This window comes from Leisingera sp. F5, from assembly GCF_001593695.1.
In genome coordinates, this window is record NZ_LUKH01000017.1 from 57,672 (window position 1) to 115,342 (window position 57,671).

Here is a 57,671-nt window from a genome sequence, read left to right on the forward strand (position 1 = left end):
GCCTTCGTCCGGGCCGATTTCGCCGACCGGATCCGCCCCCAGGAATTCAACAGCGGATTCCCGTTCCCCGGCCTTGGCGGTGCCGGTGATATGCTTGGTGGCGCGCACCGTGTCCTGTGCGGCCAGCGCATCCAGGCATTCCTCCAATGCGGCGGCGTAGGTTTCACAGTCCGCGTCGGTGGTCAGGTAGCTGGGCATGATCCGCAGCACGCCCTTGCAGTTCGCTGCCGGCGTGACCCGGACGCCGTTTGACAGCATGTGCCCTGCCGTCAGCGCCGGAAATTGCTGGCCCGAACCGGCCAGGCCAAGGAAGGCCCCCTCGGATCCGGCAACCACATTAGTCTGGCGGCGGAATTCAATGCCATGCAGCAGCCCGCAGCCGCGGGTGTCTGCGATCAGGTCCGGATAGGCGCGCTGCAGCCCCTGATGGATGCCGTCCAGGGTGCCGCTGCGGGCGCGGATGCTGCGCAGCAGCTCGCCATCGTTTTCCAGCAGCACGTCAAGCATGGCATTGGCCGCGGTAGCGGCATAGGCGCTGCCGGCAAAACTGGACATCTGTTGAAAATCCAGCGACTTGGTCACCGCACGGGGGCCAAGCAGACATGCCGATATGGGCATCACACCGCCGCCCAGAGCCTTGCCCAGAACGATGATATCCGGATTGCCGCCCGTCCATTCGGTTGCGAAGAAATGCCCGGTGCGGCCTGTTCCGGTCATTATTTCATCGTGAATCAGCAAAACGCCGTGTTTGTCGCACAGCGCACGGACAGCTTCGAAATAGGCCTTGGACGCCAGTTTGACGCCGCCCTCGGATTGCACCGGCTCCAGAATGACCGCCGCCATCGAGTCACCCTCGGCGGCCAGGGCGCGGTCCATCGCATCAATGTCGCCAAAGGGCACAAAGACCGTGCCCGCCAGCTCGGCAAATTCGTTGACCGGAGTGGTGTGCGTGACCGAAAGACCGCCGATCGATTTGCCATGGGTGCCATTGACCGCCGCGATAAAGCGCAGCCGCCCGGTGGCCAGCCGGGCAGAGTTCAGCGCGATCTCAATCGCTTCGGTTCCGGTGGTGGCAAAGTTGACACGCTCGGTGATGATCGGCGACAGCGACATCAGGCGCCGGGCCAGCACTTCGGTTGCTTCTGAAAAATAGGGCTGGACCAGATTGGTCAGCGGCAATTTCAGGGTCTCTGAAACTGTTTCCGCAACAGGATTCGGCCCATGGCCCAGCGGCAGACAGCCGTGGCCGGGCACAAAGTCCAGCACGGTCTTGTCGCCGCTGCAATGCAGCCAGTTTCCGCTGGCGCCGTTTACTTGAGTGTACAGGCCGCAGGTCTTGAGCTTGCGGTCAAGCAGCGGGTTGATGGGGTTCGGCGCGTTAAGGTGTCCGAAGTGTTCCAGAGGCATACGCTTAGTTCTCCTGAAGGGGCGTCAAAGGCTTTGGGATCTGAAATGACCGCCGCCGAAATTTGGTTTGAAATCGATTTTGCTCAGGCTGATCAGGGTTTCCCGGCCTTTGCCTTGCACAATCATATGGCGCGACCGCAGGATGTGTTTCCCATCCGGCGCCTGGGCGGGCTTGGACATTCTCTGGGTCTTCAGATGGCGCCCCTTCTGATCGAAGTAATCGATCTGGAACGGCACCATCGACCCGGCCCTGGCCTGCGTCACCGCGCGCGCATAGCCGATGCTGCGCCCATAAGAGGCGTTGCGCACAGTGCTTTCCAAAGTGATGCTTTTGCCACTGCTGGCAGTGATTGCATGGGTGAAGTTTTCCAGCCGCATCGCCATCAGGTTGGCATAGCTGAAATCCGTCCCGGCAAAGGCATTGGCCTGTTTGGAGGCGGAAATCCGGCGCACTTTGCCAAGGCTGGGCAGCATCAGCCAAAGATCATTGTCCTTTCTGCCCTGCTCATGCACCAGCAGTTTGGTATCGCGCACATCCGCAGGGGCCAGAAAGACATAGCGCCGGTCGCTGAGATCCTTGCCGCCCTGCCGCGCCGTGGAGACTTCCAGATCGCGGGTGCGCACCGGCGCGCCGGTGCGGCGCAGCTCGACCTTGGCCATTGCCGCCATGGCTCCGGTCAACTCGATATTGTTCACCGCGGTTGCAACTTCCAGCGCATCCGGCGCGCCCAGCACCAGGCTGGGCGCCAGCATTGCGGTTGCCAGGCTGCCGCCCCCAAGGGCAAGAAAGCTGCGGCGGGGAAGCCGTGAAATAGAAACGGGCATGAGGGTATCCTTTTCGAAGTCCTGCTTCACTTTGCGAAGGTGTCTGCCGGCGCCGCCTGCAGGCCGTTGGAAATCCGGTAGTGGTCTGAATTGCCGGTGAGATGTTCCGCCAAGGCCCGGACCAGGGCCTGGCTTTTCAGCATGATCTCATCCAGTTCCGCCTTGGGATCCGACAGATAGGTGATGGCCCCGCCGCAGCCGATGGAGACGGATGCGCCCTGTTTCACCACTGTGCGGATGACAATCGAAAGATCCGATTGCCCGTTGTAGCCGATCCAGCCGATCGCCCCGGAATAGACCCCGCGCGGGCCTTCCTCGAGCTGATCAAGGATTTCCACCGAGCGGATTTTCGGGGCGCCTGTCATCGAGCCGCCGGGAAAACAGGACCGGATGGCATCAACGCTGGTCAGGCCGGGTTTCAGCCGCCCGCGGATGGTCGAGACCATTTGATGCACGGTTTTGTAAGTCTCAATGGCGCACAGCTTGGGCACATCGACCGAACCAGGGATCGCGGTTGCGGCGAAATCATGCCGCACCAGATCGACGATCATAAGGTTTTCGGCGCGTTCCTTCTCGGTGGTCTGCAGGCGCCGGGCCAGCTCTGCGTCTTCCTGGGGGGTGGCGCCGCGCTTGGCGGTGCCCTTGATGGGCTTGCTTTCCAGCAGGCCGGATTGATCCGCGCGCAGGAAACGTTCCGGCGAAGAGGAGACAATCTCGGTGCCGCCGATGTTCAGAAAGCCGCTGTAAGTCGCCGGGTTGCGCTGGCGGAGAAGCTTGTAGAACTCCCATGCATCCAAATCTTCCAGATCTGCGGTGATCTGGTTGGTCAGGCACAGCTCATAGCTTTCCCCGGCGCGGATCTGCTCTTGGCATTTGATGATCCGGGCCAGATAGGCCTCCGGGTCGTGCCGCATGGTGAATTCGAGCTGCAGGCGGGGTTTAGCGGACGCCAGGGCAACCTGCATTCTGGCCGCCTTGGCGAACAGTTTTTGCAGCGCCGACATGGCGTTGTCGAATTGGGCTTCCTCGGCGTCCTGCGGAAGGCACACCGCCGCATAGGCCGCATCGTCAAGATGGTCGATCACAAAGAACTGTGTCACGTGACGAAAGGCAGCGTCTTCGGTTTTCGAGGGCGGGGAGGAGACACCCAGGAATTCCGATTTCAGCTCATAGCCCAGCCAGCCGATAAGGCCGCCGAGGAACGGGAAGGGCGGATGCCCGCCGGGACAGGATACCGCACCCAGGCAACTGCCGAGGTAGTCCAGCACCGGCATCTGCCGCTCGGAGGCAAGCGCGGTTCCCTCGTATTCGCGCAGGATCTGCGTCTGCACGCAATAGGTCATGCTGCGGTCCGGTGCTGCCGGCGCCTCAACAATGGAGTAGCGTGAAAGCCCCTCCTGCGCGAGGCTGCTTTCCAGAAGCTGCGGACGGCGGCCGTTGACCAGCCCCTGCGCTTCGGCCAGCGTTGCCGGATCGATGGCCGCGCCCAGTTTGTGCCAGTAGAGGCTGCGGGCCGGGGCAGAACCACCTGCGTTGCTGCGGGCCTTGGCCGCGGTCCGGCCCTGATGCGCCTCGACCAGGTTCAGGAAGTTGCCGAGAATCGCTCTGCCGTATTCGGTGGCAATCGATTCCGGATGGAACTGCACACCCCAGCGCGGGGATTCGGTGCTGCGGATGCCCATCACGATGCCATCCTCGGTCCAGGCATCGCAGACAAAGCCCGGCGGCAGCTCCGGGTTCACGGTCCAGGAGTGGTAGCGCATCACCCGCTGTGTTTTGGGCAGGCCTGCAAACAGCCCCTCGCCGTTGCAGGTGATCTGACTGACCCGCCCATGCATCGGCTGCGGCGCCAGCTCAACCACGCCGCCAGCCTCGACGATCATCGCCTGATGGCCCAGACAGACCCCCAGCACAGGGCGGCTGTCGCGGCGCAGAATATCCAGGGAGATGCCTAGATCCTTGGCGACGCCGGTGTTGCCCGGTCCCGGAGAAATGATGATTCCATCATAGCTCAAAAATTCCGGGCTCTGCAGGAAATCGTAGCAATCATTGCGGATGACATCGATACATAGACCATCACGCTGGCCGCGCAGGAAGTCGGCTATATTATTGGTAAAGCTGTCAAAATTGTCGACGAGGAGAAGTTTCAAGGCTCTGTATCCTTTTACTGCCATAGGCTCATCAACCGGCTGGAAACGCCGTCAGGCTGAAATGAATTGTGCGGATAAGGCGGGAATTGCGGCCCGTCTGTCACCTATCGACTTTGAGAGTTCCGGTATCCGCCGCGGCTATCTAGCGTCGGCGCGAAACAGCAAAGCGGAGCGGAAAACCCCATGCGTACGACGGTTGGTATTATTGGCGGCGGCCCGTCCGGGCTGCTTCTTTCGATTCTTCTGGACCGTCTGGGAATCGACAATCAGGTGCTGGAACACCGCAGCCGCGCGCATGTGCAGCGCCGGGTGCGGGCCGGGCAGCTGGATCACGCCAGCGTCGCCTTCCTGCGCCAGGCCGGGCTGGCCGGGCGCCTGGACCGTCTGGGTTTGCCGCAGCGGGGCATGAACCTGCGCTGGCGGGATCAGACGCGGCGTATCGACCTTGAGGCGTTGAGCGGCGGGCATTCCTGCACGGTTTACGGCCAGTCGGCGCTGACATGCGATCTGACCAATGCGCTGGCCGCAAGCGGCCGCAGCCCGGTCTATGGCGCCGAAGACATCCGGCTGTCGGATCCGGAATCGGAACCGCATGTCATCACCTATCGCAAGGACGGTGCCGAACACCGGCTGGAATGCCGCTTTGTTGCCGGCTGCGACGGGGCGCACGGACCGGCGCGCCGGCTGGTGAACGGCGCCGGAGGCGGCAGCAGCAAGCGCCTGCCGTTTTCCTGGGCCGGCGTGCTGAGCGAAACCCCTCCGGTCTCGCCCGAGCTGACCTACGCCTACCATCCGCGGGGGTTTGCCCTTTGGTCGATGCGCTCGGACGCGGTCAGCCGCACCTATTTGCAGTGCGGGCCGGACGACCAGACCGGGGACTGGTCCGATGACCGGTTCTGGAGCGAGATGCAGCGCCGCCTGGGGCCGGATGTGAATTTTTGCCCCGGCAAGGTGACAGAACGGCTGATGGTCCGGATGCAGGGCTATGTCGCAGACCGGATGCAGCTTGGAAATGTGGTTCTGGCCGGCGATGCGGGCCACACCGTGCCGCCCTCCGCGGCCAAGGGTTTGAACCTGGCCATCGCCGACATCCGCGACCTGAGCGAAAGCTTCCGCAGGCTGCTGTTCGAGGGGCGGCAGAACGCCTTGGCGGAGTATGCGCAAAAGGCGTTGAAACGGGCCTGGGCCGGGCAGGCTTTCTCATGGCAGATGACGGATCTGCTGCATGCGCCGCCCTCGGGAGATCCGTTTGAAAATAGTCTGAAACTGACCCGGCTGGACACCCTTCTGGCCTCGCCCGGTCAGCTGCGCCTGTTCTGCCGGGACTACACCGGCGCCGAGGCTGCCTGACCATGCTGCAAAGACTTCTGAAACCCGGCCTGGTCCTGACCACGGCCCTGGCCGCTGCGGCACCGGCCCAGGCGGAATTCAACGGGTATTTCGCCACCGGGGTTCAAGGCGGAAACCCCAATTTCACCGATAGCGGCACCGGCGTATTCGGGCGTCTGAGCTATAATTTTTCCCGCAATCTGGACGCCGCCGGCGGCGCGCTGGATCTGTTCGCCGGCGGGACCGTGCAGGGCAGCGGCCGGGAAGACCGGGCCGTCAATGAAACCCAGGCCCTGCGCGAGGCATATGCCGAGTATCAGGCAGGCAGCTTTACCCTTGGGGCCGGGCGGCACGTGAATGTGCAGGGGATTGCTGACGGATTCATCCCGACCGATGTGGTCTCGCCGCGCAATTTCCGCTTTGCCACCTACGAAGAGCAGGGCAACCGGTTCGGGTCCGACGGGATCTGGGGCACGGTATTTCTTGGGCCCGAAGTCACGCTGTCCGCCTACGCCTATACCAACACCCGCAGCAGTGTTCTGCCGCAGGGGATTTACCCCGGCGCGCTTTCATTGCCGGACAAACCGGTTGAAAGCGATGATCAGGCCTATGGCGGGCGGATCAGCTGGGCCGCGGGGTTCGGCGACCTGGGGCTCAGCGTCTATTCCGGCCCGGCCAATCTGCCCTATTTGTCTGCAGCCGGAACCGGAGTGCAGCCGGTGGTGCCGCATCTGTTCATGGCAGGCGCGGATTTTGACCTGGTCCGCGGCGCCTGGCGGTTCTACGGCGAGGCCGCCCTGCATGAGTACAAACCCGGCAGTTTCGCCATTCCGCAAGCGCTGTTGCCGGAGGATGAATTTCAGGCCGTCTTCGGCGCCGAGCGCGAGCTGGCCGGCACCAGCAGGCTGGCTGTGCAGCTGTTCTGGCGCGATCTGCAGACCAGCCGCAGCAGCGGCGCCGGTCCGCTGGCGCCCTTGTCGGCCGGCGTCAGGACTGTTTACGGGCAGTACGAGGACCGGCAAACCGGCTCCAGCCTGTCCTACACCTGGGAAAGCGACGATACCCGCCGGTCCGCCGAAGCCACTGTGTCCAGCTGGTTTGAAGACGACCTCTATGTGCGGTTGCGGGGCAAATACCGGCTTGGCTCCCAAAGCGTGATTTATGTGTATGCCGATTGGCTGGATGGTCCCGCGGGTTCGCCCTACGGCACTCTGCAGGACAGCTCCAACATCGGCCTTGAATACCGGATTTTCTTTTAAGGGAAAGGGCTTAACCGTGTTTCCGAAACGTCTGAAATTTATTCTCGACCGGTCCGTCAATATCGCAACCCTGATGGACACCGCAATCGCCGGGCGCGAGCATGAGATCTTTTTCACCACCGACGAAAAGCTGCCGCAGTATGGTATCCCGGATGACGGGCTGACCGGGGCCGGGCTGCGCGATACTGTCAACCGGCTGTGCCGCATGCTGCACAGCCGCGGCGTCCGCCGGTTCGACCGGGTTGCGATCTGGAAAAGCAACTCGCTGGACTATTTTCTGTGGAGCTATTCGGCGATGCGCCGGGGCGCAATCTCGGTTCCCGTCAATGGCCGGATGCCGGTTCAGAACTTTTTGAACTTCATCCGCCATAGCGGTGCCAGAACGGTTGTAACCGATTGCGCCGGACTGCAGGCATTGCTGGACAGCGGCCTGCCTCTGGACGGGATTGAGCGGATCTTCTTGACCAACGGCAGCATCGAGGCGCCGGGCATCGACGTGATCACGGTGCCGGAAACCTTTGCCCAGGCACCGGCAGAATACACCCCGCCGCATATGGACCGCGACCAGCACGTGATGATCTGCCACACATCCGGCACCACCGGGTTCCCCAAGGGGGTTCTGCACGGGTCGGACAGTTTCATTCTGGCCGCCCAGGGCCAGATGCGGATTCAGTTCATTACCCGGCGCAACCCGGTGATGTTCGCAGGCTGGATGAACCACCATATCAGCCAGGCCGGCTGCATCACCTCGCTTGCGGCCGGCGTGCAGACCCATATCGTCACGGATCTAAGCGCCAGACACATTCTGCAGTCAATCAGCGACTGGCAGCCGCGCCTGTTCTTTGCCTTTCCAGACATCTACCAGAACATGTGCCAGACCGGCCTGGACGGTTACAACCTGGCCTCGGTCAGGATGTGGATGTCCAGCGGCGACGCAATGCACGAGCATTTCATCCGGCAGCTGACAGCCAAGGGCGCGTTTCTGCGCCTGTTCGGCAAACCGCTGGTCAGCTCCCTGTTCATGGAGTTCTTCGGGACGTCCGAAATCGGCTTTGCAGCATTGGTGAAGATCAGCGAACGGCGGACCCGGACCTATGGGCGGATGGTGGGGCGGCCGACACCGGCCAGCCCGGCGGTGAAAATTGCCGATGCAGAAGGCCGCCGCCTGCCTGCCCACCAGGTCGGGCGGATGATGGTCAAGGGGCCGACGCTGTTCAAAGGTTACTGGAACCAGCACGACCGCACCCATGATGTGGTCCGGGACGGCTGGTGGTGGACCGGGGATGTCGGCTTCCGGGACAACTTCGGACGGTTCTACCAGATCGACCGTGACGTCGACACGGTGAACACAGCCCATGGCCCGGTCTACGGTCTGCCAGTTGAGGAAGAAGCGCTGAAATTGCCATCCGTGCAAGAGGCCGTGCTGGCGGCCCGCCCCGCCTCTGGCGCGGACGAAGCGGTGCTGCTGCTGCAGATGGCACCGGGACATGCGGGCAGTCCCGCGGATCTGCTGGCGGAGCTGAAAGAGAACTGCAGTTGGGCGCAACACCTGTCGCAGGTGATCATTATGCCGGAAGGCGCCACCCCGCCGCGCGGGCTGACAGGCAAAGTGCTGAAACGCGAAATCCGCGAACAATTGCGCCAGCAGCCCGCAGCGGACGGGGTACAGCCGCAAACACTTGCAGGATCGCCCGCCGCTGCCAAGGAACTGGCCGATGCCTGAACGCCATCCGATGACGACGCTGAACCGCATCTACATCTACTATGAAAAGATGCTCGCCCGTCAGGGGCTGAACGGCAATTCCTGCGACTGGTTCGAACTGGAAAACGCACCGGACCTGGATATCCTGCGTCAGGCGGCGGCCTCGGTGTCGCGGCGCCATGCGGCCCTGCAGGCGGCCGGCGCCTTTGCCTGGCCGGCCGGGTGGCACTGGGCGCGCAACCCGCAGGCACAGCCGAACATCCGCTATGTGCGCACGCGGAGACGCTGCCCGGAACAGGCCGCGGATCAGCTGGTGCCGCAAAATGTCTGGGGCGAGCCGCTGGATCACGCCAGCGGTCCGCCGTGGCGGATTTTTGTCACGGAATATGACGACCTGACCATTCTGCAAAGCGTCACCAGCCATATCTACACCTGCGGAAAATCCGCAAACCTGATCTCGGTGCAGCTGGTCACCGCCTATGAGGCGCTGATGCGCGGCGAAACCCCCAATGAAGCCCCGGCTGAAGTTCCGGACAGGGCAAATGCCAGACTGTTCATGCCCAAATGGTCCGCCTGGCGCCATCTGCGCTCCTTTGCGGCGACAATGCTGGACATGCTGCGCGAAACGGTGACGGCCCCGGTGGCGCTGGCAGGCAATACCAGCAGCAAGCTGCAGCGCGGACGGACCCGGGTGCTTTTTGAAGACCTTGGCCCCGATGTCTGGCAGCATCTGCGCCAGTTCGCCCGCGCTGAACAGATCAGCCGGCACCCGTTTTACCTTGCGGCCTGGGTCGAAACGATCACCGCCTTCAACGCAGCCAGAGGGCAAAAGCCCAAGGGCAAGGTCAAGCTGATCGACAACTTCTCGCTCAGGCCGTTCTCGGACCAGGATCTGGACGGTTACTACGATATCTGCGCCGTTCCCTATGCGATCGAGGTTCCGTCCGGCCCGTCGACCCGGACCCAGCGCGCGCGGATTTTTGAAACGGTGGAGACCCTGCGCGCCGGCAAGGTGCTGGACGACCTCACCCGCTATGCCTTTTACCACAAGGTGATAGCCTTTCTGCCCAAGGTTCTGGCAACCAGACTGGTGCTGATGCTGGTGGTGAAATCGCCGTTCATCCTATCCAACATCGGCCCTGTTCCGCCGCAGATTTTGAATTCCTCCGCCTTGCAGACGCGCCGGTATTTCAGCTTTCCGCAGCTGTTTCCGCCGGGCAAGATCATGCTCCTGATCACCACAACACCGGACAGCCTGCGCGCCGTCTTCCTGTGGGACGAAGACGCGGTGTCCTGCGCAGACATGGAAAATGAAATGATCCCCGCCTTCAAGGACGCGCTGGCGCGTTCCATCGGGCTGGGCGCAGCCGGCAGCCAGCCGCAAGCTGCGGAATGACCGGCGGCAAGCTGCTGCCGCTGCTGTGGTCGGACGGGGAATTCCACCCGCCCGGCAGCCCAGTCTATGCCGCTTCTGAACGCGGCGCCACCCTTGGCGATGCGGTGTTCGATACGGTTCTGTGCCTGGGCGGCAAGGCGGTGCTGCGGCAGGCCCACCAGCGGCGGCTGGAACATTCGGCGGATTTCTTTGCCCATCGCGCCGACTGCCGCCTGATCTCCGCCGCCTATGGCATCAGCGCAGAAACGGAGGCCGCCGCGATCCTGCGGGTGTCCATCAGCCGCGGTGCGGGGGCGCGGGGGCTGGCGATCGATCTGTCGCAGCGCAGCCGGGTGACAGCCACGCTGTCGCCGCTGCCGCCGTCGCTGCAGTTCCAGCCGGTTGCGCTGGACATCGCCGCCGCCGCCAGAAACGAGACCTCGCCGCTCAGCCAGTGGAAAACCGCCTCATCCTATCTCGATGCGGTTCTGGCCACCGGCACGGCCCGCCAGAAAGGGCTGGAGGATGCGCTGTTCCTGAACACCCACGGCTTTGCCGCCTGTACCACGATGGCCAATATCTTTGCCATCAAGAGCGGCCGGCTGATCACGCCGCCGGTGCATGACGGGGTCTTGCCAGGGGTGACACGGGGGCTGCTGTTGTGCCTGGCAGCAGAAGCAGGGCTGACCGCTGAAGAGGCCTCGCTCACCGCCAGGGATCTGCAGGCCGCGGATGAGGTTTTTGCCTGCAACAGCCTGCGGCTGATCATGCCGGTGACCAATATGGGCGGGGGCGCGCTGCGGTTCCGGAGCACCCTGGCCCGCTTGCTGCGGAACAGGATCGCCCAGGACTCCGGTGTTCTGCCAGCCCCGCCGGACTGGGCCGCGGATTAATCCGCGGCTGCCAGTTCCTGCTGCATCAGCACGCGGCTGGTTTCCGCAATGCTGTCATCAATCGGGCGGAAGCTGAGCCCCAGAAGCGCCTGCGCACGGTCGCAGGACACCTCCGGCGCAGCACCCAGATGCGGCAGGGCATTCTGCAGAACCGGATCGAATTTCGCCGCGGCCCGCACCATCGAATCCGGTGCCGCGCCGGTCTTGATGGCCCGGCTTGGGAATTGCTTGGCAATCACCCTGGCAATTTCAACCATCGTCCGGGTTTCACTGGCGGCAATGACCCGCTGCCCGCAAGCACCTTTGCGCAGCAGTGCCAGCACATGGGCCTCAGCCGCATCGCGGACATCGACACAAGGGAACCCCGCATTGGGAAGCGCCGGATCGCGGCCTTTCAGGAACCGCTGAATGACCCCGATAGACGTCGCGCCGCTGCTGCCGATGGGCGGCCCGAAGGCAAGCCCGGGGTTGATGACAGTCATCTCCAGCCCCAGTTCCTCCGCCAGCGCCCAGGCCCGGCGCTCGGCGTTCAGTTTCGACAGCGCATAGGCGTCCGTGCGGGGATCATCCGGGTCGCTCCAGTCGCTTTCATCGTAACACAGGCGTCCCGGCTCCAGCGGTTTCATCGTGACCGCAACAATGGAGGACGTGACCACAACACGGCGCGTGCCATGGGCGGCGGCGGCGCGCAGCACCCGTTCGGTGCCCTCGGACGCCAGTTTCACCAGATGCTGCGGATTCTTGGGCGGGCGGTCAGGAAAGGGCGAGGCCGTATGAATGATCGCCCGGCACGATTGCGCCGCCAGACCCCAGCCGTTGTCAGAGGTCAGATCAGCCTCGATGAACTCCACCGCGAGGCTGTCCTTGCCCAGATAGTCCTGCAGCGAGGCCCGGACCGGGCCGGCCTTTTGAATGTCGCGCAGGGTGATCACCACCCGCAATCCGCGGGCAAGCAGGGCCGCGGCCACATGGCGGCCAAGATAGCCGCCGCCGCCGGTGACGCAGATCCGGTCTCCGGGCGCGATTGAAAATTCCTCGAGGGTGTCCTCAGGCATAATCGGTCTTCCTTTTTGTGATGAACGCAGTCCGGACGCCGGTCAGGCGGTCAGGCGGATTGTGCTTTCGGCCGGTTCAATCCGGACCCGGGCAACGGCGATGGTCATATTGCCGCACCGCCAGGGCTTGCCGAGAACCTCCAGGTCATACCCGCGCGGGATCAGGATCCGCGCATAGATGAACAGCGGCATAAGCAGCAGAAACTCGGACAGGCCCTGCTGCTGGCCGAAATGGTAGATCCGGCTGGTGATGGCGTCGATTGCCTCAGACCGCTCGGCGCCGCTCAGGGACCGGCAAACGCCGAACCGTGTCGCTTCCCAGACGCGGTCGCTTTTGGGCAGCGGCCCGTCATATTCCTGCGAAAAGCTCTTTTCGATCATATAGGTGCAGGATGTCGGCAGCAGGCGCGAGACGCCGACCACCTCGTCTGCATTGTTGATGCACAGGACATATTCCGTTGCCGGCGTGTCGAATTCATCGAACTCCATGCCGCCGTAGCTGTTCAGGTCCCAGCCCAGCCGCTCAACGAATATCTGATGCCGCAGCTTGAAATGCGCACGCCAGTAGTGCGCGTATTTCCCGATATTCCGGTTGTTCACGATGATCGTCCGCATGTCACCCAAGCCCCGTTTCCCTGAATTTGAGTGGCAGTGTCAGGTCGATCCGCGCAGCGGTAAACACTGTAACCTGATAGTTGCACACGGGCTTGGCTGCGCTCACCGGAGAGACCGGGATTCGCCCAGCCCTAGTGCTGCGCATCCAGAAAGGCGCGCAGCGCCCGGCCCGACCCGGCCGGCTGGTCCAGCATCGGCACATGGCCGCATTGATCCAGCCAGACCAGTTGCGCATCCGGCAGGGCCTCTGCCAGAACCGCGGCGCCGCTGGGATCGAAAATCCGGTCTTCGCGGCACCAGACTATCAGGCTTGGCTGGGTGATACGGGCGGCAAGCGCCTGCAAGGGAACCGTATCTGAGCCGTTGACCTCCTGCCAGATCCGCCGGTTTGCCGGCGCATTGGCGATTTCCTGCCCCGCCCACAGGTTTTCAATCACGGCAGGCACATAAGGTTTTTCCGGGAACAGCAAGGCGTTGCGCTGTTCAAAAGACTCGCGGCTGTCGACCACCAGGGTTTTCTGCTCTGTCCGCATGGCCGCCTCAAACTTGCTTTCCTGCGGCGAATTCACACCGACGGGGCTGCCGATGAAGGCAACACTGGCGACCCGGTCAGGAAACTGCGTGGCCACCAGGCCGGCAATCTGTCCGCCCATCGAATTCGCGGCCAGATGGAAACGCTCCACCCCAAGCGTATCCAGCACCGCCATCAGGTTCTGCGCCTGCTCGGTATACTCATACTCCCCTTCCGGCAGCACGGCATTGTCCCCGAATCCAGGCAGATCCAGCGCGATGACGCGGTAGTCTCCGCCCAGCTGCCGGGTCATGTCGATCCAATGCTCCTTGCGCGCAAAGATCCCGTGCAGCAGCACAACCGTCTCGCCCTCGCCGCCCTCCAGATAATGCACTGTGCCGGCCTTGGTTTCGGCCTGTTTCGCCGCCAATCCGGAGGCATAGACAAAGGCCGAGATCATCGCCCGGGCGCTCTGCGCCGGCCAGACCCGCAAGGCGGCTGTGACGGCCAGACCGGCCAGTAAAAAGACGATTGCGAGGGTGAGAAATGTCTTGGTCATCAGAAGTCGGGTCTCTGCCAGGGATGCTTTACCCAAAAGTGTGAGTCTGACCCGGAAATGCAACCCTGAGTGAGGAAAAGACCCTGCATCGGCGTATTCCCTCCCACGACCGCTTAGCAGATCTGCGCCAGGGTGCGTCACAATTATAAGTTGCGCCTTAGGTTAACCTGAAATAACCGTACGTAAGTTTCATTCATGTAGGATTTGGTGATGCAGAATGCTGTTTCTAGCGGATGCAACGCGCGCGGTTCCATTGTGGACAGCCTATTCAGCGAACTTCAGGGCAGCACGGATTTTGAGTATTTCGCCGCCTGCCACATAACCGCGAAAACCACGCGCGGCATCACTGCGGCACAGCAAAGCATGAAGACAAACTTCCCCGACGAGTGGACGGCACATTACTGCAGCACAGGCCTGATCGGGTCTGATCCCGTCATCCAGTTTGCCCCCCGCACAAGCCGGGCCATTTGCTGGCAAACCGTCCGGAACTGCGCATCGTTTCAGAAGAAACATGATCAGGTTTACAAAGCGGCCGGCGATTTCGGTATTCATTCCGGGGTGCTGCTGTCCTCGCGGCAGTTCGACGGCAGCATTCAGATCGTGTCCTTCTCAAGCTCCCGGAAAAAAACCTATTCAGACAAGGACTTGTCACGTGCAACCTATTACGGTCAGCTGATTGGCCAGGCGGTGAGCGACACCGTTCCCCCTGAAAGCGAAACCCAGGCAACAGGCGGCATTTCCCCGCGGGCACTGGAATGCCTGCAGCTTGCAGCATTGGGGAAATCTTCAGCAGAAATCGAGATCATACTCAACATCAGCCGCCACACAGTCGACTTTCACATCAGAAATGCGATGGCCGCCCTGGACGTGAACACCCGGACCTTTGCTGTGGTCCGGGCGGTGCAGCAGGGCTTGATCCTTCCCTGCTGACAGCGGTGCGCCGGGTTGCGCGCTGACAACGGCCCGCGATTGCTCAATGTCAGAAAGCTGGCGAAAACCCAGATTAAGATTTCCATATTTGGTTCGGCATGTGTGATACAGCGAAGCCCTAGGTTCCAGCCTCATAAAGTTTCAAAGCCAGAAGATGACGGCGGCGGCGAGCGCGATGGCTGAGAGGAAGATTTTCGGACATCTGTCGTAACGGGTGGCGACACGCCGCTAATCCTTCAATCGGCCGAACATGATCTCGATGCGGTTGCGCCGCTTGTACCTGCGCTTGTCGTATCGAACGGGTTTGCCACGCGACTTCCTGCCTGGGATGCAAGGACGTATCCCCTTGTCTTTCAAGGCATCCCGGATGCCAGTCGGCATCATAGCCCCGGTCGGCAATCATCCAATCGGCAGCGGGCAAGCTTCTCAGGAGCGCCCTGGCACCCGTATAGTCACTGACCTGCCCGGCGGTCATGAAGAACCGGATTGGACGGCCAGAGGCATCTGTGACGGCATGAAGTTTGGTATTCATGCCGCCCTTGGTTCGCCCCCTCTCGGGACATTGCTGCGCAATGCCCTGCCAGGCAAGGAATCAGACGTCCGCGCCCCCTTTTCCGCCGCAAGGCTGGAGGCCGTGCGGTGGGCTTTCAGGTAGGTCGCGTCCACTGCCTGACAGTTGATTGCGCTGCAATCAATGAGAGGGGATCATGATCGCCTTGTAATCCGAGTGCTCGGAAGCCAGTCCTTGCATTATCCGGGCAAACACGCCTTTGTCGCTCCATCGCTTCCAGCGGTTGTAGAGCATCTTCGGCGGGCCATACTCCCTTGGAGCATCCGACCAACGCAACCCTTTGCGATTGATGAAGATAATTCCGCTCAACACACGCCGGTCATCCACACGCGGCTTACCATGGCTCTTTGGAAAGTACGGTCTCAAGCGCGCCATTTGTTCGCCGATCAGCCAAAACAAGTTGCTCATCACGCCTCCTGAAGTTCAGGAGATTGAATCAGCCCGGCGCGGCGGCAGCAACCAAATCAATGGGGCCAGAGCCTAGCTCTCAAAAAGAGAATGAATGGTAGATCAAGTCGTGTTCTTTGGCGGTCAATATAAAAACAGGTCCGAAAGCACTAAATCTCCAACCTGAGTAGAGCTTGCTCCTTTGAAGATCAGCAGTTCATTGCCAACTCTTATCCAAGAACTTTGCTCCCCATGTAAATTTTCCAAGTCGCTGCCGATTTCAATTGAATTAGGAGAATTAATCTCCCATTCCCTCACATCGAGAACATCCAACCCAAACTCAAAGTCATTCAAAAAATCTTTTGAATGATCTGCCGAAAATACAAAATGATCAGCTCCAGTACCCCCAGAAACAGTATCCTCACCTTTTCCATCAACCAGAGTATCGGCGCCTTGCTCCCCATTTATCTGATCGTCACCCGCTCCTCCTATCACGGTATCACTCCACTCTCCGCCAGAAGCGACATCATTTCCTTTTCCGCCTTCAATATAATCTTTCCCTGACCCTCCAAAAATACTGTCGCGGGAAGCTCCACCATGCAGAGTGTCGCTCCAGCCGCCTCCATAAATTATGTCTTTCCCCGCTCCACCTCGAATTTCGTCCCTACCAGAACCGCCAGTTAGGCTGTCTTGGCCGGTTCCGCCATAAATGCTATCGTCCCAAGCCCCGCCGTCAATAGTGTCGTGCCCTTTTCCACCAATCATCTTGTCGCGGCCGACGCCACCGCTGAGGACGTCACTGCCTTTTCCTCCGATCAAGACATCGCGGCCTACCCCGCCAAACAATGTGTCGTTCCCGCCCTTTCCAAAAATTTTGTCACCTGCAGACTTCCCATCCAGGTAGTCCCCTTCAGAGAGGCCGCGCATAATATCCTTGCGATCACTGCCGACAACCATGTCGCTCTGATTGCCAATCTTGGTGAACTCTACAAATGCAAGAGACCAAGGATCTAAGTCAACTTCCGCGAGACCATCACTGGTTATTCTACTTTGTGTATATTTCAAAATTGGAACAGCTCTATGATCAGCTCCACCGGAATCGCCGTCGGATAAATTTACCACCTTAGCAAAGTAATTACCTTCACCTAAAAAACTGGAAAAGTCGAAGTTTGCACCTGACTGCTCGAAACCACTTCGTTCGGAAATCACAAAAACATACTCATCCTCATCACCAAAGCCATGGACATCAACTTGATTATCAATTGACCAGTCTACTATGGGAGTGAGACCAACTAGGGTTTCCCGCATCAGCCCAAAAGTCTCTCCGGCAATAGTTAAATTCCGTTGCTCTATATCTGTAAGAGTAATTCCCTGCGACTTGTCGAATGTCAGAGGCCATATTTGAGATGTGTCCACGCCATGCGTGAGTTGCTCATAGAACATTTCCACCATCATGGCTGAATGTTGAAGGCCTCTATTGTTCTCCGCATTAGCGGCATTTGCATTCCATTCTGTTATGTGAAAGGAAACCTGAGGCAGGTCTTCAGACCTGTCCAGCAAGTTTTCAAGCCGGGACAGCTGCGAGAAGAAAAATTCTTTTCCAGCATCCACATCGGAAAACCCGCCTCTAATGTAATAGTGACCAACAATACCGGAAACAAGGTTCGCGGCATTTGGGTTTTCATTAACATTGTCAGATAAATCTGAGATTTGATCATAGGCGCTGCCCTGCCCAAGCACGTTCACAGAGACCCAGCCTGTCGGCATCTCCTCGCCAAATTCGGCCTCCATTTCTGACTTTGTTTTTATGGATGAGGGATGCTCATCTGCATTGACGAACAGGTCAATTGTATCCTTCGGTGAATATTTTTCGGATGCAGCAGAAATGCCTTGAATAATTAATGCGGGAACCGCCTCTCCCAGATCATTAATAACTTTCTCAATGAAGGGCAAAATTTGGGATGCCAAAAAACCATACTCGGTGGCGGTCATTTGACCAGCCCCCCAAAACTCGTTGCCGATTTCGATCGCAGATATTGGCACCCCGTTTTTTTTGGCCTCTAAAAGGCTCATCTTAATAAATTCACGCAGTTCATTAAAGTATTTTTCTTTGATTTCTCGCCGCTCTCCATAAGATCCGGCCAGCATTGCCTCTGCAGCACTTTGGGAAAACGCTTGTTTCGTGGGAACAACTATTGAGACAGACAGTTCAGACTTCCCCGCCTGCTCAAACATCTGATCCATAGGTAAAAGCTCTTGTTCGGGATCAAAGCTTGAAATGCTCGCATTCGGTTGAGCCATGTCGAAGTAATGTTCTGTGGCAGACCCCCCCGGAAACCTGAGGTTTGTGATACCCAATTTTTCCACAAGCGCCGCGAGTTCAGACGTTGGGTCTCCAAACTCTTCATCGTATATTGTAACTAAATTGACACCAAAGTGATCTTCGCTAACCGTTTCATAGGCGTCACTACCGGCCTCACCACTCACTGTATAGATCGACATTTTCAACCGCCAACAAAGATTTGCCTTGCCGTAGGTTCCTTTTTCGCTCTGATTGAGTAGTGGCCGAAATTCGGTGGAAATGTGGCGAAAATAGAAGATTTTAATAGTAGATGAATAGAGCGCGCCAATAGTCCGGCAGCTTATGCGCACCTCGGCTTTGCTGATGCGTGGATGCCCGTTCCTGACGGTATTACAGTATGCCATTGTGATAAGGTTGAAACCATCACATAAGGCAGAAGCATCCACGACCGGAATTACTATCATCAGTATCGGCTTGGCAAGGCGCGTTTACCAGCTTCACGGGGCGCACAAGGCGCTGCCGGGGCGGATCAGTGAGTCCGATCCCGGTGATGCCGAGGGGCTGGCAGATCCGATCGCACCGGCTGGTTCCACCGGGTTCATATCAGAAACGAAGCGTCAGAGCGGATCCGCGCTCTTATTGGCGCATGGGAGGACCTGATCAGAATGCGCAGGGACCTGGAAGCGCTTGTGCGTGGTGTGCTTAAACTCTTCGGAACCTGTATGCGGGCTGCAGGCCATGCAAAGCTGCGGCTGGGCTTCCGTGGCCAGCTCGCCGATGCAAATCGGACCAGCCCAGCGTTCGGCGTGATGGCGGGTATGTTTATCCCGATCCACAGAAGCCAGCGCGACCGCGTATGCGATGAACGGCGATCTCAGAATCTAGCGCGCAAAGGTGGCCTTTCCCGCCGCCTCACGCCGCGGCGCCACCAATCCGGAGATATGGACTGGACCCTCTGAATATCAAAATGCGGGAATCGTGATCGGCGCGGATTGCTTTACGCCGCTGCAACCGGCTTGATCACTCACGCTAAAAATCCATCACAGCTGCGCGCCTGGGCCAAAAAGACTGCAAGACCGGAAGGGCTTCAAGAAAACTGCGGTGGCGGCATCCCGAAAGCTCGCTGTCGTCATGATGTGCAGCTGGCGCGACAGGACAGTTTTCGTACCGGAAAGGGAGCTCATCATCTGACAACCAGCTAAGCCCCCATGTTTCAGTGACAGGGTGGGTTCAGCGTCCTTCGGAGCGGCGGCGGATTAAGCCAGCCGCAATGCCTCCGGGGTTGCGATTGCCAGGGACGGTAGCGATTCGCGATAGCACGCCAGGATATTCAAGAGGAGGCAGACGGAATGAGCATTGCGGGACAGCGCATCTGTACGTGCAGCTTAGACGGCCTCCTGCCTATCCGTCAGGACAGCCCCGAGGTTTCTAGCATTTGCCGGTCACCACCGGATTGGCGTTCCAGCTTGCGTCCCGCGCGCCGAATGGCAACGGGGAAATCCCACTCCTTGAAGGGTGCGGCATTGCGCAAAACGCCGGGTTTACGTGCTAAGACAGGGATACAGTGCAACGGATAGAAGATTGTTTGCATCCACGCCTTAAGCATCAGAAACTATTCGATTTTCGCGGCTTGCCGCACAAGATGCATATCCGCGCGAGACACCAAAATTTTGGCCAGGCCGGGGATCTCAATATGGCAGGTATCTTTGCCCTTCAGCCGCTCGAAGCTGCTGACATGCGCCGGGTTGACCAGATCGGAGAGGCGGGTTTAGGGGACCCGGTTTTCTTCAGCCGCAGTTCGACTCCGGTGATCGATCTGCTGCAAAGATGCCAACGCGGCGGTTTATAAAGGGGTGAACCCAGCGGCAAGCGGCAAAACGGCAGCCATCCCTTGGCTATGCGTGCCGTCCCAGATTTGCATAGCAAGTATCAACCGCTGCTGCGTTTGCAGCAGGCAACAATCGCCACCCGGCGCCAGAGCCGCTACTGGCTTTGCAGCCAATCGGCAAAGGCCTTGACGCTGGTCTGCAGCCTGCTTTGCCGCGGACGCACCAGGAAGTAGCCATAGTCCGTCAAAGCCTGTTCCGACAGGCGGAACAGCTTGGCCTCTTCCAGCTCGCGCGCAATCAGCGCGTCCATCAGCGCAATCCCCTGCCCGTCGATGACCGCCTGCACCCGCACGTTGGGGTCGGGGATGATCAGCGCATCCCGGCGCGCCTGCTGCGGCAGCCCGGCCACTTGCCGCCAGTGGGTCCAGGCGTTGCTGTCATCGTGGTCGCGCAGCAGCGTCATGCTGGAAACCGCCTGCGCTATGCCCTGCCGCTCCACCTGTTCCAGCGCCGCCGCATTGCCAACGGGATAGGCCGGACAAGGCAGAAACGGGGTGATCTCCCCGTCTTCCCAATGGCCGCTGCCCCAGCGGATTGCGATATCCACGCCTTGCGCCTCCAAATCGAACAGCCGGATCATCGGCTGCAGCCGCAGCTGGATATCCGGGTGCTCCTGCATGAACGACATCAGCCGCGGCGACAGCCAGCGGGCGGCAAAATAGGTTGAGACACCCACGGTCAGCGTGCGGCTGGACAGACCCTTCAGCGCCAGAATCCCGGCCTCAATATCCTCGTAATGGCTTTGGCAGGCGGTCAGCAGCTTCTGCCCTGCCGCAGTGATCTCCACCCCCCGGGCATTGCGCTGGAACAGGGCAAAGCCCAGATCCGCCTCCAGCGTTTTGACCTGATAGCTGACCGCGCCTTTGGTCATGTTCAGGGCCTCGGCGGCATCGGAAAAACTGCGGTAGCGGGCGATTTCGGCAAACAGGCGCAGGCTGTCGTGGTGGCGGAATTCTACTGGCATGGAACTAGCGTGTAAATTTCCTGAACGCAGTGCGCAAATAAAATCGATTGCCGGACGCTAAGATTCCTAAAATATTGACGTCATCAAGTTTATCCGGGAGCTAAAAAGTTGGGAAATATGAACGCTGATACGCATATCACCCAGCGCGGCCGGTCGCGCCGGGGGCGGCTGACCCGGCACAATGCCCCGCAGGCGGCACCGGTGTATCAGCGCCGCAAGATCCCCGCCTATGACCTGCTGGATGAGACCTCACTGATCCGGATTGAGGCCCAGGCGGATTGGATTCTCGAGCATATCGGGGTTGAATTCCGCGGCGACGCTATTGCTCTCGGGCTGCTGGCTGAGGCCGGCGCAACGGTCGATGGTCCCCGCGTCCGCTTCGCGCCGGGCCATGTCCGCCAGCTCTGCGCCACCGCACCGGCCGGGTTTCAGCTGCATGGCCGCGACCCCGCCCGCACGGTCACCCTGGGCGGCGATAACCTGGTGCTGATGCCGGGCTACGGCTCGCCCTTCGTCAGCGATCTGGCGCAGGGCCGCCGCTATGCCACGCTGGAGGATTTCGAGAATTTCGTTAAGCTCGCGCATCAGTCCCCGGCGCTGCACCATTCCGGCGGCACCGTGGTGGAACCGACGGATGTGCCGGTGAACAAACGGCATCTGGACATGATGCTGGCGCATCTCACCCTGTCAGACAAACCGTTTATGGGCGGCGTCACCTCAGCACAAGGCGCGCAGGACAGCATTGATATGGCCCGGATCGCCTTTGGTGCGGATTTTCTGGACCGCCACGCGGTGATGCAGGCCAATATCAACGTCAACTCACCGATGATCTATGACGAGACCATGTCCGGCGCCCTGCGCATTTACGCGGCGGCCAATCAATGCGTCTGCATCTCACCGGCCATTTTTGCCGGTGCCATGGGGCCGCTCTCCCCGGCTGCTGTCGCCGCCCAGACCCTGGCCGAGGCAATGGTCGGCATTGCCCTCACCCAGCTGGTGCGCCCCGGCTGCCCGGTGGTGTTCGGCAGTTTCCATTCCTCCATGAACCTGCGCAGCGGCGCGCTGACCTTCGGCTCGCCCGAGGCCAATCTGACCACCATGGCAATCACCCAGCTGGGCCGCCGGCTGGGGGTGCCGGTGCGCTCCGGCGGCGGCCAGGTCACCGCCTCAAATGCGCCCGACGGCCAAGCGATGCAGGACAGCGCCGGCGCGATGTGGGCAACGCTGCTGTCCGGCGGCCATCAGGTCTGGCACGCGGCGGGCTGGCTCGAGGGCGGGCTGGTGATGTCATATGAGAAGTTCATCATGGATCTCGACCACTGCGGCGCCATGCTGAAGATGCTGCAAGGGTTCGGAACCGATGACGAGGCCTTTGGCCGCGATGCCTATGCCGAGGCCGGGCCGGGGGAGAACTTCCTCTCCACAGGCCACACCTTGCGCCACTACACCACCGCCAACTTTGAGCCGCAGATCGCCGATGCCGGCCCTTATGAGACATGGGACGAAAACGGCCGCCTGACCGCAGACCAGCGCGCAACCACGCGCTGGCAGCAAATGCTGGCAGAGTATCAGCCGCCGCCGATGCCGGACAGCACCCGCACCGCCCTGAATGACTTCGTGGCGGAGCGCAAAGCCGCCATGCCCGACGAATGGTATTGAAAAAGGACCATGAGATGACCGCAGAACTGAGCCGCACATCGGCGCTTGCCTCCCGCCACACCGCCCTTGGATCGGGGTTGGAGGACTGGAACGGCATGGGCACCGCCTGGAGCTACAGCTCCGACCCCAACGACGAACACGACGCGGTGCGCGAGCGGGCCGGCATGTTCGACATGTCGCCGCTGAAAAAGGTGTTTGTCCGCGGGGTTGACGCGCAGGCCGTACTGGACCACCTGACCACCCGCGACCTTAGCAAAGTCACCCCGGGCAAGGCAGCCTACCTGTGCGTTCTGACCGAGGAAGGCGGCATTGCAGACGACGCCATCGTGTCGAACAACGGCGGCGGTGAGTGGATGATCGTGCATGGCTCCGGCGATACCATGGCGCTGCTTGAAGCCTCTGCTGAAGGCCGCGACGTTTTCCTGGAATTCACCGACGACCTGCATGACGTATCTGTGCAAGGCCCGGCAGCGCTGGAGATCCTGAACCCCCACTGCGACACCGATCTGGCCGCACTTGGGTATTTCGAACACACCCCGGCCACCTTGTTCGGCCATCCCTGCCGGATATCGCGCACCGGCTATTCAGGCGAGCGCGGCTATGAAATCTTTGCCGGCGCCGAGGTGATCACTGATATCTGGGACCAGCTGGCGGCCACCGGCGTGATGCCCTGCTCCTTCACCGCGCTGGACAAAGTCCGGATCGAAGCCGGGCTGCTGTTTTATGGCTACGACATGAGTACGGACAACACCCCCTGGGAGGTTGGCCTGGGCTTCACCGTCAGCGCCGCCAAGGGCGGTTTCCGCGGCAAAGACGCGGTGATGGCAGCAAAGGGTGCGGAGAAGATCAGCAATGTCTGCCTCGACATTGATCACACAGACATGGTTGAGGGCGGCGAGACGCTGTCCTTCAACGGTGAAGAGATCGGCGTGATCAACAGCCCCTGCTATTCGCACCGGCTGGGGAAATCTCTGGCGCTGGCCCATGTCCGCCCCGGGCTTGCCCCCGGAACGGTGCTGAACGTCGCCGGCGCAACCTTGGAGACAACGGCAACACTGACTGAAAGCCCGATCTACGACCCGCAAAAGTCCCGCACCCACGGCTGATCCGCTGTACAGAACCTGGCAGGGGGCCGGCGTTCAAATTGCCGGCCCTCTGCGCCCTAGCCTTGCGCCGCCAAAAACGCCGATACCCGCGCCAGGCCTTCTGTCAGGATCTCCGCCCCATTAGCGTACCCAATGCGGACAGACCCCTCCATGCCCAGGGCCGACCCCGGCGTGAACATCACCCCCGTCTGCTGCAGCAGCGCCACGCAGAAATCCCGCGATGTCATCGGCAGATCGCATTTCAGCAAGGCCGTGGTGCCCGAGCGCGGCTTCACCCAGGACATCCGCGGCTCGCGGTCCACCCATGCCTCAAGGATCGCCAGATTGCCGCGGGTGATGCGCTGGCTGCGCGCCAGAACCTGATCCCGGTTCTCCAGCGCCAGCGCGGCAAAATGGTCGTCGATCATGCTCACGGAAATGGTGTCGTAATCGCGGTGAACGGACACGGTTTCAATCACCTCCCGCGGCGCCGCAATCCAGCCCAGCCGCAGCCCCGCCAGGGAATAGGCTTTGGACATTCCGGCGGTGGAAATCCCCTTTTCATAGATATCCGCGATCGAGGCGGTCACGCCGCCCCCCTCCTGATCGGTGCCGCGGTAGACCTCGTCGCACAGGATCCAGGCGCCGGCCGCACGGGCAATCGCGGCGATCTCCACCAGCATCTCCCGGTCCATCAGCGCGCCGGTGGGGTTGTTGGGATTGTTGATGGCAATCAGTTTGATATCCGGCGTGACCAGTGCCCGCAGCGCATCAAGATCCGGCAGAAACCCGTCTTCCTCGCGCAACTGCAGCTGATGCACCTCCGCGCCGATACTGGCCGGGATCGAATAATGCTGCTGGTATGTTGGAACCACCGCCACCACGCGGTCGCCGCGCGACACCAGCGCCTTATGCACCAGCATATTGGCGCCGATGGTGCCATGGGTGACGATGGTGTTTTCCACCTCCTGCCGCGTGTACAGCGCCGCAATGGCGCGCCGCAGCCGGTCCGAGCCCTCAATGGCGCCATAGGTCATCTTCATGCCCAGCAGGTCGGACAGGTCTGCGCGGGTCTTGCCCGCCAGCTGCAGCAGCTCTGCGATGGTCAGGCTTTCAACACAGGTCTCGGCCAGGTTCCATTCGCATTTGGTCTCCCATTCGTTCATCCAGATTTCGACGCCAAAGGGATCTATATGCATGGGGTTGCTCCTTATGCTCAGGCACGGCCGCCCCCCGGACCCTAAGCCGCCTTGCCTGTCCTTGCCATCATCCCCAAGGATGATGCGCCGCGCGCCCTGCCGTGCTATGGCGCCCGGACCGGGAGGCGACTGTGGAATTCCAAGGCACTGACATCGCAGGAGCGGCCCAGGCACTGGCCGGCGTCATCGACGGCCATGGCGGCGCGCCGGATCTGATCGCCGCCGCCGGCCATCTGCTGCCCTTCACCGCCGCCTTCTGCGTGGTCAACCGCAAGGGCCGGCGCCCGGTTTACTTGTGCGACACCTATCCCGAAGGCGCCGCCAAAGATGCGGTGCAGCTTTATGCCGGCAGCACCTATCTGCTGAACCCGGTCTATAACGCAATCCTCGACGGGTTGCCGCCGGGGCTGTACCGGATGGCGGATCTGGCACCCGACAATTGGAACTTCTCCCCGGAAGCCGCCGGCGTTCTGGCCGAAGACGCCGAGGAAATCGGCTACCGCACTCCCGGCTGGCCCGCCGGGCTGCAGGAACTCACCCTGCTGGTAGAGCTGCCAGAGGGGGCCATGGGCGAAATCAGCTTTGCCCGGCCCGCCGCCGAGGGCGGTTTTCCGGATGATTTGCTGGCCCGGCTGCATCCCTTCCTGCCGCTGTTTGCGGCTGCCTTCCGCCAGCTTTGGTGCCGCCGGACAGACAGCCCGGCCCCGGCAGAACCGGACCGGAAGCTGCAGGACTTCGCCCGCAGCACCCTGTCCCCGCGCGAAGCGGAGATCGTGCAGCTGATCCTCAAGGGCCACTCCAGCCTGTCGATCAGCCTGACCCTGGGGATTGCGCTGCCGACGGTCAAAACCCACCGCAGGAACGCCTATGCCAAACTTGGCATCAGCACCCAGCAGCAGCTGTTCAACGCCTTCCTGCAATGGCAGGCCGAGGCCCGGCAGCGGTCTTAGCCGGACACTTTCTTTACAAACTGCGATTTCAGGCCGATCGGGCCGACCCCCGGCACCTTGCAATCAATGTCGTGATCGCCATCGACCAGCCGGATGCCCCGGACCTTGGTGCCGACCTTGATAACCGAGGACGTTCCCTTCAGCTTCAGGTCCTTGATGACCGTGACCGTGTCGCCGTCGGCCAGCAGATTGCCGACGCTGTCGCGCACTTCGGCAGCCTCGCCGCCCGCCGCCTCCGCCGCCCATTCATGCGCGCATTCGGGACAGATCAGCAGGGCGTCCACCTGATAGGTATAGGCAGAGGCGCATTCGGGGCACGGAGGCAAAGTATCAGTCATGCCCGCTCCAATACCCTTTGGACAGGATGCTGGCCAGACCGGGATTGCGCCCCTTGCCCCGATGCGCGCCCTGCTTCAGACCGCGCGCGCCTGCGGCAGCAGGAACGGCACACCGGCGGGCGGCACCCGGTTCACCGGAACCGGACAGCCATAGACCTGCGCCAGCGTGTCATTGGTCAGCACCTCCGCCGGCACGCCGTCCGCGGCCACCCGGCCTGCATGGATCAGGGTGATCCGGTCGGCGAACATCGCGGTGAGGTTCAGATCATGCATCACCGCCACCACGCCGCCGCCGCGCGCCGCATAACTGCGCGCCAGATCCATCACCGTGAACTGATGGCCGATATCCAGACTGGCCACCGGCTCATCCAGGATCAGCCAGCGCGGCACGCCGTCCAGCACCGGCTCCCAGACCTGCACCATCACCCGCGCCAGCTGCACCCGCTGCTGCTCGCCGCCCGACAGATCCTGATAGAACCGGTGCGCAAACCCCGCCAGATCCACCTGCTCCAGTGCGCGCAGCGGCAGATCGCTGTCCCCTGCCGCCAGCCCGGCGCGCAGGCCCAGGCGGATAATCTCCAGCACCGTAAAGGGAAAGGCGATGGCAGCGGATTGCGGCTGCACCGCACGGACGACGGCCAGCTCCCAGGGTTTCAAACCCGCGGTATCGCGCCCGTTCAGCAGCACCCGCCCGGAGAACGGCACCTCGCCGGTCATCGCCCGCAGCAGCGTGGTTTTGCCCGATCCGTTCGGCCCCGCAATGGCAGTGACTTCGCCGGGGCGGGCCTCAAAATCCACCCCCTTCAGGATGCTGCGGCGGCCCAGCGTTACCTTGATATCATATGCCTGCATGACGGGCCTCCTAAATGCCCATGCTGCCGAAACGGCGCAGCAGGATCCACAGAAAGAACGGCGCGCCCAGCACCGCCGTGATGATGCCGATGGGCAGCTCCGCCGGCGCAACAGCCACGCGTGCGATCATATCCGCCGCCAGCAGCAGCGCGGCCCCCAGCAAACCCGCATTGGGCAGCAGGCTGTGGTGGTCCGGCCCGGTGGCCAGACGCAGCAGATGCGGCACCACAATGCCGACAAAGCCAATGCCCCCTGACACCGCCACTGCGGCGCCGGTGGCAGCAGCGACCGTCAGAATGGCAGTGTTCTTCACCCGTTGCACCGGAATGCCGGTATGGCCGGCAGCTGCCTCGCCCAGGGCCAGCCCGTTCAGCCCGCGGGCCAGAAACGGCGCCGCCAGCAGCGCCAGGCAAATCACCGGCGCAGCGGCCATGACCTTGGCCCAGGTGGCGCCGGCCAAGGATCCCATGTTCCAGAAGGTCAGGTCGCGCAGCTGGCTGTCATCCGCCATAAAGGTAATCATGCCGGTGCCCGCATTGGCCAGCGCGCTGATCGCAATGCCCGCCAGCAGCATGGTCGCAACCGAGGTCCGGCCGCCGCGGGTGGAAATCCGGTACAGCACCAGAATGGCAATCCAGCTGCCGAAAAATGCGGCAATGGACACCAGGTAACTGCCCGCCGCCTGCTGAACTGCGGCAGGCAGCGCCGTGCCCAGCACAATCGCAGCCACCGCCGCCAGACCGGCCCCGGCGCTGACACCCACGATGGCAGGGTCCGCCAGCGGGTTGCGGAACAGCCCTTGCAGCAGCGCGCCGGACACCGCCAGCGCTGCCCCCACCAGAACCCCCAGCACCAGGCGCGGCAGCCGGATATCAAACAGGATGATCCGGTCCAGACGGCTCAGCTCGCGGCCCGCCGCCAGATCGCCAAGCGCGCCCCATAGCGAGGTGCCCGAGGCGCCCCAGGCCAGCGAAAACACGGACATCCCCGCCAGCAGGGCGGCCAGCACCGCAGTCAACCGCCGCGCCTGCACCCGGCGGTCCACCCCCCGGTCCGCGGCGGCAGGTGCATCAATGGCCAACGACATCCTGCTCCCCCCCGCCATAAAGCGCTTGGTTCAATCCGGTGATGGCCGAGGCCGTGCGCGGGCCGAAACCGATCAGATGCAGCCCATCCATCCGCACGATGGCACCGTTCTGCGCCGCCGGAGTTGGCTGGATTGCCGGGATCGCCAGCAAGTCCCCGGTGCGGATGCCATGATCGCCGCCACGGTCCATCATCAGGATCACATCCGGCGCGGCTTCGGCGATGGCTTCATCCGTCATCGGCTTGTAGCCCGCGAACCCCGTCACCGCATTCACGCCGCCCGCCAGCCGGATAATGCTGTCCGCCGCCGTGTCCGCACCGCCGGCCATGATGCGCCCGCCCTGGGTGGACAGCACAAACAGCACCGTCCGGGGCGCCCCGCCTGCCGCCTTTGCCGCCGCAGCCTGGGCGGCGGCGATTTCCGCGCTCACCTGCCCGGCCAGAATCTCAGCCGCGTCTTGCCGGCCCAGGGCGGCGCCCACAGTGCGGATCTTGCGGGCGATGCCTTCGGCGCTGAAATCCTCGGGCACACTGATATAGTCCACCTCAGCCGCCTTCAGCACATCCAGCGTCTCCGGCGGCCCGGCGCCCTCAATCGCCAGGATCATGTCCGGCGCCACCGACAGCACCCCCTCCGGCGCCAGCGCCCGCTGATAGCCGATGTCCGGCAGCTGCCGGGCCTCGGCCGGAAAGACAGAGGTTGTGTCACGGGCGATCAGCCGGTGCTGCTGGTCCAGCGCATAGACGATCTCGGTGACCGAACCGCCAACCGAAACGATGCGGCCGGCCGGTTCCGCCAGCGCCATATGGCCTGCAAAAGCCGCAGCAATCACCAGGTTCAACCCCAGATACAGACGGGACAATATAGACATCAGGCCATCTCCGCCGCCGCAAGGGAAGCCAGGCCTTCAACAATGCCGTTCCATTCGGGCCGGTGATCCCTGGCCTCCGTCCGGTGGCCAAAGACCTGCAGGATAAGGCCGCCCTCCGTGTCAAACGCCTCAACTGAAACCGCATCGCCGCGCTGGGTGGGTTTGGTGACAGCCCAGACTTCGGCAATATGATCCAGCCGCAGATGCAGGTCGAAACCGGGGTCGAGGATGTTCTGCCACGGCCCCATCTCGCGCAGGGATTTCACCGGTCCGCCGTGGATTTCGATGCAGCCCATGTTGCCCACGAAGATCATCACTTCAACGCCCTGATCGCGCACCGCTTCAAGCATGGCGTTCACCGCACCCGTCTCCAGCGCCCGCGCCAGCGGTTTCCCGGCAAGCCGATAGGCGCCCAGCCGGTTCATCTTCAGCTTCGAGGCCAGCCGCAGGAACTGGTGGGTGTCGGTCATCTTGGCCCATTCTGCGCGCAGCGCATCGGCCTTGTCCGGGTTGCCCTTGGGCGCCTCCGCCGGTTTGCGCGGCTCCACCGCCAGTGTCTGGCTCTGGTCTTCCAGTTTCAGGTCTGCCACCAGCTGCGCCCAGGCCGCTAGATCCGAGGCATCGCGCAGATGCACCTTATGCACCGCATCCCCGGCGGCATCGAAAATCTGGAGCGACCGCCTGATGCCCTTGTCCGTCTCCCGCTCCACTGCAAAGGCGGTGACGAAATGTTTGGGGAACAGCCGCAGGTCGATCGCATCGTTCAGCACCATCGCCGCATGCTGGCCCGAACGGTAATTGTCATAAATCCCCACCTTCTCGATCACGCAGGACGGGTTGCGGGTCAGCGCCATCACCTCGCCCAATGCGGCAAGCCGCGGCATGATATCATCCGGCGCGGGTTTGATGCGGGTCACGCCTTCACCTGCATAGGCCGCCACCAGCTGGCCCTCGAAAATGCTGAATTTGTCCGCAAAATCACGGTCGCGCAGGGTGGAATGCTCAGCACGTGCGGCACGGATCGCCGCCGGCGTCATCGGAGTATCAGTCATGTCAGCCCTCTCAGCTGGGAGATTGGAAAGGGCTGGCAACGGCGGCAAACAAGGCGCGCAACAGCTGGCCGCCGCATTTTACGGCGCGTTAATTTATGTTGACTGTTTCTATCACCTTTATTAACAGGCTCAAGCGGAATTTGTGAATCCGCAAAATCAAACCAACGACCTCGCCAGCCCCGACGCAAGCATCCGGTTCAACAGAACAGACAGATGCGAAGGGACGCGAGATGGGGAAACACCACAAGAAACGGCATAGCGGGCGGCTCCTGCTAAGTACCGTTTCAATGCTGGGCCTGATGGCCAGTGCGGGCAGCCTGGCCGCCCAGGAAATCATTGAAGACACGGATTTCCTGGGCACGGTGGACCTGGGCCAGGGCAAGCGCGAGGTGCAGACCGGCACCGCTGTGCCGCTGACCGTGATCACCCAGGAGGAAATCGACGACCGCCAGGCCGGCACCATCGGCGAGCTGATCGACTCGGTGCCCGGCGTCAACCTGGTCAACGGCAACACCCCGCGCGGCGCCGGCATCAACATCCGCGGCTTCGGCGCCACCAGCAGCTTTGGCACCGACCAGAAGGTCCAGGTGATCGTTGACGGCGCCACCACCGGCTCCGAGGAGCTGTACCGCATCGGCACCCAGCTGTTCACCGACCCCGAGCTGTACAAAGAGGTCTCGGTTCTGCGCGGCACCATCGGCAGCTTTGAATACGGCTCCGGCGTCATCGGCGGGCTGGTCAAGCTGGACACCAAGGACGCCTCGGATTTCACCGGCGGCGAAATCGGCCTGCGCTTCCGTCAGACCCTGCAGGCCACCAGCAACGGCGAAGGGTTCGCCACCTCCTCGATCGTCGCCTGGCAGCCGTTGGACAATTTTGAGCTGCTGCTGAATTACACCCTGCGCGACACTGCCGAATACGACAATGGCGACGGCAGTCAGGTGGCCAACACCCAGTCGCGCACGCCCTCTTACCTGATCAAGGGCAAATACACCTTTGGCGATGCGGGCGAACATTCCCTCACCGCCTCGCTGAATGACAGTGCGAACGACGAAAAAGACGTGCCCTACGATGGTTTCGGCACCACCAGCACCAGCTTCGGCAGGGTCGACCGGCGCATTGATAACCGGGTTGCCGGCATCCGCTACCAGTGGAACCCGGTTGGCAATGATCTGGTCAATCTGGACGTGAACCTGACCTATTCGGATCAGGAAATCACCCAGTCCTACATCGCTGGCAGCGCCTTTTGCGACGACGGCGGCGTGGTCCGCGCCGATCCGAACTGCGCCCGCAGCGGCCCGGCGGGAACCCCCTTCAGCAGCGCCACCCAGGACGCCGACCACCGCTATGAAACCACCAAGCTGACTGTGAAGAACAGCAGCTATTTCACCACCGGCGCCGCGGCCCACGACCTGCGCGCCGGGGTTGAGCTGTCGCGCCGCGAACGCCTCAATGCTTCCTCCGCGCCGGGCGGCACCGCCAAGCGTTACGCGGTCTTTGCCGTCGATGACATCTCCATCGGCCGCTGGACCGCCACCCCCGCCCTGCGTTATGAGTCCCAGGAGATCGAGGCGCATGACGGCTCGCAAAACCACGACGCCTCGGCGCTGATGGGCGGGCTGTCACTGCGCTATGAGTTTGATACCGGCTTTGCCTTGTTCGGCAGCGCTGCCTACACCGAAAACCTGCCGGTGATCGACGATCTGGACAATGCCGCCCGCATCGGTGTCTCCGAACGCTCGCACACCTATGAAATCGGCGCCTCTTATGCGGCGGCGGATGTGTTCACGGCAAACGACAGCCTGGCGGTCAAGGTGAACTACTACCAAAGCCGGCTGCGCGATATCACCTCCTATGTCAGCTCTGTCTCCCTGCCTGCGCCGCCCTTCTTCGCCTTTGTCCCGCTCGACAAGGTCGACACCAGCGGTTTCGAGATCGAGGCCGGCTATGCGCTCGACTCCGGCTTTTATGCGGACCTCAACGCCAACCTGCCCGACGGCGAGGAGTTCCTGACCGGCACCGCCTCGCGCTGGCGCAACCTGGCATCAGACGATCTGCGCCTGACCTTGGGCAAACGCATCGGCGAGACGCTGGATCTCAGCTGGGAACTGGTGGCGGCGAAATCCGGCTTTGATGCCGCAGGAACGGCTGTGGCGGGCTACGGCGTCCACAATCTGCGCGCCACCTACACCCCGCAGTCCGGCCTGCTGCAAGGCGCCGAGATCCGTTTTGGCATCGAGAACGCCTTTGACCGCGCCTACCGGCCCAGCCTCTATTCCCGCGACGCCGCAGGCCGCAACTTCAAGCTGACGCTGGCGAAAACCTTCTGATCCCCAAAGGAAACCCCCGAGAGGTGCGACATGGCACATGGACGTAAAGCCCTGAAATCCCTGCTTTTGGCCACCGCACTGGCGGCAAACGGCGCAGCGGCAGAAGATGCCGCCAATCCGGGTATCTCCATCGAACTTAGCGCGGCTGAGACGGCGGGCGATGCCTGCAAGCTGTCCTTTGTGGTGCAGAACACTCATGCCCGGGACGTCGATCAGGCGGTTTATGAAACCGTCCTGTTCGGCGCCCAGGGCCAGGTCGCGCGGCTCACTCTTCTTGATTTCCAGGATCTTCCTGCCGGGCGCCTGCGCGTGCGGCAGTTCCAGTTCCCGCAAGCCTGCGACGGCATCAGCCAGGTCCTGATCAACGGCGCCGGCACCTGCGCCGGCGACGGCCTGCCCGAAGGCGCCTGCAGCCGCGGCCTGCGCCTCAGCTCCAAAGTGATGGAGCTGGCAGGATGACCATCGTGCAAAACGCCTTGAACAAGGTGCTGGATCTGGGCGGCCCGGTAGTGCTGCTGCTGCTGGCGGCCTCGGTGCTGACCAGCGCGCTGGTGCTCTACAAGATCTGGCAGTACCGCATGGCACGGGTCGGCCAGCACCGCGCCCTTGCAGCGGCGGTCGCAGCCTGGGACCGGGGCGAGGCAGACGCGGCCCGGAACACCCTCAACCACAGTAAATCCTATCTGGTGCCGGTGATGCGGCTGGCGCTGGACGGCCCTCCGGACCAGATGCGGGCCGACCGCGCCGACGCCGAGGCCGAAGAGCGGTTTTCCCGGCTTGAACGCGGCCTGGGAACGCTGGACGTGGTGGCCCAGCTGGCGCCGCTTCTGGGGCTGTTCGGCACCGTCATCGGCATGATCGAGGCGTTCCGGAAACTGCAATCCGCAGGCGCCTCGGTGGATCCATCGTTGCTGGCCGGCGGCATCTGGGTGGCACTGCTGACCACCGCCGCGGGGCTGGCGGTGGCGATGCCGACCTCGCTGGTGCTCAGCTGGCTGACCGCCCGGATGCAGCGCGAACGGGTTTTTGCCAACCGCGTCCTGCGCACCGTCTTTGCCCCCTCCTCTCCTGCCCCGGCAAACGCATCCCTGCAGGCAGCTCATGGCGGTTAAACTGCAGGGTCCCAAACGCAGGCGTCTGTCGATGACCTCGCTGATCGACGTGATCTTCCTGCTCCTCTTGTTCTTCATGCTCACCTCCACCTTCTCGAAATTCGGCGAGGTGGAACTAATGGCCGCAGGCCAGGGTCCCGGCAGCAATGGCAAGCAGATGCTGTTCGTGACCCTCGGCGAACAAAGCCTGACCCTGAACGGCCAGCCCGCCGATCTGGAGCGGATCGCCGGGCTGATCCGGCTGCAGCCGCAATCCGGCGGCCATCTGGTGCTGATCAGCCCCGGCGCGGACGCTTCCTCCCAGCGGCTGGTGGACCTGCTGTCCGAATTGCGCACCGTCGCCGGCCTGCAAACCCTGGTGCTCGGCTGATGCGCATCAAACCGCCCGCCCCCGCGCAGAAGGAGCCAACAATTGCGCTGATCAACATCGTGTTCCTGATGCTGATCTTCTTCATGATCGCCGGCACCCTGGCGGTGCCGCTGGACAAGGATCTGACCCTGATCGAGGCGAAGGACCTGGAGGGCCGCGAGCCGCCCGATACGCTGGTGATCCACGCCGACGGCCGCCTGACCCTGCGCGGCGCAGTGCTGCCAGACGCCGCTGCCTATGTGGCGGCACTGCCCGGCGAAGACCGCGCTGCGGTGCGCATCGTTCCCGACCGCAACCTGCCCGCCCGCGACCTGGTGCAACTGGGCAACGCCCTGCGCGCCGCCGGCGCCAAGCGGGTGCTGATCATCTCCGAACGAGCGCTGCAATGAAGGTGCCGCACTCCCGGCTCGCAGGTGCGGCAGCCCTGTTCCTCGCCGTCGCCGCCCACGCAGGCGCTGCCTTTCTGACAGACCGCGAACAGGCCGAGCAGGCAGGCGGCAACACCGGTCTGGCAGCTGAAGGCGTTGCCTTTGCCGATCTGGCGCAGGGCACCGGTGCGCCGGTTAAGGCCGAAGATGTTCTTGAGGCGGAGCACCCAGTGCAGGACGCTCCCCGCAAACCCACTCCCGAAGCGCAACAGCCGGTTGCTCCCACAGCAGCAAAACCCGCGGCAGTGCCAAACGCCGCGCCGATCCTGCCATCCGGCCAAGCGGACCCCGTGGAGCAGACACCAGCCGAACAGCCTGCCAAACCCGCAGCACAGCAACCGCTGCCCGAGGCCAGGCCTGACCCGGCGCCGGAACCGAAACCCCAGCCTAAACCCCGCAAAGCCACCCCGCGCGGCAACAGCGATCAGAACGCAGCACAGGGAACCGCCGCAGGGCGCGCGGCAAAACCAGCAGGGCAGGCAACCCAAGCCCCCGGCACCGCCAAGCAGCAGGGCAACGCCGCGGCAGACAACTACCGCGGCCAGGTGCTGCGGCGGGTGATGCGGGCCAAACGGCAGCGGGTCAGCATCCGCGGCGCCGCCCTGGTGCGGTTCTCCATCGCCGCAAACGGCGCCCTGCGCACCGCCAGCATCGCCAAAAGCTCCGGCTCCGCCAAGCTCGACAGCATCGCCCTGGCCCAGGTCCGCCGTGCCGCCCCCTTCCCGGCCCCGCCTGCAGGCGCCAGAACCACCTACACCGTCCGGATCAAGGGCAAGTAACAGCGCCGCCGCCCGCCAGGGCGGTCTTGCAAACCCGGGTGACAAATTCCTGCACCGTCTGAATCCGCGCCATGCCGCTGGTATCGGGATGCATCAGCAGCCACAGATCCGCCGTGGCCCGCAGCTGCCCCGGCAGCAGCTCCACCAGATCCGGATGCGACTGGCCTAGATATTTCGGAAACGGCGCAATCCCCAGCCCGCTTTTCACCGCCTCCATCTGGGCAAAGATACTGTCCGTGGTCAGCGCCACATTGCAACGCTCTGAGACCGCCGCGAACTCCTGGCATTGCACCGTCTGCGCCAGATCGCCCGCGGCGGCAATGACGTTGTGCCCCTCCAGATCCGCAGCCGTTTCAAAATCCCCAAGCGCATCCAGATACAGATGCGACGCATAGATCCCGAACCCCACCGCGCCCAGCTTGCGGCCCACCAGCCGCTCCTGGCTGGGGGTGCCGATGCGCACCGCGATATCGGCCTCGCGGTTCAGCAAGTTCACCTTGCTGGTCGACAACAGCAACTTGACCCGCAGCTCAGGATGCAAATTGTGCAGCTCACGCAGCTGCGGCGCCAGCAGGGTCTGGCCCAGCCCGCTGGGGGCAGCCACGGTGACTGTGCCCGCCAGCTGGCCGTCGTTGCCGGACACCGCCTCGCTGATCAGCCGCGCCTGATGCTCCATCTGCTCGGCACGGGCCAGGATCAGGCTGCCGCAACTGGTCAACTGCACCCCGGAAATGCTGCGGTCGAACAAGGTGGCCGACAAGGCCGTCTCCAGTTCCCGCAGCTTGCGCCCGACGGTGGCCGGGCTTTCCGCCAGCTGCCCCGCCGCGCCCGCAATGCTGCCTGCGCGCGCAACCGCCAGGAAGAACCGGAACAGATCCCAGTTCTGGCTCATCACGGGGGCGGGTCTGGGGCCGGAAACGGATCGCATCACGCCGGAAGACTCATGTGGCAAAATCAAAAGGGCAGCAAGGAGTGCCTATCTCCAGCTACTGCCAGCCCCTTTGTAACACCACTCAAATTTACTTGTGCCGCCGTGAACCTGGAAAAATTCCACACTCTTACAGCGCCTTACGTGAAATTCCCCGCTTTCTTTAAAATGACGCGCAGCGCTTCAAATCTGATGCGTTGCGTTTCCTCCGCCCCCTCACAGGTTCAATCGCAACCGTGCGCAAACGGAGCTGCGCCGGTGCTATTGGAGGAAAGACAATGACAGTACAAAACAACATGGGTCCGATCACCGGGACAGAAGGCCCGGACCCTCTCATCGGGACAAATGCCAGCGAGGAACTGCAGGGGCTGGGCGGCGATGACACCCTGACCGGTGGTTTGGGGGACGATACGCTGGACGGCGGCGCCGGGTCGGACACCGCGAATTACCGCGACATCGACGTGCCGGTCGCGGCAGCGCTGCGCACAGGCACCGCCACCCGCGAGACCGGCTTTGCGGTGGTGGTGGAGGATCAGCCGCTGGCGTCGCTGACCACAGACCAGTCCCCCGCGGATCTGGTGGACGAGGCCGCGGCTGGCAATCTTTACTACAACATTCACACCAATGACTTCCCCGGCGGCGAAATCCGCGGCCAGCTGCTGGTTGAAAGCGATGTCACCGAGGGCGGCATCCGCACGCTGACTCTGGTTGCCGATCTGGATGCCGCGCAGGAGCCGGACGGCGCAAGCGACTCCCAGGCCACTGGCCAGGGCCGGGTGGTGATCGTGATCGACGGCAGCAGCATCACCTACAGCTCGGACCTGTCGGTGACTGGCCTGGCCGCATCCGATCTGCTGCCGGTGGCAGGTGTCAGCGCCATCCACCTGCACAATGCCCCCGCCGGGCAGAACGGTCCGGTGATCACTGACATCGTGCAGGACGCAGGCGGTGACGTGAACGGGCTGGACGCCGGTGCCGATGACGGCAACGTCTTTGATGAAGTGGCTGAGACCGACACGCTGATCAGCATCGAAAATCTGGAAGGCTCCGATGACGGCGATGATCTGCGCGGAGACAATGGCGCCAATCTGCTGAACGGCAATGGCGGCGATGACATCCTCCGCGGACGCCGCGGCGATGATGAGCTGAACGGCGGTGATGGCAACGATGACCTGCGCGGCAACCGCGGCGCCGACACTTTGGACGGAGGCTCCGGCAACGACGTCTTGCGCGGTGGCCGCGGCAGCGATCAACTGGAAGGCGGCAGTGGGAATGACGACCTGCGCGGCGGCTCCGGCAACGACATCCTCAGCGGCGGCGGCGGCGTAGACACCATCGACGGCGGCGCGGGCATCGACACCAACTCCTTTGCCAATATCAATGCAGGCGCCGCAGATGCCTCAATCGCCGGTGTCACCGTGGTGCTGAACGCCGACGGCTCAGGCACGGCGTCCTACACCGGCGGCGGCGGCAACGGCCCGCTGATCGAGGAAGAGTTCACCGGCATTGAAAACATCACCGGCTCCTCCAACAGCGATGATATCCGCGCCTTGGGGGCCGCCCCCAACGCCATTGACGGCGGCGATGGCGACGACTTCATTGCGGGCGGCGGCGGCACCGATTTCCTGACCGGCGGCGAAGGCACCGACACCAACAGCTTCATCAACATCGGCGCTGAGGTGGTCGCTGATCTGGGCTCCGGCAGCGCGTCTTATCAGCCGAATGAAACCACCACCGTCTTTGAAAACTTCAGCGGGTTCGAGAACCTCGACGGCTCGGACAATGACGATCAGCTGTTCGGCGATAGCGGCGCCAACACCCTGACCGGCAATGACGGCGACGACCTGCTGGTGGGCCGCGGCGGCGCTGACGTGCTGGAGGGCGGCGACGGCAATGACATCCTGCGCGGCGGCGGCGGCGCTGACATCACCGACGGCGGCGCGGGCATCGACACTGCGGATTTCCAGGACATCGGCGCGGCTGTAATCGCCGACCTGAATTCCGGCGCCGCAGTCTATCAGGGGCCGAACGGCCCAGTGGTGGACACGCTCCTGAACATCGAAAACCTGACCGGTTCGTCGAACAACGACGTTCTGAACGGCGACGCAGGCGACAACCTGCTGGCCGGGGGCGCTGGCGGCGACACCATCAACGGCGGCGGCGGCAATGACGTGATCCGCGGCGATGCCATTGGCGATGGCGAGGCAATCACCGTCACCGTGACCAACACCCTGGATGAAGGCGGCACCTTCCTGACCCCGGTCTGGTTCGGCTTCCACGACGGCGAAAACTTTGACCTCTGGACTGATGGCGAGGCCGCCAGCGGCGGGCTGGAGCGCATTGCCGAAGACGGCAGCGTCGAAGGCATCGCCGCCGAGTTCAACCAGCAGGTCATCGACGGCGGCGTTGACGCCACCATCATCGGCGGCAGCGGCGCGCCGGGGCCGATCGATCCGGGCGAAAGCGCCAGCTTCACCCTCAATGTGAGTGCCGATCAGGTCGGCCAGGGTTTCTTTACCTGGGCCACGATGATCATCCCCTCCAACGATGCTTTCCTGGCTTCGCCCGACGATGCGCTGCAGGACTTCATCTTTGACGCCGACGGCAATTTTGCCGGGCCGCTGGTGATCGAACGCTTCGGCAGCGATGTGCTGGATGCCGGCACCGAGGTGAACACCGAAGAAGGTGCTGCCTTCCTCAACCAAACCGCCCGCGATCAGGGCACCGTCGAGAACGGCGTGGTCCGCCAGCACGAGGGTTTCAACGGCTCCGAAGGCCTCCCCGGCGGCACGCCAGTGAATGTCCTGGGCGGCACCACCGCTGCGGGCACCATCGTGGATCCGGTTGAGGGCGACTTCACCCGCAACGGCGGCGAGGAACAGCTGCTGCGCATCGTGGTCGACCTGGCCGAAGGCGGCGCCGATGTGCTGTCCGGCGGTGCAGGCAGCGACTATATCGACGGCGGACGGGGCAACGACCTGCTGCGCGGCCAGCGCGGCGCCGATACCCTGGACGGCGGCGATGGTGCGGATGTGCTGTTTGGCGGCCGCGGCGGCGACCTGGCCCAAGGCGGTGCAGGCAATGACCGGATCGAGGGCGGCCGCGGACGCGACACCCTGGACGGCGGCACTGGCAACGACCGCATCGAAGGCGGACGCGGGGCCGACGTGCTGACCGGGGGGGACGGCAATGACCAGCTGACGGGCGGCCGCGGCGCCGATACCTTTGTTTTCAACGAGGGCTTCGGCGATGACGTGATCCGCGACTTCAACACCGCTGCCGGCGGCGAGCTGCTGGATCTGTCTGGCGGAGGCTTTGGCTTTGACAGCTTTGACGATCTCTCCGGCGCGATCTCGCAGGACGGAGGCAATGCGCTGATCGACCTCGGAAGCGACGGATCGATCACCCTGCTGGATGTGCAGGCCTCAGCCCTGAGCGAGGACCATTTCCTGATCTAAAAAACCACAGGCGGCGGCAGTCTGCGGAGTGCCGCCGCCTCATTCTCAGTCAGCAGCCATCACCAGATCACTGGCCTTTTCCCCGATCATGATGGCCGGCGCGTTGGTGTTGCCCGAGACGATCTCGGGCATGATCGAGCAATCCGCCACCCGCAGCCCCTGCACCCCATGCACCCGCAGGTCCGCGTCCACCACCGCATCCGCTCCCTGCCCCATCTTGCAGGTGCCGGTGGGATGATAGATCGACACCGAATTGCCGCGCGCCCAGTCCAGCGTGCCCGCGTAATCCTCCATCTCCAGACTGGCATCGGGCCGGAACTCCGCGGCGATCTTCGACGCCAGCGGATTATGCCGGGCAATGCGCCGGGCAATCTTCACCCCGTCCACCAGGGTCCGGCAATCCGTCTCCGTCGCCAGATAGTTGGGGTGAATTTTCGGATAGCTTTTCGGATCCGGCCCATCCAGCCGGATCTCGCCGCGGCTTTCCGGCCGCAGCTGGCACACCGACATGGTGAAGGCTGAGAACGGATGCACCCCCTCGCCCGGACTGTCCGCCGACCAGGGCTGCACATGGAACTGGATGTCCGGCGTCGCGAGATCAGGCCGGGTTTTCATAAAACCGGTGGCCAGACTGGCGGCCATTGTCATCGGCCCGGCCCGGAACAGCGCGTATTTCAGCGCAATCCGCGCCTGATTGAACAGGCTGCGCACCTCGTCGTTCAGCGTCGGCTCATTGCATTTGTAGACCAGCCGCGCCTGCAGATGGTCCTGCAGCCCCTGCCCCACCCCCGGCAGATCCACCGCCACATCAACACCGTTGGCCTTCAGCTGCTCCGCCGGGCCGATCCCCGACAGCATCAGTGTCTGCGGCGAGTTGATGGCCCCCGCCGACAGGATCACCTCCTTGCGCGCCGTGATGCTCTGCCGCTGGCCGGCGCGGTCCAGATAGGTCACGCCAGTGACCCGGCGCCCGTCCAGATCGATCTTTTCCACCAGCGCATTTGTGATGATCTGCAGGTTGGCCCGCCCCCGCGCCGGTTTCAAAAACGCCACCGCAGCACTGCAGCGCCGCCCGTTGCGGGTGGTCAGCTGGAAATAGCCGACCCCCTCTTGCGCGGCACCATTGTAATCGGGGTTAAAGGGGTATCCCGCCTCCTGCGCCGCCGCCACCCAAGCATCGCAGATCGGGCGTTGAATACGCATGTTAGAGACTGTCAGCGGCCCGCCGGAGCCATGGAATTCATCCGAACCGCGCTCCTGATCCTCGGATCGTTTGAACAGGGGCAGCACATCGTCCCAGCCCCAGCCCTCGTTGCCCATCTGGCGCCAGCGGTCGTAATCCTCCTTTTGGCCGCGCACATACAAAAGACCGTTCAGCGAGGACGAACCGCCCAGAACCTTGCCCCGCGGCCAGTCGATCGACCGCCCGTTCAGCCCCGGATCTGCTTCCGTCTTGTAACACCAGTCAACAGACGGGTTGTGCATGGTTTTGAAGTAGCCGACCGGAATGTGGATCCAGGGGTTTGTGTCCCGTCCTCCGGCCTCCAGCAGCACCACCTTGTTGCGCGGATCCGCACTCAACCGGTTGGCAATCACGCAGCCCGAAGACCCTGCTCCGATAACAATGAAATCTGCTTCCACGACCCTCTCCCGACTCTGTCAGGAAAAAACTTCTATACAGATTGCATGAAATAAGCTAGCTATTTTTGATACCAAACGTCTCAATAATTGATCTTAGGGAGGAAAATTATGGGGGTCACCGACAAACTGAACCGCATATCGCGGCGGGATCTGTTCAAGGTTGCAGGCACTTACGGGATGAGCTCGACCCTGCTGGCGGCGGGCAGCTTTGGCGGCGCGATGAGCCTGGCGAATCTCGCCTCGGCAGCAGAATCGACTTACGAGCGGCGCTTTTCCAAGCCCGCCAAGCACACGCTGAAATTCGGCGCTTCGGGCTTTAACGCCCGCAACCTGCTGATCGAACGGGCCGGCGCGCTGGAGTTCGCCCGCGACCTTGAATCCCGCACCGATGGCGAGATCCGCATTGAATTCATCGGCGACAACCAGATCTGCGGCCAGCTGAGCTGTGTGGAGAAAACCCAGCAGGGCATCGTCGATATCTACGCCGCCTCAACCCAGAACTCGGCCGGCGGCGCGCCCTATCTGAACGTGCTGGACTATGCCTTCATGTTCCCCGGCCGCGCCTCGCAGTATCATTTCCTGTATCACCCCAAGAGCCAGGAAATTCTGCGCGACCCGCTGGAAAAACGCCACGGGCTGAAGTTCCTGTTCAGCCACTGTGAACTCCGCGGCATCCAGCTGGGCCTGAAATACAAAGACGCGCCCACCATCACCAAACTGGAGCAGCTGTTCGGCACCAAGAACCGTGTCACTGGCACCCAGCTGGGCCGCATCGCCATGAAGGCGCTGAACCTGAACCCGGTGCCGGTCGCCTGGGAGGAAACCCTCGACGGGCTGAAACAGGGCCTGATCGACGGCGCCGAAACCTGGGCCTCTGCGGTGGCCTACGCCAACATGTCGCCGGTGGTTTCGCAGTCGGTGGACCTCAAATTCTTCTGCGGCACCGAACATACCTCAATGTCGGCCAAGGTCTTTGACGGGCTCGAAGGCTACCTGCAGGACGCGGTGATGGAGAGCGCCTATTGGGCCCAGGCCCATGTCCAGGCCGCGAACGAGGCCGCACTGGTCAAAACCGTCGGCTTCTCCGACCCGCAGCTGCCGGGCACCATGTTCGTCGAACACAACGTGCGCCCCGCCTTCCTGCCGGACAGCGAAATCCGCATGGCCGAGGAAATGTGCTCGCCCGAGTTCCAGCCGCAGCTGTGGGAACAATGGCGCGACCGGCTGAACGGCTGGGCCGGCGGCATCGACACCTATCAGGAAATCTACAACATCGCGCGCGAAGTCGACAAAGACATGAAGCCCGAAAACGTGGAACCGCGCCGCTGGTGGAAGGGCTGACCGCTGCCTAGGCTGAAACAACGGGTTCCGGCGCCGCAAGACGCGCCGGGGCCTGCCCCTCCGGAACGGGAGACCGGGGGCTTCATGGGAGGAACGAATGACGCTCTGGTCTGATATCGGTGCGATTTTCAGCGCATTTGCATCGCAAGACAGCTGGGAAATCCGCAACGCCTTGCAAAGCAACGCCGCCTGGGTGCTGGGCACCATTGCAGCGGCCCTTGGCGGATTGCTGGTGATGCTGGTCTACCGGCTGGTGCCGCTGCTGGACCGCCACCTGGAGCGCACCATCATGGTGTGGAGCTATCTGGCCATTGCCTTCATCATCTTCTGGGGCGTGATCGACCGCTTTGTGTTCAAGAACCAGCAGCCCTGGTCCACCACCATCCCGCCGTTGCTGTTCATGGTGATGGCTTGGTTCGGCGCCGCCTTCAACGTGCGCCTGCGCACCCATCTCAGCTTCAATGAATTCCGCACCATTATGCCCCGCTGGGCGCAGATGGGCTGCCTGACGCTCGACGCGGTGCTGTGGTTCGGCTTTGCCGTCATTGTCTTTGTCACCACCACAAGGCTGACCGCCCTGTCGGCCTCGAACTTTCAGATCGTGCTGGGCACCGACAGCGTGCTGCAATGGTGGTTCCTGATCACCGCACCCCTGGCCTTTATCCTGATGATCGGCCGGGTGTTTGAAAACCTTGCCGATGACATCCGCAACTACCGCAGCGGCGCACCGCTGATCAAACAGGCCGTGATCGGAGGAGACGTGTAATGGATACAGGCACCTGGGTCACACTGATCTCGCTTGGGGTCACCTTCCTGTTTATGCTGGGCGTACCGGTGCTGCTGGTGATCGGCTATTGGGTGATCGGCTGCTCCTTTGTGCTGGGGCTGACGCTCGACAATATGGGCGCCGAGCTTCTGAACGTCTTCAACAAGGGCTTTGCCCTCTTGGCGATGCCGCTGTTCATTCTCACCGGCGACCTGATCAACCAGTCCGGCATCGCCCGGCGCCTGTCCGACTTTGCCTATGCCTGCCTTGGCTGGATGCGCGGCGGGCTGGCGATGGCCTCGCTCGGCGCCTGCGGGCTGTTTGCGGCGATTTCAGGCTCAAACTCGGCGACAACCGCCACTATCGGCTCAATGCTGCACCCGGAAATGGTCAAGGGCGGCTATGACGAGCGTTTCTCGGCCGCCACCGCCGCCGCAGGCGGCACCGTCGGCATCATCATCCCGCCCTCGATCATCTTCATCGTCTACGGCTTCCTGATGAACCTGCCGATCTCGGACCTGTTTGTCGCGGGCATCCTGCCCGGCGCCATGATGGTCGTCGGCATGCAGCTGGCCTGCTGGATCATCTGCCGCCGCAACGGCTGGGGCTTCCTGATCCCGCTGCAGCTGAACCGGGTGCTGAAAACCGCCTTCGGCGCCTGGCTCGGCTTCTTTGCCATCGGGCTGGTGCTCTGGGGCATCTACACCGGCAAATTCTCCCCCACCGAGGCGGCAGGCGTCACCGTCGGCTTCTGCGTCATCGCGGGTGTGCTGTCCTGGGTGGTGACCAAAGTCACCGGCGCCAGCAACGATAAAACCTGGGAGGAGAAATCCTATGCCGAGATGCTGGTGGTCGAAGGCTTCACCATCCCGCAGATCCCCTCAATCGTGGTGCGTTCAGCGCAGATCACCGGCATCCTGGCGCCGCTGATTGCAATCTCGGTGGTGATGCAGCAGATCCTGTCGCTGCTGGGCGCGCAGCAGACAATCGGCGATTTTGTCACCTCGATGGGCGGCTACCACGCGGTGCTGTTCACCTCGATGGTGATTGTGTTCTTCTCCGGCATGGTGCTGGAAAGCCTGCCGGTCACCATCATCCTCGCCCCCATCCTGGCCCCCATCGCGGCCTCGGTCGGGGTCGATCCGATCCACTTTTCGGTGATCTTCCTGGTCGGTGCTTCCATCGGTTTCATCACCCCGCCTTACGGGCTGAATCTCTATGTCGCGTCCGGCGTGACCGGTGTTCCGTATTTCCGCCTGCTCCGCTATACAGTCCCTTACCTCGCAGCCCTGATCGGGGTCTGGGTGCTGGTCTCACTGGTTCCCGACTTCGCGCTGGTGCTGCTGCCGGGCAAATAGGGATAAGGCGGCGATGGCAAAGGACGGGTCCGATAAGAAAGAGGGGCAAATCCCCACCAACCTGCGCCTTCTGGTGCTGCTGGAGGAGATCGCCCGCCGCGGCGTCGCCGTGAAACCGGCCGAAATGATCGAGGCAATGGGCCTGCCCAAGCCCACCGTTCACCGGCTGATGCAAACAGCCGAGAGTGAAGGCTTCCTGCAGCGCGACCTCGACGGCCGGGCCTACGGGCCCGGCCCCCGCCTGCGCCGGCTGGCGCTCAACACCATGTCGTCGGAACATCTGCGCACCGCCCGGCTCAGCATCCTCAAAAGCGTTGCCGAGGAACTGGGCGAGACCTGCAACCTGGCCACTCCCGACCGCGAGGGGATGATCTATCTCGACCGGGTGGAAACCAAATGGCCGCTGCGCATCCAGCTTCCGATCGGCACTCAGGTGCCGTTCCACTGCACCGCCAGCGGCAAGATGTATCTGTCGACCCTGAAACCCGCCACCCTGCAGGCCGTGCTGCACGCCCGGCCGCTGGAAGCAGTGACCGGGCAAAGCTGCACCGACCCGGCTGCGCTCAGCACTGAATTGGACGCCATCCGCAGCCGCGGCTATTCCACCGACGCCGAGGAGTTCATCTCCGGCATGGTCGCCGTCGCCGTGCCGGTGCGGGACACGCACAGCCGGCTCTTGGCCACATTGTCGGTGCACGCCCCGGTGCAGCGCCGCAGCCTGCAGGACCTGACGGATTTCCTGCCCGCCTTGCAAACAGCAGCGGCAGCCCTGTCTGACTTGGCCTAGTCGCCCCTGACTGGCCCGCCGGCGCAGCCGCTTCCCCTTTTCCCTGCACCTCTTGCACATGAACAGCGCGCAGCCGGCGCCCTGCCCTGACCCGGCCTGTCCGCATGCGCCACCGCGGGCCTGCGCCATGATCTCAGCAGCGGAGCCGCCGGGATTTCAAAAAACCGCCCTCCACTGAACGGCAGAACACAAGTTAAAAATCGACCTTTTACCTTTCGGTACGCAATTTATCCGATAATGAAGAATTCATCAGTCGCGCTGCGTTGCGAAAGGGGCCAACCATGCATTTCAAAAGACCGGTGTTTCTGCTCTGCCTTTGCCTGTGCCTTGGTCTGCTGACCAGCCGGACCGCCGCGGCACGCATGCTGGTGATCGGCACCATCAGCGACGAGCCGGTCAAGGAAACCCGCGCCTTCCTGCCATTTGCCCGGCATCTGGCAGCGCAGCTGCAGGATCAGGGTGTCACTGGCGGCAGCGTCACCATTGCGCGCGACATCACCCACATGTCGGAACTTCTGCGCACAGGGGCTGTCGACATTTACATCGACAGCCCGCTGGTATCGCTTGCGGTCCGCGCCAAATGCGGCAGCCGCCTTCTGGCCCGCCGGTGGAAAAAGGGAACCGCCCAATACCAATCCGTTATCTTTGCCCGCCGGGACAGCGGCATCCGGTCGCTTGAGGACCTCGAAGGCAAGCTGGTCGCCTTCGAGGAACCGTTTTCCTCCAGCGGCTATTTCCTGCCGCGGCTGGCCATCGGGGACCAGATCGCCCCTCTGGCCGCTCTCCCCAGCCCCCGGGCCGCGCGCCCGGACAGCGGCGGCGCCTATGTCTTTTCCGGCGACGACGAAAACACCATCGAATGGGTGCTGCGCGGGCTGGTGGATGCCGGCGCCATGTCGTTGCGCGGCCTGAAAATGCATGCGGGCGGCGATTTTGACGATCTTGCAATCATTCTGGAAACCAAAGCCATCCCGCGCCATGTCGTCAGCGTTCCGCCTGATGTCCCCGCCGCGTTTTCCCAGGTGCTGCTGGCAGTGCTGACAACCATGGATCAATCCGCAGCAGGCCGCAGCGCTTTGCTGAGCTTTGAGAGAACCGCCAAATTCGATCCTATACCTGCACCCACGCTGAACCTGCTGAAGAAATTCCAGGCTCCGGTTGCGCTTCTCATCGGCGGAGGCTGATTTGCTTGGCTCCAGCCTCAGAACCAAACTGGTGGTCTACACTGTTCTGATCGTACTGGCGGTGGCCGGCGCAATTGCTGCCATTTCGGTCACGCTTGCCCACCGGACCTCAGCCGAAGCCTATGAACAGCATGTGACCGATCTGGCCAAAACCCTGGGCGAAGCCGTGCTTGAACCGCTTTATGAGTTAGATATCAAACAGTTAAGGCAACAAGCCGGGGCTGCATTGGCCAGCGAGGGGGCCATGCGCGCCTTGATCCTGGATGCCGGCACCCGGGTGCTGACAGATGGCACCGACGGCAATCTATTGCGCGGCCAGCGGTTTGCAGATCCCGTTCTGCGCTCCGCTGTCGATCACAAGCAGTGGACGGCCCTGACAGGCGGCGGCCGGATCAGAGTGGCGGGTCCGGTTCTGGCAACGGCGGACACCCGGCTTGGCTATGTGGTGCTTGAGTTCTCCACCGCCCGGCTGGATCAGGAATGGAAGGCGCATGTCGGCCGGATCCTGCTGCTGTCCGGATTTTGCGCGCTGTTTGCATCTGCTGCCGCCCTCATCATGGCCAACCGGATCACCCGGCCGGTCAAGCGTCTGACTGCCTTTGCGGACAGCATCCGCCAGGGCAGCCGGCCTCAGGACGTCCCCGATTGCGGCCGCGACGAAATCGGCCGTCTGGCCTTGGCTTTCGCCGAGGTGCTGACCCATCTCGACCGCAGCAATGCAGACTTGACGGAACTTACTGCCTCGCTTGAGGACAAGGTAAAAGAACGAACCCGCGCGGCTGAGGCAGGGAACAAAGCCAAGTCCGAATTTCTGGCCACCATGAGCCACGAGATCAGAACACCGATGAACGGGGTTCTGGGAATGGCATCTTTGCTGGAGGAAACGGAGTTGGACGAGGACCAGGCGCTTTATGCCCGGACCATATCGGAATCCGGTGAAGCCTTGCTGGAAATCATCAACGAAATACTCGATTTTTCCAAAATCGAGTCCGGCAAGCTGGAACTCAGAAGTCAGCCGCTTGATCTTCGCGACCTGCTTTCGGGCGTTGTCCGGATGCTGGAACCCAAAGCGGCGGAAAGCCGGGTGGCCTTGCGGCTGGAGTATGATCCGGCCTTGCCCGCAGGCATTCTGGGAGACGAGGGGCGCATACGGCAGATCATCGTCAACCTGGTCGGCAACGCCGTGAAATTCACAGAGGAAGGGGCCGTGACAGTCAAAGTCACCGGAACCAGCATGGCCTCTCAAACCCGGCTTAACATCGCTGTCGAAGACACCGGGATCGGTATACCCGAAGACAAGCTGGCCAGCGTCTTCAATGCGTTTTCCCAGGTCAACAGTTCCGCAACCCGGGATTTCGGCGGAACCGGTCTGGGGCTGGGCATCGCCTGCCGCCTGGCACATCTGATGGGCGGCGAAATTGATGTGCGCTCCAAACTTGGGAAAGGTTCCACGTTCACGTTCAGCTGTACATTCTCCACAGTCCGGGATTCTGTTACCGGATAAGGCAGAAACCCGCCGGTAAGCCCTTCCCGGGTGTTCATCACAGCAAGCAATTCGGAAATTCACCGCTGTGAACGCCACGTTTCAGCCTCTTTGGATTTTAAAGCCAGACGATAACGGCTGCGGCGGGTCGATGGCGGGCAAGAACATCTTTGGGCACCTCTCGCAACGGGCCGCGTCAGGTCGCCAGCCCTGCAGCTACTTGCGCAGCAATCAATGAAAGGGAAACATGATTGCCAGATGATCCGATTGTTCAGCGGTCAATCCTTCCATGATCCGAGCGAAGGCACCCTTACCGCGCCACCGTTTCGAGCGTTCACCGTGCTACGCCGCTCCGCCGGGGCGACAGCCCCGCCTCACTGGACGGGCGATACTCCTTCAGCGCATCAGACCAGCGCAAACCGGCGCGGCTCATAAAGATAGTCCTGCTGAGAACATGTCTGTCACCCACGCGCGGCTTGCCATGTTCTTGGGAAAACACCGCCGCAACCGAGCCATCTGCTCATCGGTCAGCCAGAAAAGATTGCTCACCATACCTCCTGAAATTCAGGCGCTTGAAACAGTACACTGAAACGGCGGCAACCGAATCAATGGGTCCAATGCTATCGTGCTGCCGGAAAACCGCATGCCCCTTGGAAACCGTTGCATTGTGATCTCCTTCACAGGAAAGTCCCCGCAACTGAGCTATAGGCCGCAAATTCCCCGGCAGGCTGGCGCACAGGCCGGTGTCCGGGCCGATTGCGCAACCGGGCGTGACAACAAAACAATGATGCGGACAGGCGGCAAAACCGCCCGGAAGGAGTGACTGAAATGCGTTGGAGCAAATCCCTTGCTGTTGCGGGCGGTTTTGCCGCCCTTTCCGCGGTAGCCGCGGCCCAGGAGCCGCTGAAACCCGTGAAACTGCTTCAGACTTCATCGGACTCCCTGCTGCTGGAGCGGCAGTTCTTTGGCCAGGTTGCTGCCAAACAGACGGTTGATCTGGCCTTCCAGGTCGGCGGGCAGATCCTGAAATTCCCGGTCACCGAAGGCGGCGCCGTTGCCCAGGGCGGCTTGATCGCCGAACTGGACCTGGAGCCGTTCGAGCTGCAGCTGGAACAGGCCCAGCTGCGCAAGGAACAGGCCGACCGAACGGTTGTGCGGCTGGAAAAGCTGACCGGCACCGTCAGCCAGGTGTCGATCGACGACGCCGAGACCGAGGCGGGCCTGGCCCGTGTCGCCCTGCGCGACGCCGAATATGCGCTAGGCCATGCGACCCTGAATGCCCCCTTTGATGCGCTGGTCTCCAGCCGCGAGGTCGAACAGTTCACCACCATCAGCGCCGGCACTCCGGTTGTGCGGCTGCACGACATGTCCGAACTGCACATCAAGGTCGACGTCCCCGAGGTGCTGTTCCAACAGGCCGATCAAAGCGATGTGCTGACTATTGTGGCGAACTTCCCCGGTCAGGACACGGACTATCCGCTGGAAATCCTGGAATTCGATGCCGAGGCCAGCAGCGTCGGCCAGACCTACCGTGTGACCTTTCGCCTGACCCCGCCCGAAGACCGCCAGATCCTGCCCGGCGCCTCGGCAACGGTGAATGTGCGTGTCGACACTGGCGATGCGGCGATCCGGGTGCCCGGCACCGCGCTGGTGGCGGCCGCCGATGGCAGCACCGGGGTCATGGTCTTTGCCCCCGCAGGCGCCGAAGACGGCACCGTCACCTGGACCCCGGTAAAGGTCGAGGCAAGCCAGAACGGAGACTTCCGGATTGCGGACGGCCTCGCCGGCGGCGAGGAGATCGTGCTGACCGGCGGCTCCGCGCTGAAAGACGGCCAGCAGGTCAGCCGCTTCACCGGCTTCGGCAACTGAGGGCAAACGCATGGACATCGCACGCGGGTCGATCAACCGGCCGCTTTACACCTGGCTCATCATGCTTGCCGCCCTGCTCGGCGGGATCTGGGGCTTTTTGAACCTGGGCCGCCTGGAAGACCCGGCCTTTACCATCAAATCCGCCGTCATCGCGACCCAGTACCCCGGCGCCAGCAGCGCCCAGGTGGCGCTGGAGGTCTCGGAAGCGCTGGAATCGGCGATCCAGAAAATGGGCGAGGTGAAACTGATCACCTCAGTGAACCGGCCCGGCCATTCGCTGATCGAAGTGGAGATGCAGGACACTTACGACGGCACCGAGCTGCCTGCGATCTGGACCAAACTGCGCGCCGAGGTCCGCGATGCGGCCCGCGCCCTGCCCGATGGCGTCAGCCAGCCATACGTCAATGACGGCTTTGGCGATGTGTTCGGCCTGTTCTACGCGGTCACCGCCGAGGGCTACACCGACGCCGAGAAACACGAGCTGGCAACCTACCTGCGGCGCGAGCTGCTGACGGTGGACGGGGTCGCCGATGTCGAAATCGCCGGCCTGCCGCAAGAAGCGGTGTTTGTCGAGCCGAAGATGGCGGTTGCGGTCAATCAGAACATCCCGATTGACGCCATCAACAGCGCTTTGGCCAATGCCAACTCGGTCCGCCCGGCCGGCAGTCTTGAGGCCGGTCCCGCGGACACCCGGCTCAGCGCCCCGGAAGGCTCGGACTCGGTCACGGAAATTGCGGGCCTCACCATCGGCTCGCAGGGCGAAGTGGTCAATGTCATCGACATGGCCGACGTCCACCGCGGCCGCATCAGCGACCCGGACCTGCTGATCCGCTTTGACGGGGTTGAGGCCTTTACCCTGGGCATTGCCGGGCTGGCCACCGAAAACATCGTCGAAGTGGGCCAGAACGTGGATGCCAAACTGGCGGCACTGGACAGCCGGATCCCCTTTGGCGTGGACCTGAAACCGATCTATCAGCAGCATGTGGTGGTCGAGCAGGCCTCCAACGACTTCCTTGTGAACCTGGCGATGTCGGTCAGCATTGTTGTGGTGGTTCTGGCCCTGTTCATGGGCTGGCGCGCCGCCGTGGTGGTGGGCTCCACGCTGCTGCTGACCGTGGTCGGCACGCTGTTTTTCATGAACCTGTTCTCGATCGAGATGGAGCGGATTTCACTTGGCGCGCTGATCATCGCCATGGGGATGCTGGTGGATAACGCCATCGTTGTCGCCGAGGGGATGCAAATCTCCATGCTGCGCGGGAAAAACTCCCGCGAGGCCGCGCATGACGCTGCCTCGAAAACCCAGATCCCGCTGCTGGGCGCCACGGTGATCGGCATCATGGCCTTTGCCGGCATCGGCCTCAGCCCCGATTCTTCGGGCGAATTCCTGTTCTCGCTGTTTGCGGTCATCGCGATTTCGCTGCTGCTCAGCTGGCTGCTGGCGCTGACCGCAACACCGCTGCTGGGCCACTATTTCTTCAAACAGGGCACAGAAGACAGCAAAGACGCCTACAGCGGCCTCCTGTTCCGCACCTATGGCAAGATCCTGGCGGCGGCGCTGAAACTGCGCTGGCTGGTGGTGGCCGGGCTGGCGGGCATCACCGTTGTCTGCTTCATCGGTTTCGGCCAGGTGAAACAGCAGTTCTTCCCGGACTCCAACACGCCGCTGTTCTTTGTCCACTACAAGCTGCCGCAGGGCACCTCGATCCAGGCAACGTCCAAGCACCTGAAGGTGTTCGAGGACTGGCTCGCCGAACGCGATGACGTGGTCTCGGTTGCCTCCTTCACCGGCCAGGGCGCCACCCGCTTCATGCTGACCTATTCAGCCGAAAAGCCGAACCCCAGCTACGGCCATCTGATCATCCGCACCGAAACCCTTGATGCGATCCCGCCGCTGCAGGCCGATCTTGAAGCCTTCGGCCAGGCACAGTTCCCCGAGGGCGAATTCCGCACCAAACGGCTGGTCTTCGGCCCCGGCGGCGGCGACCCGATCCAGGTGCGCTTCTCCGGCCCCGACCCGCGCATCCTGCGTGATCTGGGAGAGGAGGCGAAACAGCGGCTTGAGGCGGCCTCCGCCGATATCCTGACCCCGCGCCACAACTGGCGCGAACAGGAGCCGGTGCTGAAGCCGGTCTATGCCACCGACCGGGCGCAAACCGCCGGCGTCACCCGCGAAAACATCGCCGATGCGCTGCAGTTTTCCACCGACGGGCTGCAGATGGGAGTGTTCCGCGAACGCGACCGGCTGATCCCCATCGTCGTCCGCCGCGCGCCGCAGGAGCCCTACAACATCTATGATCAGGTGGTGTTCTCTTCGTCGGCCGGCAAGTTTGTGCCGCTGGAGCAGATGATCGACGGCGTTGATGTGGTGATTGAAAACACTCTGGTGCACCGCCGCGACCGGCTGCCGACCCTGACCGTCGGCGCCGATATCCCGCCGGATCTGACCGCCGCCACCGTCTTTGCCGAGGTGCAGGAGACCATCGAAGCGATGGACATTCCGCCGGGTTACCTGATGGAATGGGGCGGCGAGCACGAAAGCTCGGGCGATGCGAATGAGTCCTTGGGCAAGCAGCTGCCGGTGACGCTGCTGATCATGGTGCTGATCTCGGTGCTGCTGTTCAATGCGGTCCGCCAGCCGGTGATCATCTGGCTCCTGGTGCCGATGTCGGTGAACGGCGTGGTGATCGGGCTTCTGGGCACCGGCTTCCCCTTCACCTTCACTGCGCTTCTGGGGCTGCTCAGCCTGTCGGGGATGCTGATCAAGAACGGCATTGTCCTGGTCGAGGAAATCGACCTGGTGCGCGAAACCGGCCTGCCCCTGCGCGACGCCATCGTCGAGGCATCGGTGTCGCGTCTGCGCCCGGTGATGCTGGCCGCGGTCACAACGATCCTTGGCATGGCGCCCTTGCTGACCGACGCCTTCTTTGTGTCGATGGCGATCACCATCATGGGCGGCCTGGCTTTTGCCACCGTGCTCACCCTGGTGGCCGCGCCGGTGTTCTACCTGATCTTCTTCCGGCGGGTGGAAAAACAGGAAATGGCGGGGGTTTGACCCTCCGCCATCTGCAAATCCGGGCAAGTGTCAGGCCTGCCGCCTGATCCTGCAGGGCCGCTTGCCATAAGCGGCCCGCCCTACCCTGCCAGATCCTCCAGCGCACCAGGGATCAGCTCTTCCCAGAATTCCGCCATCTCACCGGCCAGCAGCGCCGCAGCCCAGCCCCGGTTGCGGAATTCCTCGCGGTCGATCTCTGTTTCCAGGCGGCTCAGGAACAGCCGCTTGTCCGCGTCTCTCTGCGTCGGCGAGCGCCCGGCGGCCAGATCCCGGATCCGCTCCAGCCGTTGCGCCCGCAATGACCGCTCCCGCGCCTTGGCTGCATCCTCAGCCGCCTCAAGCCTGGCCGCCTCGGCTTCCGCCGCACGGCGCGCCTCAGCCGCCGCCAGAACCTCGGGCGGCAGCTCTTTTACGGTCTCCGCGGGCGTATCCTTGTAGTCATCCCGCAGCGCCGCACTCAGATAGCGCACCGGGCTGTCCACGCCCTTCTTGCCCTTCAGATAGCCGACCTTCTCGGCGACATAATCCTCGCCATGCTCGGCAATCCACTGCCGCGCCAGCCGGTCGCTGACGCCCAGGCCGATCAGCTGGCTGTAAACAGCCCCCTGCCGCACCCCTGCCCCGTCATCAATGTCCAGCATCGCCAGCTGCGGGTTTTCCTTGATCAGAAACCGCACCTCGGCCACCTGCCGCCCCATCTTCTTGAACTCCGGCGTCAGCAGAATGTTCGAGGTCTTGTTCACCTCTGCCACCGCCGGTTTGATGATCTTCGCGTTCAGGTGCTTGAAACTCTCGTAATAGGTGCTGCCCTCCACCCCCATCAGGCGGCGGAACAGCGCAATATCCCACCAGCCGGTCGACCCCGTGCGCACAAAGCGGTAGCAGTTTTCATAGAGCGCCAGCGCATGACCGCTGGTGAACCGCCGCTGGATGTTCAGATTGATCAGGGCAAAGACCTTGGGGTCATGCAGCTTCTCCGCCAGCGCCGGGCTATAGGCATATTCGCACACGCCCCCCGCCAGCTTGGCATAAGACAACAGCGAGCTGACGCCCCATTCCTGCCGCCCCTGCTCATCCAGCATATCCCATTCCGCCACCGTCTCCGCCAGCGAGCGCAGCGACTGTTTCAGCGTCTCCATGTCGTTGGAGTTATACCCCACCATCATGCACAGCGTCTGCGCATCGATCTGATGCTTGGGTTTTGAGATCAGCGTGTCATATGCATTCAGCAGCAGCACATTCGACAGCTTGCGCTGCAGCAGCGTCAGCTTGCCGGACACATGAATGGCCGCCACATTCTTCTTCACCGACCCCCGGCGCAAGGGGCCTGTCAGCTTGTTGTGCGGGATGTCTTTGGCGTCCATCGCCCTGCCCTCCTGCCCCTTTTCCGGTCTTTGCGACTCTGCGGGACCTGCCTAGGCGGTACTATGACGTAAAAGGAACCCGCGCTCAATCCTGCTTTGGGCACCCGTTTACGGGAAAGCCCCGTCCCGCAAACGGGTACCTTTACCCGTTCTCTCCGGTTTCAGGTGCCATTCAGCGCTGGTTTCCACCGTTTTCCGGCTAGTATGGGACCTGAAACCGCCTGATTTACGGCCTGCGAGTCGCGGGTGCCTGTCTTCCTGCGAATCGGGGCCCTTGGTCCCGCAGACGGGTACCAATGCTCCTGCAAACGGGTTCCTTTCATACCGGAAGCAGGTCCGCAAACATACCTAACCATCTGATAAATAATTACTTACTAGGCTTAAAGATTCTAAACTGAATCAAAGATTCACAACATTTCAACCTGTTTGTGCCATAGTGATTATCGGGGAACAAAGACATATACAGCGGGGAAGCCGGACGGCCGCGCCAAACAGATGCGTTGCCAGATAATGATTCACTCTCTCCCCAGGATGTGCGACAAAACCAAGGATAACACGCCAAACAGGCGATTTACCCGAGGCACATGTCACATGGCAAAGAAACCTGACACCCCCCTGCCGCCCTATTTCAACCTCGATCCCGAGGCCGCAGCGGCCAAGCTCGGCGAGCTTGTCGATACCGCCAGATTCGCCAAGGCTGCAGCTTTTGCAGGCCGCGGACGCGACGACTTGGCAAAGCGAGGCTACGCCCCCGATGGGCGCAAACGCCTGCGCAGCTTCTCCACATGGGAGGTCTGCCGTTACCTGATCCCCGTCGCCCCCGCTCACCTGCGCCGGGTGCTGAACAAGAACCCGGATCTGCCTCAGGGCGAAGGCGCCAGCGGCTCGCGCTGGTTCACATTGGAAGACGTGCTGAAGCTGCGCGACCATTTCGCCGAAGAGGGCATCAGCACCAAGGAATACCGCCCCTACCGCCCAGAAGGATTGCCCGCCAAGGTCGTGGCCGTGGCCAACTTCAAGGGCGGCGTCGGCAAGACCTCCACCGCGGCCCATCTCGCTATGTCGGCGGCGCTTGATGGCTACAAGGTGCTGGTGGTCGACCTCGACAGCCAGGGCTCGATGACCTCAATCATGGGCGGCCAGGTGGCCGACGAATGGCAAACCGTCTTCCCCCTCCTCGCCCGCGACTACGCCGAAGCGGTGGAAGCCGAAAACAAGGTTCGTGCCGCCTCTGGATTAGACCCTGTTCCGCTGGATGAGACTCTCACCGAAGCGCGGGAGGTTTCGCTGCGAAACGTGGTCCAGAAAACCCACTGGCCCAACATCGACCTCATTGGCGCCCAGCTGAACCTCTACTGGGCGGAATTTCAGATCCCGGTCTGGCGCATGGGTCTGCGCAACTGGGCGCTGTGGGATGCGCTGACCAACGCGCTGGATCAGGGCGGCGCGCTGGATGATTACGATATCATCCTTCTGGATACCCCCCCTGCCCTCGGCTACCTGACAATCAATGCGCTGGCCGCCGCCGACATCCTGATGGTGCCCCTTGGTGCCTCGTTTCTGGAGTTCGACTCGACGGGCCGCTTCTTCGACATGCTCTATTCCACCTTCGCCTCGATCGAAGATGGCGAAAACGCCGGCCGCCGCCGCGCCGGGCTGCCAGAGATGAAATTCGAATGGGACGTGGTCCGCGCCCTGATCACCCGCTTTGACGCCAGCCAGCAGACCGACCTGGCCAATGTGATCCAGGCCTATTTCGGCGATATGATGAACGCCTACCGGCAGGATTACACCGCCATGGTCGGCCAGGCCGGCGAAAGCGTTTCCGGCATCTACGAGGCGGATTACCGCAACTTCAACCGCGACACCTATGTGCGCGGCCGCGAGGTGTTCGACCGCACCTATGCGGAATTCAAGGAACTGCTGATCGGCAGCTGGTGGCGCGATCAGCAGATGCAGCAGGCAGAAACCGCAGCAGAGGAGAGCGAAGATGGCCAGACGCAGACAGCTTGAGACCCCCTCGCCCGAGGCATTGAAAGAGATCGAAGCAGGCATTGACCGCGATCTGTCGCGCGGCCCCGGCCTGCGGCCGCCGATTGCCGATGTGGTGGCCGATGCCGCCCGCCATGCCGACCCGCTGCCCCAGGCCGACCGCGAAGCCATCGCCCGCGACAAGGCGGACGCAGAACGTCTGCGCGATGCGGAGGGCAAGGGGTTGGTGGCGGTGGAAATCCCGCTGGAACAGATCACCGCGGATGCCCTGAACCGCGACCGGATCGTGCTGGACGAGGAAGAGATGCAGGAGCTGATGACCTCGATCTCGGTCAATGGCTTGCGGCTGCCGATCGAGGTGTTCGAGCCGCTCAATCCCGAGGACGCGGGCAAGTATGCGCTGGTCTCCGGCTACCGCCGCCTGACGGCCCTGCGCCGTCTGAACGGGCTGAGCGGCGGCGAACGGTTCCAGACCATCCCGGCCTTCATCCGCGAACCCGGCAGCCTTGCAAATGCGCTGGTCTCGATGATCGAGGAAAACGAAATCCGCTCGGGCCTCAGCCAGTACGAACGGGGCAGGGCGGCGGCCTCGGCGGTGCATGACGGGGTGTTCCCGACGGTGGACGAAGCGGTTGCGGTGCTGTTCCAGAACGCCTCCAAGGCCAAACGCTCCAAGATCCGCTCCTTTGCCCTGATCCACGAGGAACTGGGCGATATGCTGTCCCATGCCACCGGCCTCAATGAACGCCAGTGCCTGCGCCTGGCCGCCGCATTGCGGAGCGGCGGGGCTGAACAGCTCCGCACCGCGTTGGAGCAGGCAGGGGGGCGCTCGGCGGCGGAAGAGTGGGAGGCCATGCTGCCGGTGGTGGAGGGCGCCGAAGGCGCTCCGCAGGATCCCAGCCGGGGGGGGCGTCCCAAGACCGCGCAAAAGGTGGAGCGGTCCCGCAAGACACGCGTCGCCAGCGGCATTACAATCGAACGCGAATACGGGCCCGGCGGTTATGCCATCCGGTTCTCCGGCGGCGAGGTGACGGCTGAGCTGGTTGATGCGGTCATGGACAATGTGCGCCACCTGCTGGAGCACGGCGGATAGGGCAGGGCGCAGTTCCCGGTTTCGCTGCGAAACCCCGGCCCAGGCAGGCCGGGGTTTTTCATTTCCGTTATGTCTTTTACGAAGCCGGCAGTACGGCAACTCGGCAGGTTTCGCTGCGAAACCTATGCCGGATCAGCCGGCCAGCCGTTTGGCCCATAACAGCGGTTTTTCAAAATTATACATCACCAGTTGCCCGTCCCCGGTCAGCTCCATGCGGTTGACCAGGCCGACCTGCTGCAGGAAGTCCCGTTCGGCGATCATCGCCGTTTCGTCGCACAGCCCGCCGCCGATCTCAAACGGCGAAAACATGATGTTCCGGAGGTCCGGCCCGAAGGTTGTGGTGAAGCTCCTGCAGGGGCTGGAGCCGTAAAGCGTGCCGCCGTCGAAATCAAACCGCAGCTCTTCGAACTGCGTCAGATCGACGTCCTGGACCTTCTGAACGATCCAAGCGCCGTCAAAACTTTCCGCCGAGGTTGAAGCCATTGAAATCTCTCCGCTGTTTCCGGTCACGGTGTCAGAG

Annotated in this window: 47 protein-coding genes and 1 pseudogene (2 of these 48 cut by a window edge); 27 read left to right on the forward strand and 21 right to left on the reverse strand. The window is 62.6% G+C overall.

From position 1 onward, the window contains the following. The 3 genes in view from A2I95_RS13565 to pabB are tightly spaced (at most 26 nt apart) and all read right to left on the reverse strand, a layout consistent with a single transcriptional unit that may run on beyond the window. A protein-coding gene (locus A2I95_RS13565) for an aminotransferase class III-fold pyridoxal phosphate-dependent enzyme (RefSeq protein ID WP_291730365.1) crosses the window boundary here: on the reverse strand, nucleotides 1–1,407 show its start. The gene continues 2,781 nt to the left of window position 1, outside the view; only the first 1,407 of its 4,188 coding nucleotides appear in the window; the start codon lies at nucleotides 1,405–1,407; the stop codon falls past the left edge of the window. 24 nt (nucleotides 1,408–1,431) lie between these two features. Then, nucleotides 1,432–2,232: an outer membrane lipoprotein-sorting protein gene (locus A2I95_RS13570; RefSeq protein ID WP_291730366.1), complete on the reverse strand. Its 801-nt coding sequence runs from the start codon at nucleotides 2,230–2,232 to the stop codon at nucleotides 1,432–1,434. 26 nt (nucleotides 2,233–2,258) lie between these two features. Further along, complete coding sequence (pabB, locus tag A2I95_RS13575) at nucleotides 2,259–4,382, reverse strand: aminodeoxychorismate synthase component I (protein ID WP_291730367.1); 2,124 nt, start codon at nucleotides 4,380–4,382, stop codon at nucleotides 2,259–2,261. A 183-nt stretch (nucleotides 4,383–4,565) separates the two neighbouring features. On the opposite strand from pabB, the gene A2I95_RS13580 reads away from it, so the two are divergent. From A2I95_RS13580 to A2I95_RS13600, 5 genes are read left to right on the forward strand one after another with little or no spacing between them, the layout of a single operon-like run. Next, entirely contained in the window at nucleotides 4,566–5,732 is a 1,167-nt protein-coding gene (locus tag A2I95_RS13580) for a 4-hydroxybenzoate 3-monooxygenase (protein WP_291730368.1), read from the forward strand. 2 nt (nucleotides 5,733–5,734) lie between these two features. After that, nucleotides 5,735–6,970, forward strand: coding sequence for a hypothetical protein (locus A2I95_RS13585; RefSeq protein WP_291730370.1), 1,236 nt, complete (start codon nucleotides 5,735–5,737; stop codon nucleotides 6,968–6,970). Between the two features lie 16 nt (nucleotides 6,971–6,986). Then, nucleotides 6,987–8,693 (forward strand): class I adenylate-forming enzyme family protein, encoded by a 1,707-nt coding sequence (locus A2I95_RS13590; RefSeq protein WP_291730371.1) that lies wholly within the window; start codon nucleotides 6,987–6,989, stop codon nucleotides 8,691–8,693. Further along, nucleotides 8,686–10,068: a hypothetical protein gene (locus A2I95_RS13595; RefSeq protein ID WP_291730372.1), complete on the forward strand. Its 1,383-nt coding sequence runs from the start codon at nucleotides 8,686–8,688 to the stop codon at nucleotides 10,066–10,068. Before A2I95_RS13590 ends, A2I95_RS13595 begins: the two co-directional genes overlap by 8 nt. Further along, a complete protein-coding gene (locus A2I95_RS13600) occupies nucleotides 10,065–10,940 on the forward strand; it encodes an aminotransferase class IV (RefSeq protein WP_291730374.1) in 876 nt (291 codons plus the stop codon). Before A2I95_RS13595 ends, A2I95_RS13600 begins: the two co-directional genes overlap by 4 nt. Here A2I95_RS13600 and A2I95_RS13605 read toward each other — a convergent pair. The 3 genes from A2I95_RS13605 to A2I95_RS13615 form a co-directional block, all read right to left on the reverse strand. Continuing rightward, the gene (locus tag A2I95_RS13605; RefSeq protein WP_291730375.1) at nucleotides 10,937–11,995 is read right to left on the reverse strand and encodes an NAD-dependent epimerase/dehydratase family protein; all 1,059 of its coding nucleotides are present in this window, start codon (nucleotides 11,993–11,995) and stop codon (nucleotides 10,937–10,939) included. The two genes, A2I95_RS13600 and A2I95_RS13605, sit on opposite strands and share 4 nt — an antisense overlap. Before the next feature lie 42 nt (nucleotides 11,996–12,037). Further along, entirely contained in the window at nucleotides 12,038–12,610 is a 573-nt protein-coding gene (locus A2I95_RS13610; protein ID WP_291730423.1) for an acyl-homoserine-lactone synthase, read from the reverse strand. Between the two features lie 131 nt (nucleotides 12,611–12,741). Next, entirely contained in the window at nucleotides 12,742–13,680 is a 939-nt protein-coding gene (locus A2I95_RS13615; RefSeq protein WP_291730376.1) for an alpha/beta hydrolase, read from the reverse strand. A gap of 210 nt (nucleotides 13,681–13,890) precedes the next feature. On the opposite strand from A2I95_RS13615, the gene A2I95_RS13620 reads away from it, so the two are divergent. Next, entirely contained in the window at nucleotides 13,891–14,610 is a 720-nt protein-coding gene (locus A2I95_RS13620) for a LuxR family transcriptional regulator (protein WP_291730377.1), read from the forward strand. Between the two features lie 118 nt (nucleotides 14,611–14,728). Here the strand turns inward: A2I95_RS13620 and A2I95_RS42555 are convergent, their stop codons facing one another. The 3 genes from A2I95_RS42555 to A2I95_RS13630 all read right to left on the reverse strand — a co-directional run bounded on the left by A2I95_RS42555 (nucleotide 14,729) and on the right by A2I95_RS13630 (nucleotide 18,334). Next, a complete protein-coding gene (locus A2I95_RS42555; protein ID WP_367151532.1) occupies nucleotides 14,729–15,142 on the reverse strand; it encodes a transposase in 414 nt (137 codons plus the stop codon). A 159-nt stretch (nucleotides 15,143–15,301) separates the two neighbouring features. Next, nucleotides 15,302–15,589: a transposase gene (locus tag A2I95_RS42560; RefSeq protein ID WP_367151534.1), complete on the reverse strand. Its 288-nt coding sequence runs from the start codon at nucleotides 15,587–15,589 to the stop codon at nucleotides 15,302–15,304. 123 nt (nucleotides 15,590–15,712) lie between these two features. Continuing rightward, on the reverse strand, nucleotides 15,713–18,334 hold the full coding sequence (locus A2I95_RS13630; protein WP_291730378.1) for a calcium-binding protein: 2,622 nt from the start codon (nucleotides 18,332–18,334) through the stop codon (nucleotides 15,713–15,715). Between the two features lie 1,100 nt (nucleotides 18,335–19,434). On the opposite strand from A2I95_RS13630, the gene A2I95_RS13635 reads away from it, so the two are divergent. Then, entirely contained in the window at nucleotides 19,435–19,719 is a 285-nt protein-coding gene (locus A2I95_RS13635) for a hypothetical protein (protein ID WP_291730379.1), read from the forward strand. 134 nt (nucleotides 19,720–19,853) lie between these two features. On the opposite strand, the gene A2I95_RS13640 is transcribed toward A2I95_RS13635, so the two are convergent. Next, entirely contained in the window at nucleotides 19,854–20,723 is an 870-nt protein-coding gene (locus A2I95_RS13640) for a LysR substrate-binding domain-containing protein (protein ID WP_291730380.1), read from the reverse strand. A 117-nt stretch (nucleotides 20,724–20,840) separates the two neighbouring features. Between A2I95_RS13640 and A2I95_RS13645 the strand changes: the two genes are divergently transcribed. Next, nucleotides 20,841–22,382 (forward strand): trimethylamine methyltransferase family protein, encoded by a 1,542-nt coding sequence (locus tag A2I95_RS13645; protein ID WP_291730381.1) that lies wholly within the window; start codon nucleotides 20,841–20,843, stop codon nucleotides 22,380–22,382. A 14-nt stretch (nucleotides 22,383–22,396) separates the two neighbouring features. After that, nucleotides 22,397–23,488: an aminomethyltransferase family protein gene (locus A2I95_RS13650; protein ID WP_291730383.1), complete on the forward strand. Its 1,092-nt coding sequence runs from the start codon at nucleotides 22,397–22,399 to the stop codon at nucleotides 23,486–23,488. Between the two features lie 56 nt (nucleotides 23,489–23,544). On the opposite strand, the gene A2I95_RS13655 is transcribed toward A2I95_RS13650, so the two are convergent. Continuing rightward, on the reverse strand, nucleotides 23,545–24,666 hold the full coding sequence (locus tag A2I95_RS13655; RefSeq protein ID WP_291730384.1) for an aminotransferase: 1,122 nt from the start codon (nucleotides 24,664–24,666) through the stop codon (nucleotides 23,545–23,547). Between the two features lie 131 nt (nucleotides 24,667–24,797). Between A2I95_RS13655 and A2I95_RS13660 the strand changes: the two genes are divergently transcribed. Next, a complete protein-coding gene (locus tag A2I95_RS13660; protein WP_291730385.1) occupies nucleotides 24,798–25,616 on the forward strand; it encodes a helix-turn-helix transcriptional regulator in 819 nt (272 codons plus the stop codon). Here A2I95_RS13660 and A2I95_RS13665 read toward each other — a convergent pair. From A2I95_RS13665 to A2I95_RS13685, 5 genes are all read right to left on the reverse strand, one after another. Then, complete coding sequence (locus A2I95_RS13665; protein WP_291730386.1) at nucleotides 25,613–25,954, reverse strand: zinc ribbon domain-containing protein YjdM; 342 nt, start codon at nucleotides 25,952–25,954, stop codon at nucleotides 25,613–25,615. The two genes, A2I95_RS13660 and A2I95_RS13665, sit on opposite strands and share 4 nt — an antisense overlap. A 75-nt stretch (nucleotides 25,955–26,029) precedes the next feature. Continuing rightward, on the reverse strand, nucleotides 26,030–26,806 hold the full coding sequence (locus A2I95_RS13670; RefSeq protein WP_291730387.1) for a heme ABC transporter ATP-binding protein: 777 nt from the start codon (nucleotides 26,804–26,806) through the stop codon (nucleotides 26,030–26,032). A gap of 10 nt (nucleotides 26,807–26,816) precedes the next feature. Continuing rightward, entirely contained in the window at nucleotides 26,817–27,893 is a 1,077-nt protein-coding gene (locus tag A2I95_RS13675) for an iron chelate uptake ABC transporter family permease subunit (protein ID WP_291730388.1), read from the reverse strand. Continuing rightward, nucleotides 27,877–28,764, reverse strand: a complete 888-nt coding sequence (locus A2I95_RS13680; protein WP_291730389.1) for a hemin ABC transporter substrate-binding protein — start codon at nucleotides 28,762–28,764, stop codon at nucleotides 27,877–27,879. Before A2I95_RS13680 ends, A2I95_RS13675 begins: the two co-directional genes overlap by 17 nt. Further along, nucleotides 28,764–29,816 carry a ChuX/HutX family heme-like substrate-binding protein gene (locus A2I95_RS13685; protein ID WP_291730390.1) on the reverse strand — a complete coding sequence of 351 codons (1,053 nt, stop codon included), beginning with the start codon at nucleotides 29,814–29,816 and terminating at the stop codon, nucleotides 28,764–28,766. Before A2I95_RS13685 ends, A2I95_RS13680 begins: the two co-directional genes overlap by 1 nt. Before the next feature lie 287 nt (nucleotides 29,817–30,103). On the opposite strand from A2I95_RS13685, the gene A2I95_RS13690 reads away from it, so the two are divergent. The 6 genes from A2I95_RS13690 to A2I95_RS13715 are packed head-to-tail and all read left to right on the forward strand — an operon-like array spanning nucleotide 30,104 to nucleotide 34,835. Then, nucleotides 30,104–32,146, forward strand: coding sequence for a TonB-dependent receptor (locus A2I95_RS13690; protein WP_291730391.1), 2,043 nt, complete (start codon nucleotides 30,104–30,106; stop codon nucleotides 32,144–32,146). A gap of 30 nt (nucleotides 32,147–32,176) precedes the next feature. Then, nucleotides 32,177–32,605, forward strand: coding sequence for a hypothetical protein (locus A2I95_RS13695; protein WP_291730392.1), 429 nt, complete (start codon nucleotides 32,177–32,179; stop codon nucleotides 32,603–32,605). Continuing rightward, nucleotides 32,602–33,258, forward strand: a complete 657-nt coding sequence (locus tag A2I95_RS13700) for a MotA/TolQ/ExbB proton channel family protein (RefSeq protein WP_291730393.1) — start codon at nucleotides 32,602–32,604, stop codon at nucleotides 33,256–33,258. Before A2I95_RS13695 ends, A2I95_RS13700 begins: the two co-directional genes overlap by 4 nt. Next, nucleotides 33,248–33,628: a biopolymer transporter ExbD gene (locus tag A2I95_RS13705; RefSeq protein ID WP_291730394.1), complete on the forward strand. Its 381-nt coding sequence runs from the start codon at nucleotides 33,248–33,250 to the stop codon at nucleotides 33,626–33,628. Before A2I95_RS13700 ends, A2I95_RS13705 begins: the two co-directional genes overlap by 11 nt. After that, nucleotides 33,628–34,017, forward strand: coding sequence for a biopolymer transporter ExbD (locus tag A2I95_RS13710; protein WP_291730395.1), 390 nt, complete (start codon nucleotides 33,628–33,630; stop codon nucleotides 34,015–34,017). The genes A2I95_RS13705 and A2I95_RS13710 overlap by 1 nt, the downstream gene beginning before the upstream one ends. Next, the gene (locus A2I95_RS13715; RefSeq protein WP_291730396.1) at nucleotides 34,014–34,835 is read left to right on the forward strand and encodes a TonB family protein; all 822 of its coding nucleotides are present in this window, start codon (nucleotides 34,014–34,016) and stop codon (nucleotides 34,833–34,835) included. The genes A2I95_RS13710 and A2I95_RS13715 overlap by 4 nt, the downstream gene beginning before the upstream one ends. Here the strand turns inward: A2I95_RS13715 and A2I95_RS13720 are convergent. Beyond that, nucleotides 34,822–35,727, reverse strand: coding sequence for a LysR family transcriptional regulator (locus A2I95_RS13720; RefSeq protein WP_291730398.1), 906 nt, complete (start codon nucleotides 35,725–35,727; stop codon nucleotides 34,822–34,824). The two genes, A2I95_RS13715 and A2I95_RS13720, sit on opposite strands and share 14 nt — an antisense overlap. A gap of 314 nt (nucleotides 35,728–36,041) precedes the next feature. Between A2I95_RS13720 and A2I95_RS13725 the strand changes: the two genes are divergently transcribed. Beyond that, nucleotides 36,042–39,221, forward strand: a complete 3,180-nt coding sequence (locus A2I95_RS13725; protein ID WP_291730399.1) for a spondin domain-containing protein — start codon at nucleotides 36,042–36,044, stop codon at nucleotides 39,219–39,221. A gap of 45 nt (nucleotides 39,222–39,266) precedes the next feature. On the opposite strand, the gene A2I95_RS13730 is transcribed toward A2I95_RS13725, so the two are convergent. Then, entirely contained in the window at nucleotides 39,267–40,862 is a 1,596-nt protein-coding gene (locus A2I95_RS13730; protein ID WP_291730400.1) for a GMC family oxidoreductase, read from the reverse strand. A gap of 108 nt (nucleotides 40,863–40,970) precedes the next feature. On the opposite strand from A2I95_RS13730, the gene A2I95_RS13735 reads away from it, so the two are divergent. The 6 genes from A2I95_RS13735 (at nucleotide 40,971) to A2I95_RS13760 (ending at nucleotide 47,802) form a co-directional block, all read left to right on the forward strand. Further along, nucleotides 40,971–42,203 carry a TRAP transporter substrate-binding protein gene (locus A2I95_RS13735; protein WP_291730401.1) on the forward strand — a complete coding sequence of 411 codons (1,233 nt, stop codon included), beginning with the start codon at nucleotides 40,971–40,973 and terminating at the stop codon, nucleotides 42,201–42,203. 97 nt (nucleotides 42,204–42,300) lie between these two features. After that, nucleotides 42,301–42,969, forward strand: a complete 669-nt coding sequence (locus A2I95_RS13740) for a TRAP transporter small permease (protein WP_291730402.1) — start codon at nucleotides 42,301–42,303, stop codon at nucleotides 42,967–42,969. Next, nucleotides 42,969–44,327 (forward strand): TRAP transporter large permease, encoded by a 1,359-nt coding sequence (locus A2I95_RS13745; RefSeq protein ID WP_291730403.1) that lies wholly within the window; start codon nucleotides 42,969–42,971, stop codon nucleotides 44,325–44,327. Before A2I95_RS13740 ends, A2I95_RS13745 begins: the two co-directional genes overlap by 1 nt. Before the next feature lie 13 nt (nucleotides 44,328–44,340). After that, complete coding sequence (locus A2I95_RS13750) at nucleotides 44,341–45,114, forward strand: IclR family transcriptional regulator (RefSeq protein ID WP_291730404.1); 774 nt, start codon at nucleotides 44,341–44,343, stop codon at nucleotides 45,112–45,114. 281 nt (nucleotides 45,115–45,395) lie between these two features. Then, the gene (locus A2I95_RS13755) at nucleotides 45,396–46,298 is read left to right on the forward strand and encodes a phosphate/phosphite/phosphonate ABC transporter substrate-binding protein (RefSeq protein ID WP_291730405.1); all 903 of its coding nucleotides are present in this window, start codon (nucleotides 45,396–45,398) and stop codon (nucleotides 46,296–46,298) included. 1 nt (nucleotide 46,299) lies between these two features. Continuing rightward, on the forward strand, nucleotides 46,300–47,802 hold the full coding sequence (locus tag A2I95_RS13760) for an ATP-binding protein (protein WP_291730406.1): 1,503 nt from the start codon (nucleotides 46,300–46,302) through the stop codon (nucleotides 47,800–47,802). A 240-nt stretch (nucleotides 47,803–48,042) separates the two neighbouring features. Here A2I95_RS13760 and A2I95_RS13765 read toward each other — a convergent pair. Continuing rightward, nucleotides 48,043–48,330 (reverse strand): annotated as a pseudogene (locus A2I95_RS13765) (hypothetical protein); the annotation flags it as partial. A 279-nt stretch (nucleotides 48,331–48,609) separates the two neighbouring features. On the opposite strand from A2I95_RS13765, the gene A2I95_RS13770 reads away from it, so the two are divergent. Both A2I95_RS13770 and A2I95_RS13775 read left to right on the forward strand, forming a co-directional pair. Continuing rightward, nucleotides 48,610–49,650 carry an efflux RND transporter periplasmic adaptor subunit gene (locus tag A2I95_RS13770; RefSeq protein ID WP_291730408.1) on the forward strand — a complete coding sequence of 347 codons (1,041 nt, stop codon included), beginning with the start codon at nucleotides 48,610–48,612 and terminating at the stop codon, nucleotides 49,648–49,650. A gap of 10 nt (nucleotides 49,651–49,660) precedes the next feature. Next, nucleotides 49,661–52,702 carry an efflux RND transporter permease subunit gene (locus tag A2I95_RS13775; RefSeq protein ID WP_291730409.1) on the forward strand — a complete coding sequence of 1,014 codons (3,042 nt, stop codon included), beginning with the start codon at nucleotides 49,661–49,663 and terminating at the stop codon, nucleotides 52,700–52,702. A gap of 80 nt (nucleotides 52,703–52,782) precedes the next feature. On the opposite strand, the gene A2I95_RS13780 is transcribed toward A2I95_RS13775, so the two are convergent. Further along, nucleotides 52,783–54,066: a replication initiation protein gene (locus A2I95_RS13780; RefSeq protein WP_291730410.1), complete on the reverse strand. Its 1,284-nt coding sequence runs from the start codon at nucleotides 54,064–54,066 to the stop codon at nucleotides 52,783–52,785. A 591-nt stretch (nucleotides 54,067–54,657) separates the two neighbouring features. Here A2I95_RS13780 and A2I95_RS13785 point away from each other — a divergent pair. Together A2I95_RS13785 and A2I95_RS13790 are read left to right on the forward strand one after the other, a co-directional pair. After that, nucleotides 54,658–56,079: an AAA family ATPase gene (locus A2I95_RS13785; RefSeq protein WP_291730411.1), complete on the forward strand. Its 1,422-nt coding sequence runs from the start codon at nucleotides 54,658–54,660 to the stop codon at nucleotides 56,077–56,079. Next, the gene (locus tag A2I95_RS13790; RefSeq protein WP_291730412.1) at nucleotides 56,057–57,151 is read left to right on the forward strand and encodes a ParB N-terminal domain-containing protein; all 1,095 of its coding nucleotides are present in this window, start codon (nucleotides 56,057–56,059) and stop codon (nucleotides 57,149–57,151) included. The genes A2I95_RS13785 and A2I95_RS13790 overlap by 23 nt, the downstream gene beginning before the upstream one ends. Nucleotides 57,152–57,283: 132 nt before the next feature. Here A2I95_RS13790 and A2I95_RS13795 read toward each other — a convergent pair whose 3' ends face one another. Further along, nucleotides 57,284–57,671: the 3' portion of an META domain-containing protein gene (locus A2I95_RS13795; protein WP_291730414.1), read on the reverse strand. It continues 59 nt past the right edge of the window; the window shows 388 of its 447 coding nt (coding positions 60–447); its start codon lies beyond the right edge, outside the window; the stop codon is at nucleotides 57,284–57,286.

What these genes read in the sequence shown, in the direction of transcription:
- A2I95_RS13770 (WP_291730408.1), top strand. Translation starts at nt 48,610, where the DNA reads ATGCGTTGGAGCAAATCCCTTGCTGTTGCGGGCGGTTTTGCCGCCCTT.
- A2I95_RS13745 (WP_291730403.1), top strand. Translation starts at nt 42,969, where the DNA reads ATGGATACAGGCACCTGGGTCACACTGATCTCGCTTGGGGTCACCTTC.
- A2I95_RS13600 (WP_291730374.1), top strand. Translation starts at nt 10,065, where the DNA reads ATGACCGGCGGCAAGCTGCTGCCGCTGCTGTGGTCGGACGGGGAATTC.
- A2I95_RS13705 (WP_291730394.1), top strand. Translation starts at nt 33,248, where the DNA reads ATGGCGGTTAAACTGCAGGGTCCCAAACGCAGGCGTCTGTCGATGACC.
- A2I95_RS13790 (WP_291730412.1), top strand. Translation starts at nt 56,057, where the DNA reads ATGGCCAGACGCAGACAGCTTGAGACCCCCTCGCCCGAGGCATTGAAA.
- A2I95_RS13710 (WP_291730395.1), top strand. Translation starts at nt 33,628, where the DNA reads ATGCGCATCAAACCGCCCGCCCCCGCGCAGAAGGAGCCAACAATTGCG.
- A2I95_RS13695 (WP_291730392.1), top strand. Translation starts at nt 32,177, where the DNA reads ATGGCACATGGACGTAAAGCCCTGAAATCCCTGCTTTTGGCCACCGCA.
- A2I95_RS13650 (WP_291730383.1), top strand. Translation starts at nt 22,397, where the DNA reads ATGACCGCAGAACTGAGCCGCACATCGGCGCTTGCCTCCCGCCACACC.
- A2I95_RS13665 (WP_291730386.1), bottom strand. Translation starts at nt 25,954, where the DNA reads ATGACTGATACTTTGCCTCCGTGCCCCGAATGCGCCTCTGCCTATACC.
- A2I95_RS13615 (WP_291730376.1), bottom strand. Translation starts at nt 13,680, where the DNA reads ATGACCAAGACATTTCTCACCCTCGCAATCGTCTTTTTACTGGCCGGT.
- A2I95_RS13785 (WP_291730411.1), top strand. Translation starts at nt 54,658, where the DNA reads ATGGCAAAGAAACCTGACACCCCCCTGCCGCCCTATTTCAACCTCGAT.
- A2I95_RS13725 (WP_291730399.1), top strand. Translation starts at nt 36,042, where the DNA reads ATGACAGTACAAAACAACATGGGTCCGATCACCGGGACAGAAGGCCCG.
- A2I95_RS13680 (WP_291730389.1), bottom strand. Translation starts at nt 28,764, where the DNA reads ATGTCTATATTGTCCCGTCTGTATCTGGGGTTGAACCTGGTGATTGCT.
- A2I95_RS13740 (WP_291730402.1), top strand. Translation starts at nt 42,301, where the DNA reads ATGACGCTCTGGTCTGATATCGGTGCGATTTTCAGCGCATTTGCATCG.
- A2I95_RS13585 (WP_291730370.1), top strand. Translation starts at nt 5,735, where the DNA reads ATGCTGCAAAGACTTCTGAAACCCGGCCTGGTCCTGACCACGGCCCTG.
- A2I95_RS42555 (WP_367151532.1), bottom strand. Translation starts at nt 15,142, where the DNA reads ATGAATACCAAACTTCATGCCGTCACAGATGCCTCTGGCCGTCCAATC.
- A2I95_RS13620 (WP_291730377.1), top strand. Translation starts at nt 13,891, where the DNA reads ATGCAGAATGCTGTTTCTAGCGGATGCAACGCGCGCGGTTCCATTGTG.
- A2I95_RS13700 (WP_291730393.1), top strand. Translation starts at nt 32,602, where the DNA reads ATGACCATCGTGCAAAACGCCTTGAACAAGGTGCTGGATCTGGGCGGC.
- A2I95_RS13595 (WP_291730372.1), top strand. Translation starts at nt 8,686, where the DNA reads ATGCCTGAACGCCATCCGATGACGACGCTGAACCGCATCTACATCTAC.
- A2I95_RS13780 (WP_291730410.1), bottom strand. Translation starts at nt 54,066, where the DNA reads ATGGACGCCAAAGACATCCCGCACAACAAGCTGACAGGCCCCTTGCGC.
- A2I95_RS13750 (WP_291730404.1), top strand. Translation starts at nt 44,341, where the DNA reads ATGGCAAAGGACGGGTCCGATAAGAAAGAGGGGCAAATCCCCACCAAC.
- A2I95_RS13655 (WP_291730384.1), bottom strand. Translation starts at nt 24,666, where the DNA reads ATGCATATAGATCCCTTTGGCGTCGAAATCTGGATGAACGAATGGGAG.
- A2I95_RS13735 (WP_291730401.1), top strand. Translation starts at nt 40,971, where the DNA reads ATGGGGGTCACCGACAAACTGAACCGCATATCGCGGCGGGATCTGTTC.
- A2I95_RS13775 (WP_291730409.1), top strand. Translation starts at nt 49,661, where the DNA reads ATGGACATCGCACGCGGGTCGATCAACCGGCCGCTTTACACCTGGCTC.
- A2I95_RS13605 (WP_291730375.1), bottom strand. Translation starts at nt 11,995, where the DNA reads ATGCCTGAGGACACCCTCGAGGAATTTTCAATCGCGCCCGGAGACCGG.
- A2I95_RS13645 (WP_291730381.1), top strand. Translation starts at nt 20,841, where the DNA reads ATGAACGCTGATACGCATATCACCCAGCGCGGCCGGTCGCGCCGGGGG.
- A2I95_RS13755 (WP_291730405.1), top strand. Translation starts at nt 45,396, where the DNA reads ATGCATTTCAAAAGACCGGTGTTTCTGCTCTGCCTTTGCCTGTGCCTT.
- A2I95_RS13640 (WP_291730380.1), bottom strand. Translation starts at nt 20,723, where the DNA reads ATGCCAGTAGAATTCCGCCACCACGACAGCCTGCGCCTGTTTGCCGAA.
- A2I95_RS13720 (WP_291730398.1), bottom strand. Translation starts at nt 35,727, where the DNA reads ATGAGCCAGAACTGGGATCTGTTCCGGTTCTTCCTGGCGGTTGCGCGC.
- A2I95_RS13690 (WP_291730391.1), top strand. Translation starts at nt 30,104, where the DNA reads ATGCTGGGCCTGATGGCCAGTGCGGGCAGCCTGGCCGCCCAGGAAATC.
- A2I95_RS42560 (WP_367151534.1), bottom strand. Translation starts at nt 15,589, where the DNA reads ATGAGCAACTTGTTTTGGCTGATCGGCGAACAAATGGCGCGCTTGAGA.
- A2I95_RS13630 (WP_291730378.1), bottom strand. Translation starts at nt 18,334, where the DNA reads ATGATAGTAATTCCGGTCGTGGATGCTTCTGCCTTATGTGATGGTTTC.
- A2I95_RS13610 (WP_291730423.1), bottom strand. Translation starts at nt 12,610, where the DNA reads ATGCGGACGATCATCGTGAACAACCGGAATATCGGGAAATACGCGCAC.
- A2I95_RS13670 (WP_291730387.1), bottom strand. Translation starts at nt 26,806, where the DNA reads ATGCAGGCATATGATATCAAGGTAACGCTGGGCCGCCGCAGCATCCTG.
- A2I95_RS13675 (WP_291730388.1), bottom strand. Translation starts at nt 27,893, where the DNA reads ATGTCGTTGGCCATTGATGCACCTGCCGCCGCGGACCGGGGGGTGGAC.
- A2I95_RS13580 (WP_291730368.1), top strand. Translation starts at nt 4,566, where the DNA reads ATGCGTACGACGGTTGGTATTATTGGCGGCGGCCCGTCCGGGCTGCTT.
- A2I95_RS13715 (WP_291730396.1), top strand. Translation starts at nt 34,014, where the DNA reads ATGAAGGTGCCGCACTCCCGGCTCGCAGGTGCGGCAGCCCTGTTCCTC.
- A2I95_RS13685 (WP_291730390.1), bottom strand. Translation starts at nt 29,816, where the DNA reads ATGACTGATACTCCGATGACGCCGGCGGCGATCCGTGCCGCACGTGCT.
- A2I95_RS13570 (WP_291730366.1), bottom strand. Translation starts at nt 2,232, where the DNA reads ATGCCCGTTTCTATTTCACGGCTTCCCCGCCGCAGCTTTCTTGCCCTT.